We start from the raw sequence: 57,671 nt of genomic DNA, 5'->3' as shown, positions 1-57,671 counted from the left end.
TTCGGGAAAAAAAATGCAATGGCTAGTAAAGCACCTTCAGATGCGGATAAAGTGGCAGCGGTGGTCGGACTTATTGGAGAAGTGATCGTGACAATCAGCACCCAAATGGCGTTTATAAATGATACTTCATCCATTGTCTATGTAGGTTCTTCGTTCCGCTCCAATCCGCTCCTTAAAGAGATCATTAAGGAATACACGAAAATGGTTGGAAAAGAACCTGTATTCCTTAAAAATGGGGAATTTAGCGGTGCTGTAGGAGCCTTGCTCACACTGGATGCGTAAGGGGGAAAGGTAATTATGGTTATTCTGATCAGTGGGATTAGTTCTACAGGTAAAACATCAATGGCCCAGAAGCTGCTTGAAAAATATAATTTTCCCTATCTATCAATTGATCACCTTAAGATGGGATTATACAGGGGTAAAGAGGACTGCGGGTTTACACCTACAGACAGTAATGAACTTATTGGCGAAAAACTATGGCCGGTCCTAAAAGGAATTATCATGACCAATATCGAGAATAATCAAAATCTGATTATAGAGGGTTGTTATATACTGCCTCATCATGTGAACGATATTAAGCCAGAATATGCAAATGAAATTACTTCCGTTTTTTTGGGATTTTCGAGCAATTATATCAGGGAAAATTTCGAGTCCAATATCATTGGTCACAGAAATGCTATTGAAACACGTGGAGGCCAAGAGGAAAGAACGATGAGTGACTTCATCGCCGAACATAATGATTTTAGAGAAAAATGCCTGGATTTAAATGTGAATTACTTCGAGGTTGATCGGGATTACGAGCAGGAGATCAAGAAAGTCTATCACTATCTCGATAAGCAAAAGATAAAGGTGGAAGACGATAAGGCTGGTAATAACTAATAAACCGCCCGGATAAAATCATCCAAGCGGTCCATTAATGGTTTTATAGCTATTGATCATGCCAATATTCATCCAGGGTTATATTATTAGCATCAATATATTTTGCGACCTTTCTTCCTACGAATCTAAGATGCCAAGGTTCATACTGGTAGCCGGTAATGTCGGTTTTACCTTTTGGATACCTGATGATAAATCCGTAATCACTGGCATGCTCAGCTACCCATTTCCCTTCATCGGTATTCGCAAAAGCAGTGGTGAGCCTGAAGTTGATGTCGGCACTGGTTACGTCCATCGCCAAACCGGTTTGATGCTCACTTTCACCTGGTTGTGCACTGAACTGGTTTGCTGCTTTTTGTCCATGTTCACGGGCATTCGCTGCAAAAATTGCTTCTTGTCGGTCGTATGACCGGTACCCGGACTGGGCGAATAAGTCAACACCAGCTTGGTCTGCAGCGGCAAACATTTTCTCGAGTGCGTTTGCAGCTATCTGCCGCATTTGTCTTTTTGGAAGGTCTTCGGTAAATGGGAAACGGACATCTGGTACAACAAGATTAGGCGGTATATAGTCTGCTGGCAGATGATGCTTTTTATTAACGAGAACGCCTACAGCGGATGGGTCGGAAATGACTTGAGCAGATCCATGACCTGACTGGTTGTTTTGATCAGACGATTGGTCATTATTATTGGTGCTGTCTTTATTATTTTGATCTGCTTTCATTCCACTGCCAGGTTGGACTTCCAGATTTCCGGCTAGTGCATCTTCTATATATGCACGCGTGCCGGGTCCGTATATTCCATCAACCTGCAGCTCGTTAAACTGGGCCTGAAAGTCTTTTACAACCCAAACCATCGTCCAGCCATACTTGCCGTCAAGTGTAAGGGAATAACCAAGCTTATTGAGCGCCTGCTGAACGTTCTTAACTTTATTTCCTTGGTCTCCATATTCGAGTGTTACCTTTGGCAGTGCTTTATCATCTTTGTAGGAATGGGTATCCTTGGACCCTTTATCATTTTCTTTATTTTCCTCATCGGATTGCTTATCACCTTTTTCGTTGCCTTCATCTTCATTTGGATTTTCCTCACGAGTCTCATCACTTTGCTCATCATTATTAGATTGATTTTCGTCAGGCTTTTCTTTATTCGCCTTATCGTCCCCTTCGGCAGTATGCTCAGTTTTCGGATCTTCATCAGCGTTTTCATCGGATGATTCCTCACCATTGCTACACCCAGTGATGATAATGGCTGTTAACGAAATGATCATAAAATTCTTTAGATGCATTATCTCCCTCCGTTCATGGTTTATTATGGCTGATTACTGAGGTTATCTACATTGCGATTGCTGATTTTCCATTTGCCGTTTTTGTAGTGGTAAGTGATGCTCAGCCTAATATTTCCGGTCATTTCTTTCTCCTGCTCCTGAACAACTTCGTATTGTTTTTTATTTACTTTTTCCAAAATGAAATTTTTCTCCGGAAATAGGGTGGTCGGCCCACCTGTGCCAACTATAAATACACCAGAGTCGGTTTCCCTGAAGAAAGTATCGACCTTTTCTCTCGCTAGATCACGATTTACGAATTCAGCAAAGTCATTAATCAGCTCTTCCTTTGTGTTATATTCAACAAGCTTCATGTTGTCGGTTGTCTCCTGATTATTGATGAAGTTACGATATTTCCTTTCCAGCTCGCGCACAGGTGGCTGAAGTGGCGTAGCTTCGGGGGTTGGTCCCTTGATGGTATTCGGTGTTTCTTCCGGGGTGCCAGGTGCCTTCACATTATAGGAGTCGTAAGCAATGAATACAGGGACTGCTAACAGGAAAAGCAACACTGCTGCACTTAGAATTTTTGGATTCCAAATCACGAACAGACCTCCCTTTTTATGATTGGAAACCCGTTTGTTAATCCGCTCCCGGTTCGATTCTGAAAAAGTAATATTATTCAATGTGGATTGTTTTGAAAAATTTTCAAGGTTACGTTTCATGGCTGGTCTCCCTCCAGTTCATCCTTCAGCATCAAACGGGCTCGTCGCAGTCTGGATGATACGGTTGGCACTTTAATGCCCAGTATTTGGCTGATTTCATTTATGGACAATTCCTGATAATGATAAAATATAATGACTTCACGATACTTTACAGGCAGTCCAAGAACTTTTTCGGTGAGCTCATCATGCTCTTCCGATTTTGCTATTTCGGTTTCCGGGGAGGGAACCGTGCTTTTAAGCCAATTGGCAAAATCCACATTCAGCCGGAGATGTTTGATCCACCCGCTCCGGAAATGATCCTTGCATTTATTTACGGTAATGCTGTTGATCCATGATTTGATGGATGCATCTTTTTTCAGGTGATTCATTTTCTTGTAGCATTTAATAAAAACCTCCTGGGTTATATTTTCAGCTGTCTGTATATCTTTTACATAGGAGTAAGCCAGCCTGGTCACCTGTGAACCATAAGCTGTCATCAGCTCCTGAAAAAATTGTTCTTTATCTATTTCGTTGTTTCGATACCGTTCCACGAGATGTTCCACATACACCATCCTTCATCCACACATTAATGTAATGCTTCTGTAATATAAGACGAATAAGTGACAGAAAAAATTCAACTCTGGCGTAATTTTTCTTCGTATCAAATTTTTGAAATTTTTATAAGAATTAAGTAATATTTTAACTGACAATTTACTGAGGGGAGAGGTTCAGGTGAATTCAAGCTTGATTAATCCGGATGATACGTGGCTCTTATGGGGCTTTATGGCAGGATGGGCCGCGGTCAGTATTTATCTCGAACAGAAATACAAATGGGCATCTAAAGTAACAGGCGCCATCATTGCGTTGATTGGTGCCATGGTATTGGTGAATTTTAATATTATTCCGAGTGCAGCGCCGGCGTATGATGCTGTTTGGACATATGTCGTCCCACTGGCGATTCCACTCCTGCTATTCCAAGCTAATTTGCGGAAAATATGGAATGAGAGTGGGAAGATGTTGGGTATTTTCCTCATCAGTTCAATTGGAACTGTGGTGGGAGCTTTTGTGGCCTATGCCACGCTACAGGATTTCGTTCCTAATGCGGCTAAACTCGCAGGAGTGGAGACCGGCTCGTACACTGGGGGAGGAGTCAACTTCGCAGCTTTGTCAGCAAAGCTTGAACTGCCGGGGGAATTGGGTGCTTCAGCCATTGTGGCGGATAACCTTTTGATGGCGTTATATTTCTTTGTTTTGATCATTATGCCGTCACTGGCTTTTTTTCGAAAAAAGTTCTATACCCCATATGTCGATGAACTGGAAAAAAACAAGTCTTCAGATAATGAAAATACGGTGGCGGATTACTGGAAACGAAAAGATATTTCCCTGAAGGATATTGCTTTTGCAGCGGGAAGTGCCTTTGTGCTTGTTGCGGTTTCGTTCAAATTGGCAGAAGTCATTGATGGAGCGATCCCATCAGGCGAAGATGTGGGGTTCTTTTTAAATGTAATGAATGGTCTGTTGGGTGACGGCTATTTGATGCTGACAACATTGACTGTCCTGGCGGTTACTATCTTCAGCAAATTTTTTGAAAATATCCATGGTGCCCAGGAACTCGGAACGTATCTTATCTATATATTCTTCGTGGTAATTGGCGTACCGGCATCACTGCCACTATTAATTCAAAACGCGCCGATTTTGGTACTGTTCATGGGAATTATTATTTTCTTTAATATGCTTATCACTTTTACGTTCGGAAGGATTTTCAAGTTTAGCCTGGAAGAAATGATTCTCGCCAGCAACGCGAACGCCGGCGGACCGACAACGGCCGCAGCATTTGCGATTGCCAAGGGATGGACGAAGCTGATTGCCCCGATTATGCTGGTGGGTACACTAGGGTACGTAATTGGTAACTATCTCGGAAGCATGGTTTATTATTTGATTCAATAGTCGAGCGAGTAAGCCTCCAATTCGAGCGGGATGGTATCAAAATCGAGCGAGGAGACGTCAGACTCGAGCGAGCACGCCTCCAAGTCGAGCGAACAGGCGTCAGACTCGAGCGAGGGTCTCCCAAAGTCGAGCGAACAGACCCAAAACTCGAGCGAGCAGCAGCAACCCGCTCTTTGAATCTATCATTTCAATCTTATCCCCGGGCACGCCCGGGGGTTTTACAATGTTTCCGGGTACACTACCGTTCCATCGTCCTCGACGATAGGTGTGGCACCCCACTGACCGGGATTATGGTCAATTAGCTCAATAGAATCTCCCGCCCCGTTAATAATGTGCTTGACTTCCCATCCATTCAGCGCCAGCCAGTTACTGATAATCAGGCGGTGGCATCTGGCAGGGTGGCGTTCAGAACAGCAGTACACAGTCCGCTTCCTGGTGGCGAGATTGGTGAGTTCCCGTATACCCTCCTGAAACGCTTCACTCAATGAGTAATCCGCATAATTATGGAATGACTGATTATTCCACGCGCCATTCAAAACAGGAGAAATATCTGCCGAGCGGCTGCGTCTTCCTCCCAGATTGGGGAAGTGCTGGTATGCTATTCCCGCCTGGTGCAGCCAATCAGGAAAATGGTCTTTAGAAAATTGAGGATATTTATGGCTTCCCGGATGGGCTCTAACATCAGCCAATACCTCAATTTGTGCAACTTCAAGCATTTCCAGAAACTTATCTTCGGTATGTGACGAATGCCCGATTGTATAAATTGGCATATTTTCACCTCCTATTCCATATTCCTGAAGAGGGAGTGATTCAAACAACGCGTAAGTGTGTTATAATTATTCTGAATTGAAAAATATTAAAGAGGAAAGGGAGTCATACGTATGTTCAAAAAAATTGCTTCGGACGCGCTCGGCCTCTCAGATATTGGTAGAATTATCGGCCCGGAAGATTACGACAAAACCGATGCCGATGATTATGTCCGTCATGAAGATGATGAGAAGATTTTTTTCCTGATTAAAACAAAGTCTGATGAGTATTGCTTCACCAATTTGGCATTGATTCATGTTGATGGGGAAAATGCAGCATCATCCAAGAGAACACTGAAACGCTATTCTTATTCACAGAACAAGATATCCAATGTAGTTTTGGAAACTGCAGGCAGGATTGACATGGACATTGAAATTAAATTCACTCTTGGGAATAATCCACTCAGCATTGACGTACATAAAGATGAAATTGAAAAACTGAAAGACCTTTATAAGGCACTTCTTCATATCGCTGAAACCATTCACGAGAATGGAATTATCCTTGATATGGCTGGTCAGAGCCTTGATAAGGCAGTAACTGTTCTCCAAAACTCACGTTCAACCGAGGCAAACCTGGCAGATCAGTATAAAGAACTTACGGAGTATGGCTTTTCCTGGCTTAAATCTGTACGTGAACAGTATCATGAACGTGACTTTGGTGAGATTTTCGAAAAGTATATTAATAACTGATACCAAAAGGCTGGACGCATGCACGATGCTGTCCAGCCTGTTATTTCTCCAAACTCCGCCAAAAAAATTCCACAATTTGTTTAGCTTTATTTTCTTTATCATTAAAGAGACTTTCTCCGTCTGCATTATGATAAAGACCGATCTTTACCAGAGCTATATAAGCCCGGACAGCAAAAGCAGGGTTTTCAGTATGAATATCTCCTTTTTCGTCAGCTTCCCTGATTGCATCCTCTATCCCACTGTACATAGCTTCCTCAGCTTTCTGGATCGCTTTAATTTGATCATCTGACAGAGAGTTTCTCGCACTGTGCATGAATCGCTCCGTGTCAAGCTCGGTGGCAACGTGCAAATAAGCCTCAGCTATATTTACCAGCTGGTCGTACAGAGAATTCTCCTCTTCCAGAAAATAGTTAATCTTGCTGCGGACACGATTCATCAACCCAACCATGGCTTCAGTATATAGACGGGTTTTTGTTTTGTAGTAATAATAAACAGTAGCTTTTGTAACATTACACGCCTCCGCTACATCATCCATTGAGACTTCCTGATAACTTTTGACTAAAAAAAGATCAGCTGCTGTAACTAGGATACGTTCATTTGTTGGCTTTCTGGTGCTGTCTGACGGGGGTCTTCCCAACTGCCTCATGGTCAATCTCCATCCTCTCAATCCGGCGATATATTGTCACATAAATCTCAGATTTACCTTTGATAATTAACTATACAGTATATATAATTATAAAGTAATTAGAAATACACAGCAAGCTGAGCAAGCCTGCAGGAATATACATAAGGGAATGAATGGAAGGGAAGGATTTTTTTGAAAAAGTTGATTTCAGACTGGGGAAAATTTACGTCTGGTAAAAGAACCCGCTGGTTTACTATTTTCATTTGGATATTCCTCGTCGGGGCAGTTTCCATGGTCTGGCCACAGGTGAACAGTCAAGAGACTAAGTCTAATCAGCTCCTGCCTGAAGATACAATGTCCGTTGAGGCAGGTGAAATTGCATCCGAACAATTCGCGAGTGATTCAGGTCTGCCTCTGCTTCTGACGTGGTACCGGGAAGGTGGATTGATAGAAAGTGATTTCCAGCTGATCAAGGAAGTTTATACAAATCTTGAAAGCAATCCGCTAGAACACCAGAAGTTTATTCCGCCGTTTGCCAAAACACCGGTACAGGCGCTAGCGCAGACGGCTTCGGAGGATAAAGTTGCGCTAACCACGCCTGTATTTTTCGAAAAAGCAGCTTCCACAGAGGCACTTCAGGGTATGCTGGATAAACTTCAGAGTCGGATAGAAAGCGCTGCTGGTAAGGAAATAGTAACGAGCGACCTTTCAGCGGATGGACTTCATGTCCGCTTTACTGGCGCGGCGGGAATTCAGACGGACGCCACGCAGTTGTTCAGTAACGCGGATGTTACGCTGCTGATTGCGACCGTAATTCTGGTACTCTCCCTTCTGATTATCCTTTACCGTTCGCCGCTTCTTGCGCTTGTCCCGCTAGTGGCAGTGTGTTTTGCATATGGACTGATTAGCCCGCTGCTCGGATTTCTGGCAAAAGAAGGATGGATTGAAGTCGACGCACAGGCTGTTTCTATTATGACAGTATTACTGTTTGGGGCAGGGACAGATTACTGCTTGTTCCTGGTTTCGCGTTATCGGGACGAACTGCGGCTGGAACCTGATAAATATGTTGCACTCTCTAAAGCACTGGGTGGAACAGGCGGCGCCATTATGGTCAGTGCGCTTACTACGGTTGCTGGCCTTGCTACACTTGGACTCGCACATTATGCTTCCTATGACCGATTTGCAGTACCATTCAGCATGTCCATTTTTATCATGGGAATAACCGCACTAACACTGCTCCCAGCTATTCTGGCATTGCTGGGCCGATTCGCGTTTATCCCGTTTATCCCGCGAACCGAAGAAATGACACAGGAACTGGAGAAGAAAAAAGGCAAGAAAATTCGTCGGCCAAAGAAGAACGGCCGGATCAATAAGGCGTTTGCAACCCTGTCCACCGACCGTCCATGGATGGTGATTATAATATGTACCGTAGTCTTGAGCGGACTGGCTCTCTTTGTAGGGAACGTAAAATACACATATGGTCTGCTGGATTCTTTTCCTGAAGATATGCCATCCAGGGAAGGATTTGAAATTATTGCTGAACACTATCCACCTGGTGAAGTAGCGCCTGTTCAGGTAATCGTAGACACTGAGGAGAATGGAGACCTTACACTCAAAGAAGACCTTGCCGAAATGGGAATCGTGCAGCAGGTAAGTGATCCGGAGACTGGCTCTTCTGATGAGTCCTACCAACAGTACGAGGTAATTTTGTCGATTGACCCTTATTCCCGGAAGGCTATTGATAGTATCCCGGATATAAAAGAAATTACTGAAGAAAATCTGGAAGAGGCCGGTGTGCAGAAAGCTGATAACAACGTCTGGATAGGCGGAGAAACTGCAAAATTATATGATACGGAGCAGGTCACCAGCCGAGATCAATGGGTTATCATTCCCGCTGTCCTGATTATCATCGCTGTCCTGTTGCTTGCTTATCTCCGCTCCATCGTTGCCATGCTTTATCTGCTTGCGACAGTGGTACTTTCCTATTTGGCGGCAATTGGTCTTGGCTGGATTGTCATCCACTATATCTATGACGCACCTGCCATGTCAGGACTTATTCCGGTGTACGCTTTTGTGTTCCTCGTTGCACTGGGCGAAGACTACAATATCTTTATGGTTTCTAGCATCTGGAAGAAACGCAAACATATGCCACTCAAGCAAGCGATTAAGGAAGGTGTTACAGAAACAAGTGGCGTGATCGGATCAGCTGGACTGATTCTGGCCGGGACATTTTCCGTGCTTGCGGTACTGCCGCTCCAAGTGCTCGTTCAGTTCGGGACAGTTACGGCAATTGGTGTGCTGCTTGATACATTTGTTGTTCGGCCACTTCTGGTGCCGGCACTAACTACAGTTCTTGGCCGATTTGCATTCTGGCCGGGGAAACTTTGGAAAAAAACTGATTCCACAATGAAAGACCAGACTTAAAATAACGTGTTCAGTAATGGAGAATGAAAAGCCTCAATAGTTTGTCGGGGGATGCCAAAGTGCTAGAAGTGGTATTAGTAATATATATTCGTCAAAAAAAGCTCGGTTACCCATCGAGCTTTTTTGCTTAGTTTTTTTCTTAACTTCTGTTGCTTTAGGTATGCTCGCATATGATATAAACTGCGACGTAGTGAACAAGTTTTGATTATAGTAACAGCGCTCCGGAAATACACTTCGCTTTCACCACTCCGGGTGCAAGGTCAACATCTGTTCAAGCTAAAGCTCTCACAGTGTTTCCTTTGCCGTTGGACCCGCCACGAGCCTCCTCGTTCGCCAAGACCCCTCACTGCGGGGTCTCTTAGGCTCGTTGTTCCATAGGAGTCTACGCGTATTGCCTACGCTTTATGTCCATAACCCATAAGAGTTTGAGTATGGCTAACGGAAGTGCAGGGTTCTACATGAATCTCTTCCTCTAACTTGGCATGGATTGGAGCGTAGGGAAGTCGACTCCTGCGGGTTACCGGCTAAACCGGTCACGTCCTGTGACCAACACCGGTACTAGAACGTCCTGTTCGTCGAAGCAACAGCTGAAAATCCCGCAGGAAGTGGTTTTCTTCCGAGGAAGTTGAAGCGTTGCCCGCGGCAAAGGAGACACTGCGAAAGTATGAGCAGATGTCGCACTTGCACCCGGAGTGGTGAAAGCGACTGGCTGAAGCGGAAATCAACCTCGCTGTATTTCGCAGTTTATAGTTTTTGTGTCAAGGCTTGATTAAAGGCCCATAATAGCCTTAGGCTGGAGGTACTCCTCGATTCCAAAGCTACCCCACTCACGGCCAATTCCAGACTGCTTGAATCCGCCAAATGGTGCTGAGAAGTCTTTTTCTCCGTTATTTACCGTTACCTGGCCTGCACGGATTCCAGATGCTAGCTCGGCTAAAATAGTCGGATCTTCACCAACCACATAACCGGATAATCCATAAATGGTATCATTTGCAATTGAAATCGCCTGGTCGATTGTCTCATAAGTTATGATTGACATCACAGGTCCGAAGATTTCTTCCTGGGCAATTGTCATATTGTTTCGGACATCAGTGAAAACAGTTGGCCGTACATAAAAGCCCGTACTTAATCCTTCTGGTTTCCCAGGGCCGCCTGCAAGTAAGGTTGCGCCTTCCTCTATTCCGTTAGCGATGTAGCGCTGAACACGGTCCCATTGCTTTTGTGCTACCAGTGGACCTGCAGTGGTATCTTTCTCTAGCGGGTTACCGATTGGAAACTCCGGCAAAACATCAATTACTGCTTGTTCAAATTCTTCTTTGATGGAATAAGGAATCAGTACCCGTGTTGCAGCCGAGCATACCTGTCCACTGTTCTTAATAATATGATTAACAGCAGTTTTAGCTGCCTCGTTTATATCCGCATCGGCGAGCACAACAAGTGGTGATTTGCCACCAAGCTCAAGGGCCACGTTTTTAATGGTTTTAGCCCCGTTTTCCATTACTTTCTGTCCGACTGCCGCAGACCCCGTGAAAGAAACAAAGTCGATGCCTGGGTGTGAACTGATGCCATCACCAACAACTTCGCCGGTCCCGTTAACCAAGTTGAACACACCTTCTGGAACCCCTGCTGCCTCAAAAATCTCGGTCAAAATAACTGCCGAATATGGAGTTAACTCAGACGGTTTTAGTACAACTGTACTTCCAGCTGCGATGGCGCTGGCAATTTTAGTAGAGGTCTGGTTGGTCGGGAAATTCCAAGGTGTGATTAAACCACTTACACCAATCGGCTCCTTAACCACAGTTGATTTCTCTCGTTTCTCGACAAAATTGAAGTGTTTCAGTTCTTCTGCAGCCATCTTAAAGTGATTATAGCCCATTTCATAGTGAACCTGTTCGGTAAGCGTAATAGGGGCGCCAAGTTCCTCCGTTATCACCTCAATGAGGTCATCCTTGCGTTTTGAATATTCCTCCGCGATTTTTTCGAGTAGACGAACACGATCTTCTTTGGCTGTTTTGGAAAAGAAGGTGTAGGCATCACGTGCAGCAACTACCGCCTGGTCAAGGTCTTCCCTTGTTCCGAGACTGACACGTCCAATAATCTCCTCCGTTGCTGGGTTGATCACTTCAGTAGTTTCTTTTCCTGCAGGTGTAGTCCATTTTCCATTAATATAATGTGTCACAAGATTACGCATCCTGGTTATCTCCTTTACTTGTTTATTGTTTAATAAATCTGTACCCGTGCAGGAAGAATTGAAACCGCCAAAAGAGACCTTCCGTGTTTTATTGCTTACGGAAAGGGTATTATAAGAAAATCAGGAATAACCACTAATTATAACTATATTAACGATATAGCAGGGGAGGTCGTATAATGTGAAGGAAATAACTGTTGGCCTGATTCCCGCCCCAGAACTTCCGGAGACCATCGCATATAAATTGGAGGATAGCTTGCCAGATGATTTCGCCGAAATGATTGATGGGGAACTTGAATGGAAAGTAGAAATAGTACGAGACCCTCTCACTGGAGCCGCCGGAAAAGTGGATGAAATTATTAAACAGGCTGCGCAACTAAAAAAGAGTCATAACTGGACATATGCAGTATGTCTGACAGACCTGCCTATATTTTCTAAAAAGAATGTTGTGCTTGGGGATGTGAATGACAGAGAGGGCGTCGCTCAGATATCGGTTCCTGCTTTTGGAGTTTTCCCTATGCGGCGCCGGGTGAAAAACGCTATCGTTCAGCTGGTCAGTGAGTTGTATTATCGGGTAAACGGCCACGGCCAAAGTCTAAATGACGATATTTCTGCACGCAATAATAAAAATTTACTGAGGACGCAATTTCCTTTATCACCAATTCGAAAAATAACGCCTCCCAATACAATAGAGGAAGTTGATGTCCGATTTATTTTACTTCCAAGGACACATGGGCGTCTACGGGTGATAAGTGGAATGGCATACGCAAATCGCCCATGGACTATTATACCCGCATTTAAAAGCGTCGTGGGCATTGCTTTTGCGACAGGTACTTACGGGCTGATTTTTACATCTATGTGGAATATGAGTGCGGCGTATGGCGCCTTCCGGTTTGTACTACTGATGTTCTGTGCAATTCTATGTATGATTGTCTGGATTATGTTTGCCCATAATTTATGGGAGAGACCGACGAAAAAAAGCCGCAGAAAACTTCGAATGCTTTACAATTCTGCCACCATAATCACACTAAGTGTGGCGGTAATCGTATACTATGTAATGTTATATGCGCTCTTTTTAATTGCTGTTGCTTTTTTTGTCCCACCCGATTTATACGCTTCAGCGGTCGGACTTAAGCCTGACGAGGTTTCAATCAAACACTTTCTGCAGCTGACGTGGCTGGTTACTTCTATTGCAACGCTTGCTGGTGCAATCGGCTCGGGACTTGAGAGTGAAGACACGGTCCGGAAGATCATGTATGGGTACCGTCAGCATCAGCGGTATTTGGAAATGGAAAAAAATAATAAAGAAGTTGAAGACGATTAGGTCCAATTAAGAAGGGGGCAGATACCACTTGGCATCTGCTCCCTTTGTTCAGAGGTAAGAAAGTATAAAATTTTGGCTCTATAAAAATCTTTGTCAGCAAGAGTCACGTCCAGCTCCAGCGCCCATCACCTAGTGCCCTTCCGGTCTCTTCTTACGATAAGTCAACATCAATTCGCTTTGCTCATTGTGTTTCCTTTATCTCATACGATTCCGTCCAGGGCATACGGTGATAAGCAGGGCGCTTGCGCTTTTGTTCTTTAACTACCGGCCTCACGGTAGCCAGTGTTTGCTTTTACCTTAACTTCGGCATAACGCTTCATGTCAGCTTCTTTGGAGAGCACAGTTCCAAGGAATCCTCCGAGGAATCCCAAAGGCACGGAAATCAGTGCCGGATTAGTCAATGGAAAAATTGGATCGCCGACAAACAGTGCTGCTCCCTCAATTGGTGAAAAGACACTTGGGCTGATAGACACGAGAATTAAGGACGAAAGCAATCCGGTAAGCATTGCGGAGACTGCCCCGGTCGTATTGAACTTTTTCCAGTAAACGGTATACAGGATTACTGGCAGATTCGTACTTGCTGCAATACAGAATGCCAGGGAGACAAGAAATGCCACGTTCAAGTATTGGGCAAACAGCGCAAGAACTATTGCCAATACTGACACTGTTAGTGAAGCATAACGTGCTGCCAGCATTTGCTGTCTGTCGGATGCTTTGCCCTTTTTAAGTATTTGTCCATAAAGATCATGGGCAAATGCGGAAGCCCCTGATAGCACGAGACCTGCCACAACCGCGAGAATAGTAGCAAATGCCACTGCGGAGATGAAGGCGAACAGCAATTCACCGCCAAGAGCCTCTGCCAGTAATGGGGCTGCCATGTTTCCGCCAGGGTTGGCGGCAAGAATATTTGCTTCCCCAACAAACGCAGCTGCTCCAAAACCAAGAAACAGGGTAAGCACATAAAAGATACCAATGGTCCATGTTGCCGTGATAACCGAGCTCCTTGCTGTTTTGGCGTCTTTAACGGTAAAAAACCGCATGAGGATGTGGGGCAATCCTGCAGTCCCCAGCACAAGCGCAATCATCAGGGAAATTGTTCCAAGTGGTTCGGTATACTTCAGTCCAGGTTTCAGATAATCTGCACCATGACTCGTAACGGTTTTAACCTGGGAAAACATTTCGCCGATGTTGAAGTTGAACTTCATCAGAACAAGGAAGGAAATGATGACCATACCTGCCATCAGCAGAACAGCTTTTACAATCTGCACCCAGCTGGTAGCAATCATTCCACCGAACAATACGTAGATAGTCATCATCACTCCGACAATCAGAACAGCAATCCAATAAGGAATATCGAACAACAATTGAATAAGTGCGCCAGCCCCAACCAGTTGCGCAATCATGTAGAAGATGGAGATAGTGATTGTACTAAGTGCTGCCGTTCCTCTTACCTTGGTAGCATCGAACCTGGCTTTAAGCATGTCAGCGAGTGTATACTTACCTAGGTTTCTAAGTGGTTCGGCAACAAGGAGAAGAACAACGAGATATGCGATAAGAAATCCAATACTGTAAAAGAATCCATCAAATCCGTAAAGTGCAATTGCCCCGGCAATCCCGAGAAAAGAGGCAGCCGACAGGTAGTCTCCTGCTATGGCAATACCGTTTTGCCAGCCCTTTAACCCGCCGCCTGCTGTGTAAAAGTCAGTGGTTGTCTCTGTCTGCTTGGCTGCCCAGAACGTTATCGCGAGTGTGAGAAAGACAATTGCCAGAAATAATACTACTACCGTTACATTCATCAGGAATTGCCTCCTTTGCCTACATGTTCTTCGAGGATTTCATCTGCCTGGTCATCAAATGTCGCAGCTTTCCTAACGTAGATCGAGCATAACACCCAGGTCATTACAAACTGTGAAAAGGCAAACAGCCAGACCCAGGAAATATCACCAATTACCGGTGTGTTCAGGAATGTGGTATATGACGTGAGTATAGGCAACAAAAAGTAAAAGACCAGAAAAAAGATGGTTAATGGAACGATGAATTTTTTCCTATCCGCCATCAGCTTCTTAAACTGGCTGCTCTGCTCGATCTTTTCAAAGTCGATTTCCTTATCCGTGTGGCCGGATAAGTCTTTGGCATTTGCATTGCTCATTCAGAACCCTCCCAATTATAGTAAAGATTAGAAATAATGGCCGTTTAAGCTTGCTAGTATTCAAGCATATAGAAACTAACTCGCACCTCCCCCTTTTTTGTAAGCGATTACAATAGAGTATAAAACATTCTTTGTCCGTCTGAGGGGAAAATCGGCTCAATTGTTATTATTGTTGTTTGAATTGTTAAAATTCGGGTCTGAATGGTTAATAGTTGAATGTTTTAAGCAGAACTTTTCTGGCAGAACGACTGACAGGAATAGAGGTACCTTTTTTATCGCTAAGGGTAATGTTACTGGTTCCGTTAAACCAAGGTGTGATTTCCCGGATATAATTCAGGTTTACCAGATAGCTGCGATGAACCCTGAAAAAGGAGTTGCCATCTAGTTTCTCCTCCAACTCCTGCAAGGTCATCCGGCTTTCCAGTACATCATCTTTTGTATGGATTTCGAGCATGCGGTTCGACGGGACAGCATAGTAGATCGCGTCAGGTGAAAGAACGACCATTCGCTCGCCATCATCCAACAGCAATTTCGATTTTTGTGGTTTTTCATCTGGCTGCATACGCTTCTCGTGCTTTCCATCCTGCTGTGCGATTTTTTTGCGGATACGTCTGATGGTTTTATGGAAACGGTCTTCCTCATATGGTTTCAATAGATAATCAACGGCTTCTATCTCAAAAGCCTCTAATGCATACTCATCATACGCAGTCGTGAATACGAACAGAGGGGGTTGCGCATAGGCTGCCTCCATAACTTGCTTAGCTGCCTCAATCCCCGTCATTCCCGGCATTTGTACATCAAGAAAAATAACGTCGGGTTCGTGTTTTTTGTACAACTCGATTAATTGATGGCCATTCTCGGCACCCGGACAGACAGATACACCAGGTTCCTGTTCAAGTAAAAAAGTAAGTTCCTCTCGGGCAAGTGGTTCATCTTCAGCTATCAGCACGTGAATATTTTTCAATGTATATCCCTCCTGCATACTACTGATCTGAAAGTGGTATGTAAAAATAAACCTCACTGCCACCATCAGGTAAATTGTGTATATGTAACTTGGATGTTTCGCCCAACAGACCGATTAGGCGCTGATTGACATTGTAGAGGCCAGTACCACTGTCCTTTCCTGATGAAAGTGTTTCGCTGCCCGCTGTATTTAGCAGTTCCACCGGAAAGCCACATCCGTTATCCCGGACGGCTATACGAATCCATGTATTGGCTTTTTCGATAGAAACATCGACTAATCCGCCAGTAGTGGTTTCCTTCAATCCATGCTGGACGCTGTTTTCCACAAGTGGCTGTATGGTTGAAGGCGGTACAGATACGTTCGCAATTTCTTCTGTTTCCGGAAAAGTGATCTCCAGCTGATTGGAAAACCTGGTCCGAACAATCTCGATATATGATCTGACATGCTGGCATTCTTTCTCCAGACTTACAAGTGAAGAAGAGACAAGACCAATATTGAAACGCATATAATGAGCAAGATTAACCGTGATACGGCGCGCGCTCTCCGGATCTTTTCGGAAGAGGGCTACTATCAGATGAAGTGTATTAAACAAAAAGTGCGGATTAATCTGGGCCTGGAGATTACGCAATTCCGCATCCCGGATATGCAGGCGTAATTTCTCGGTGGCTACCGCGGCAAGCTGATTGGAAATAAGATTGCCCAATCCCTCCGCAAGCATCAGTTCCAGTGGGCGGATATGCTGGGCCTTTCGGAAATAAAACTTAATGAGCCCCGTGGTACCACCTTCATTGATAATAGGTATGATGATAGCTGCGTTAAGGGGACAATCAGCATGGCGGCATTGTATTTCCGCTTGGGTGTAGGCCACCTGCATTTTTTTCGAACCAATTGCCTGGTGAGATAAACCGGTTATGAGCGGATCACCTTCCCTGTGATGGTCCTCGCCCATTCCTTTGTGAGCAAGCACCTGATTTTCATTTGTTACGGAAACCGCGGCTAGTTCCAGTCTATTGTAAAGCAGTTCGGCAATCCCTTTTGACATTTCGCGTGCACTATCTTTTTTCAAGAAAGGAAGAGCTTCCTCAGCAATGGTAAGTGCCTGCTTGGCTGCAAAGGCTGCTTCATTCTCCTGTTCACGCAGGACGATGCCCACCATTGCGGTGAATATTGCAATGGCAATACTATTTGATATAACAAGCGGCAGGCCAACCGTATTTACGATTGATATAATTCCTTCGGTGTGCGGCTCGAAAATCAGCAGCAGCTGCATATGCAGAACAGGTGGAAATACTCCAATGAACAGTGCTTTCCACGGTGAAATAACCCGCTCATTTGAAAAAAATCTAGCTGTTAGTCCGGCTAGAATTCCTGTTAGTGGATTAACCAGACAATTGGCCCATACGCCTATGCCTCCAAGATAGAATAAATGGGCCCCCGCTATGATCCCTGCGCCCAGTCCGACTGCAGGACCACCAAGCAATCCGGCAATAACGATGGCGACAAGGCTGGAGCTGACAACCATTTGGCCGTCTGCCGCAGACCAGATAAACCCCCGTGTAAGGATGGAACCCCCGTCCAGCACAATGCCCGTTACGGTTCCGGCAATCCCAAACAGTCCGAACATAAAGACGTGGGCAAGCGACATCCGCCTGGAATACTCACGGTCCAATAACGATTTGAATCCGGGCACGCGTGTTAGAACAAAGGCAAGTACCAGCAACAGGCCCAGACGCTCAAACAAAATTATTGTCAGGTCTTTCACTGGTTGTCCTCCTTCGTTTCAATCCCGGTCAAGGCTTTGATGTAAAATTGCTTGTAGCCCTTCCTGTCAACGTTCTTTTCCGGAAAAAGCTTTGCGCCCAGATACGCTCCTATAAACCCTGCAGGAATTGCAAAAATCCCCGGATTATAAAGTGGGAGTAGTGGTTCCCTTCCAATCCATCCATTAACCGGATTCATGATATGGGGGCCAAGAATCAGAACAACGAGCGAAGCAATAAGCCCACACGCCATACCGGTAATTGCACCTGAAGCGTTAAACTTTTTCCAGTAAATCGTGAACAGTAATACTGGTAGATTACTTGATGCCGCTACAATGAAAGTCAGTGAAACGAGAAACGTGACGTTGATATTTTCCAGACCAAGAGCAAACAATGTGGAAACTAGACCCACAACGAAAGCGGTCCACCGGGCAGCCTGGATTTGTCGCTTTTCTGTCGTTTTTTTCTTTTTTATAATGTGAAAATAAATATCATGCGAAAAGGCAGTTGTAGCAGAAATGACCAGTCCTGCAACCACTGCAACGATTGTTGTAAAAGAAATCGCAGCAATAAAGGCCATAAGGAAATCGCCGCCAAGTACACCTGCAAGTAACGGCGCGGCAAGGTTTCCTGTTGGATCATGGGCAACCAGCCCCTCGTATCCGATAAGTGCCACCGCTCCAAGGCCAAGAATCAGGGTAATAAGGTAAAAAACGCCAATAATCCAGCTTGCGGTTAACAGAGATTTCCGTACTTCCTGGACATTGCGGACGGTAAAGAAGCGAATCAGGATATGGGGAAGACCCGCTGTACCTAAGATAAGCGCAAGGTGCAGTGACAGTGTTTCCAATGGGTTCCCGAATAAGTTCCCAGGCATAAAGAACTGATTTCCAAGCGGTGTTCCAAGCTGGACATGGGAGACGAGCTCTCCGATATTCCAGTTAAACCGGGATAAGACAATCAATGATAGCAGGAATGTCCCCGACAAGAGGACGACAGTTTTGACTATCTGAACCCATGACGTAGCGATCATACCACCGAAGACAACATAAACTGTCATTAATCCTCCGATTATCATCACGGATGTAGAATAATCAATATCAAGTAAAAGACGAATAAGCAGGCCGGCAGCAACCAGCTGCGGTATCATATATAGAATCGAAATAATGAAGGTGCCGATTGCCATCATCCAACGTACCTTGATGTTAGGGAAACGCGCGCAGACCACATCACCAAGCGAATATTTCCCCAGATGATGAACAGGTTCCGCGATGAAAAACAGCACAATTAAATAAGAGACCAGAAAACCAATCGCATATAAAAAACCGTCGAACCCGTTAATTGCGACTGTCCCCACAATTCCGAGAAATGAAGCAGCACTGATGTAATCACCGGCAATTGCCAGTCCATTTTGTATGCCTGTTAAACTGCCTGATGCCACGTAAAACTGATTGGTTGTTTTGTTCTGCTTAGCGGCCCAATATGTAATAATCAATGTGCACACAATGATGCACAGGAAAAATAGGAAATAAGTAAGATTCATTAGTTCACCCACTTTTGGGACAGGGTGCCTGTCCCCGTGTCCCGCACAGGGTGTATATTTATGTTAGCGCTTAAAAAATAAAAGGTTATAAATTTTCTCACTATTAAATGTAACCTATTTCCTTTCTTCAGTAAAGAATTGAGGGATAATTTGGTAAAATATAATCAGAAAAGGGGTGGGGAGTACGTGGTGGATATGAAATTAAATAAAGAAGCAACGAAAAAAATCAGAATAATAGGGTCGGTGGGGAGCGGCAAGACAACTCTAGCCAGAGAATTATCCGCTCAATTAGGCATACCATACTACGAACTTGATAACGTTATTTGGATCAGGGACCCGTCGGGAGATATTAGAAGAACCGAATCCGAGCGGAATGACTATCTGCAGCAGATTATCCAGTCAGATACTTGGATAATTGAAGGGGTACATAATGAAGAATGGACACGCAAGACTTTTACCCAAGCGGATCTGATCGTTTTTCTGGACCTTAACTACCACTTACGTACATATCGTATTATTAAAAGGTTTATCCGGCAAAAGGCGGGAATCGAATCAGCAAACTATCAGCCTACTTTTTCTATATTCTTGAAGATGTTCAAGTGGAATCGTTTTTTTGAGAAGAATGGAAAACCAAATTTTCACCGGGTGACAAATTATTGTTCTGATAGAGTTATTATAGTAAATAGGCCAGCCGAACTCCGAAAATTGCTTCAATAAAAGGGACAAGACGTCTATTCCGGTTTCACGAAAATTATTGAAACTTTAATTGAGTTTGGTAGTATATGTTAGTAATAGCTAAATAATAAATGAGGTGGAGTGGATGAAGGGGAAAATCAGCTTTATTTTTATGGTATTTTTAATTTGCGGAGTGCTTGCTGCCTGTGGATCAGAAAAAGAAGCATCCGGGGAAGATCAGAAACCTAAAGATAAGGAATCTGCTGAAACAGCAGAACAAGTGGAAGAAACCATATCGCAGACTGAAACGGAAAGTCCTGAGGAGGACTTTAAAGTAGCAACTACATTGAAAGAGATTATTGAACAGGACGGGGGCAAGTATTCTGGAAATGCCTATAATGAGGCAGTGGTTCACCGGGCATTAGATGAAAAAAGTTTTCAGGATAAAGACAGTTTTCAGGTTTACGCCCATTTATTAAACTTGATGAGCGAATCAAAACAGTATAAGCAATACTACGATTTTGTGGAAGCGTTCAACCCTCATATCGAAACAGCGTTATCAGAGACACCAGGCGGAATGGAACTTGATAATGGCCAGAAGGTTAACGGGACGGCTAATATAGCAATTTTGCTTGACTCAAGCGGCAGTATGGCCCAAAAAGTGGGTGGACGAACAAAGATGGAGCAGGCGAAAGAAGCTATCAATAGTTTTGTGGCTTCCATGCCCGAAAGTGCGAACGTCTCCTTAAGAATTTACGGGCACAAAGGAAGCAATGCGGACAGTGATAAAAAGATTTCCTGTGATAGTTCAGAAGTGGTGTACGATTTACAGCCATACAATCAACAGAAGTTTGAGAAAGCATTGGGTCAGTTTGAACCAACTGGATGGACACCAATTGCCAAGTCAATAACAGAGACTAAAAAGCTTTTTGAGGACACAGGAAACTCTGGCCAGAATATTATTTATATTGTAAGTGACGGAGTTGAGACGTGTGATGGTGACCCGGTCGCAGCTGCCAAGAACCTTCACGACTCGAACATAAAGGCAGTCGTGAATATCATCGGCTTTGATGTAGACAGCAATGGTCAGGAACAGCTCCTTAAGGTGGCTGAAGCTGGCGGCGGTGTATTCGAAACAGTAAATTCCGAGGAGGACTTCCGTGAGGTATGGGAAGAGGAGCGTGTACGGCTCTACAATGAATGGAGTTCCTGGAATGCGGAAAACTACAATGATGTATCCGGCGAACAAACCGATAAAATGAATGAATTATACGGTGAGCGGACCGATTTCATGAATCTGACTTATGATGAGGAAGGCAATCTGAAGGACGCCGTTTATTACTTGGAAGATAAAGAACAGATAGGTGATGAGGTACGCAATGAAGTGATTAGTATGATTGACCAGCGGCAGGAGATCCTGGCGGCGTTTGAGGAGGAATTTAATCGGCTTCTCGAAACTGTGGAAAAAGAAGGAGACAGACTCAAGGAGCAGATCAATGAAAGAGGAGACAAAATGAAAGAGAAATACGATAATTAATGGTTATATAACACAACCAACCCTATTGTGTCAGGTGCACAATAGGGTTTTTTTAATTTAATCGTCAAGCTCCACATTCTGTAGTTCTTCGCCTGAACGGGAATCACCGTAATCAATGTAATCCCTTCTGATATCATATCTCGGCATTTTTGAATCGACCTCCTATTGATCGTTCCGCTTTATTATATGAAACAGCTCCTCATACGGAAAGGGCAGCTAAACAAAATGAACCACTGGCAGGTAATGGGTTAAATCTGAGTAAGACCTAACAAGCTAGGAACGAGCTGAAAAGCTTGCGCCTAGTCCCGGAGCGTGAAAGCGAGGATATTTCTACTGGGCGTAGGTAAAATACCTAAGTTGGCGCTCACACTTTCTGGGCGGATGCATAGCATAATTCATGAGAGGTGGCGAGGATATGGAAAACGATCAGTCAGCAATTCAACTGGAACGTGCTGAATGGCAAAAAAGACAACGAAATCAGCGATTAAAAAGTTTATTGACAATCTCATCTCCTATTTTCATTTTAGTTCTTTGGGAAATACTTTCGCAAATAGAAGTGATGGATCCGCGTTTTTTTCCTCCCCCTTCCGAAATACTGAGCGCACTAGTATCGATGGGGATGAGCGGGGAACTATTTGTACATCTGAAAATAAGTTTATACCGTATCTTTTCCGGCTTTTTGCTAGGCGTCTTACCGGCGATTGCACTTGGACTCTTAATAGGAATGTATTCGCCGATCAGGCATTTCTTTTCACCGTTGATAATGGCGCTGATGCCGATTCCGACGCTGGCAATGCTGCCGATTATCCTTATCGTATTTGGTATCGGTGAGTTCTCTAAAATGATGATTATTGCAATAAGTGTATTTTTTCCAGTGGTAATTAATACCGCGGCCGGGGTTACAAACATTGATAGGATTTACATCGATGTCGCCAAGAATTATGGCGCCGGGCCAAAGGAATTCTTTTTCAAAATCGCGCTGCCGGGTTCACTGCCGGTGATGCTGGAAGGAATACAGATGGGGCAGGCGATTGCTCTCTTAACAATAGTGGCTGCAGAGATGGTCGCTGCCAACAGTGGGATAGGTTACCTCATATGGGTGAATTATAAGGCGTTTTTACTGACGGAAATGTATGTTGGTCTCGTGCTTATCTCTTTCTTCGGATACTTTTTCTCACTGCTTCTAAGAGGGTTGCAAAGTAAATTACTGCCTTGGCGATAAATAATGAAGGAGGGTCGGTGGAAAATGGAACATTCCAGTAAAATCACAATCCGGAATCTGACAAAGGTATTTTATAAGAAAAATGAGAGTGTTACCGCACTGACAGATATTTCACTTGATATAGCTGATGGCGAGTTTGTCTGTCTACTGGGGCCGAGCGGCTGTGGAAAGACCACGCTGTTACGGATACTAGCAGACCTTGAGAAGCCAAGCACCGGAGAGTTTACTATACATCAGTCGGATAAAGGTAAACCCCTGCAATCGATGGTATTTCAGGAACGTGGCGTCATTCCATGGCAGACTGTGGAGGAAAACGTAGCATTCGGATTAAAAATGCGTCATTTGCCTAAAAAAATCATCAAGGAGAAGACAGATTATTATCTTGAAAAGGTAGGGCTCAAAAAATACGCAGGACTTTATCCGAAAGAACTGTCGGGAGGTATGAAACAGCGGGTGAGCATTGCCCGGGCATTTGCCAACGACCCGGAAATACTTCTGATGGATGAACCATTCGCGGCACTCGATGAGCAAAATAAATTCATCCTCCAGGAGGAACTGCTCAATATCTGGGAGGAGACGAAAAAGACAGTTCTGTTTATTACACATAGTATCGATGAGGCACTGCTGCTCGGTGATAAGGTCTTACTGATGAGTTCGCAGCCAGGCCGGATATTAAAAGAGAAAACAATTGATCTGCCGCGTCCACGAAAGATTGAGGATGTGCGGTCTGACCCGCAGATGGCAGAACAATTTGTTGATATATGGCAACACTTACAGACCGAAGTACAGAATTCACGCAGGGCAAAAGAACAGAAAGGGTGAGTATGATGGGGAAATGGCTGAAGGTTTTTGGGGTTCTTATTGTAGCTGGCATACTGGTGCTTGCAGGCTGCTCCGGTGCACAGAATACTCCGGATGACCAACAGAAAGAGAAATCCACAGGGGAAGATAACAATCAGGAACAGAATGGCTCTTCAGGTAGCAGTGATGCTGGTTCAGATGGCGTGCTGGACCCGCTTGAAGACGGAGCTACAGTCACCATCGCGGAGGATGGCTCCGCATCCGGCGCAGGATTCTATATTGCGAAGGAACGAGGATATTTTGAGGAATTCAATATTAACGTTGAGTTTGTGAAATTCGGCAACAGTGACGAAATGCTTCCGGCATTAGCTGCAGGAAAGATTGATGTAGCAGGCGGGATCTCCTCCGCTTCATTCTTCAATTCCATTGCACAAGGAATTGATGTACGGATGATTGCCGATAAAGGTCATAACGTTGAAGGGGATTCATATTTCTCCTTTGTCATCAGAAAGGATCTTCAAGATGAAGTGAAAGATTATGCGGATCTGAAAGGGAAGCGGGTTGCCGTATCCACCAAAAATGCGGTGGATGACTATATCTTCCAGCGAATGTTAGAACATGCAGGCCTGACCAGGGAGGATGTGGAGTTTACGTTAATGTCTGACTTCGGAAATATGATGGCTGCTATGGGAAACGACCAGGTTGCCGCTGCCCTCCAGATCGAACCGCTGATCACCCAGGGGATTGAAGAAGGACTGCACGTCCGACTCGGTGATGTAACCGACTTTGCGCCGGAAGCACAGATTGCAATGGTACTAGGTTCCCCTGACTTTCTTACAGAGCGCAGGGATGTGGCACTACGGTTCATGGCTGCATACCTGAAAGGGGTACGTGACTATAACGATGTCTTCGTCAAAGGCCAGGGCGATGAAGAAGAGATTATCAGCATAATGACGCAGTATACCGCACTTAAAGATCCTGCGGTATGGAAAAAAGTTGCTGTAACAGGGCTGAATCCGGACGGCAGGATGTTCGTTGAAGATATAAAACAGCAGTATGAATTTTATAAGGATAATGGCGCTATTAAAGGTGATGTGAACTTTGATAAGTCAGTAGATTTGTCACTAGTGGAAGAAGTCCTTGATATAATCGGAGAATATTAGAAAACTAAGACATTCGTCAAGCTCTTAGACGAATGTCTTTAGTTACCCTTATGCAGAAAGCTTGTCTATCTGCCAAGTAAAAAAGATTAGGAGCGGCTGCTCCTAATCTTTTTCTTTAGGTATTTGCTGAAAGCTGTTTTCTAAAAGATTGTTGATTCGGACATCAAATATAAACTTCTCAGTCCATTTTAATTCAGCGCGCCACAAAATATTTCAGCGCTAATTGGATGATTTGTCAATTAATCGACGGCTCTTTATGAATATTCAGCTCCCACCTGAATTAATCAGCGCTGCAATCCAAGAACTCTGCGAAACAGCCTTGATTTTCGTTAAACCTTATCAGAATTTGCCTCATCATCATTATGACTATCTTCCTTATCGTCGTCCTGCTCGATAGGTCCTCGTTTCTTGGCCATAACAACAGAGATAAGGACAATCAGTCCCATTACACCCCAGAAGGTTACCTTCCACCAGATGCTGTGAGTGAATGATTCAGTAAGCAGCCCCCATTTTACATCCGGATGGGCTAGAACATGAACCGCAAGTTTAACACCTACCCAGGCAACAATAATAAATGCTGCCTTCTCCAGAATCGGATATTTTTTCATGAACTTAACAACGTACGTGGCTGCCACACGGATAAACGCAAGACCAATCATCATCCCGATAAAGACAACAGCGAATTTCCCTCCGTCCATGCCGCCGAACTTGGGTAGTGGCGTGCTAGGAAGAGATACCGTTATGGCCACCGCCGCCAGAATGGAATCAATTGCAAATGCAATATCGGTTAGCTCTACTTTGAAAATTGCTTTCCACAGGCTCTGGTCTTCGTTGACTGACGAACCTGACTCGTCGTCATTTTCATCCTTCTTTTTGTCTTTAATAATACTTTTTACACCCAGATATATTAAGTACAGGGCACCTGCTGCCTGTACCTGCCAAATATTCATGACAAACGAAATTGCAAAGAGAGCAGCAAAACGGAATACAAATGCCCCGGCAATTCCATAAAAGAGTGCCTTTTTCCGTTTTTTTTCTGGAAGATTTTTAACTATTACGCCCATAACCAGGGCATTATCGGCTGAAAGAAGCCCCTCCAGGCCAATTATGACGAGCAAGGCCCAGCCGTATTCAAGCCATAATTCCATGCAATCACCTTCAGTTTTTCTGTTTCTAACTGAAATTCCCCTGTTCCTGGGTGGTGTAAACATCAGGCGTTTGTCTGGAAGTATCAGGTAATTGATTTTAGTCAGGCAGAGACGTAAAATGCTTATTATCAAAACTTCCACGTGGATTATTGACATAGCAACAGGAAAAGAGAGGGAGAAAAAGTGTGATTGAATGGCGGTCATTTCTGGAAACATTCATCATTGGTCTCGTAGGAGTGGCGGTATTTTCATTTACTGGGATACCATTGCCATGGCTGATTGGATCCCTGGTAACGGTCGCTACGTGGAGTATTATTACACGACGGAGGCTGTATTGGCCACTTTCGTTTAGACAAGCTGCAATGATTTTGCTGGGTTATCTGATTGGTACTTCCTTTACAAAAGAAACAATCATTGAAATGGGCGAACATATTCCATCGATGATTGCTGTAACTGCGTTGACCATCGGCTTCAGTCTACTGCTGGGATACTTGTTTTCAAGAGTTACCGGGCTTGATCTGTCCAGCTGTCTGATGGGGAGCATTCCAGGTGGACTGTCACAAATCATGGTCCTGATGGATGAATTAAAGGGAGTTAATCCTACCGTTATTACGTTCATGCAGACAATGCGTGTGATGGTTGTGGTTATAGCCGTGCCGATTCTTACTGTGTTTATTTTTCCTGCCAACCAGGGAAAATTAATTGAAGCAGTTACTGATTCACCAGGCTGGCTGGACATGCCATGGTATGCTTTCCTGCTTTACCCGCTGATTATGGCAACTGGTGTCTGGCTGTTTGTCAGACTGAATATCCCGACAGCATATCTGCTCGGTCCTATGGTGTTTACGATTGTACTTACATTATCCGGATTTACTACACCACCATTGCCGGGTTCGTTTGTCGAGCTGTCCCAAATACTTATTGGTGTACATATAGGCCTGCAGATGAACCCAAGAGATCTGCCGGGCTGGAAAAAAACAACCTCCTTAACATTTGGGATGATTATTGTACTGGTTCTTTTCGGCTTTGTATTGGGCTACGGTCTTACGTCGATTTATGATTTGAAACTAAGCACGGCCTTGCTGAGTACGGCTCCTGGAGGTATGGTTGAAATGGGATTGACAGCTGTAGCGGTTGGAGGGGATGTATCCGTAGTAACTAGTTATCAGCTTTTCAGGTTGCTGATTGTTTTGTTCTTTGTACCATTATTTTTCAAATGGCTTATAAATCGGAAACGGACTAGGAGAATGGATACCTGAATGTTTATCGGCGAAAGGAGTTAAATTACGATGTATGATATAATCCGGATTTTCCTGCTCCAGATTGTCCTGGTACCGATCCTTTCTTTGCGAATCATTTTTGTGGTCAGAAACATGAATATCCTGGCATCCGTATTCGGGTTTCTCGAAGCCCTGATATACGTTTTTGGATTATCCATCGTGCTGAGCGGTGAACAGAGTATTGCAGAAATGCTGATTTATGCGCTTGGATTTGGAATCGGCATCTATATCGGCGGGATGATTGAAAACAAACTCGCAATCGGGTACACAACCTTGACTGTAAATCTGACAAGTAAAAACGTGGAGCTTGTCAGCAAATTGCGTAACGAAGGATTTGGGGTGACCGTTTTTGAAGGCATGGGAAAAAACGGTCCACGTTTCCAACTGCAGATTCTGACAAGCAGAAGTCTGGAAGATAAGCTAATGCGGATGATAGAAGAAGATGAACCACATGCATTCATTATTTCATATGAACCCCGGAAATTCAGGGGAGGTTATCTGCTTAAGGCTATGAAAAAGCGTCTGAAAAAGTCGGGAAACGTCGATATTTAACCATCTGCCTCGAACATGTTTAACGCTTTCTCTTAGTGGGTATTACCACCAAATATAGTGTCTGCATATGGTCTGGCAGGACTGCTATTAGCAGTTCTGTTTTTCGCAGCTGGCAGACGAAGATTTTTGGTGGAGAGGAAGAGGAAGACTGGCTACTATCAGTAAACTAGAGGAAAGAATTGAATCAACCAGAAGAAAAATGTACCAGATTTATAAGGATAACCCTACCGACCATCGTTTGTTGCTTATATCACAGGAACTGGACCAGCTGCTGAATCAGCTCGAACGTGCAAGTAATGGAAATCAGCTGTCAGAGGAATAATCGAGGAGTTGGTGACCGGACCGTTGAATACATACCGTGGGTTGTCCAAATTGGTTCCCGCATGAACATCTCTTAATGTGAAACAATGAACAAATAGCGACAATACTTTTTATCACCAAAACAAAGGATTATCGTTTCCCGGATAGAATATAAATAAGAGAATCAATAATTCTTTCTGGGAGGTTATTATTATGGCTAAAAAAGTGTTAATTCTTGCAGGGGATGCAGTTGAAGCGCTGGAAATTTATTATCCTTATTTCCGATGTCTGGAAGAAGGTTATGAAGTTACAATCGCAGCATCGTCTGCAAAGAAGCTTCACACCGTGGTCCACGACTTCATCGGCTGGGAAACTTACACGGAAAAAGAGGGCTACCTCATCGAGGCAACTGCCGAATTTTCTGAAGTTATTCCGGAAGATTACGACGCATTAATTATTCCTGGTGGCCGTGCGCCGGAACACATACGTCTAAATGAATATGTGCCGGCTATTGTAAGTCATTTTTTTGAAGCAGCGAAACCAATAGCGGCTGTCTGTCATGCGAGTCTTGTGCTGACAACGGTAAGGGAGCACATACAGGGTCGTGGAATGACTGCATACATCGCATGTAAGCCTGAGGTAGAAGCGGCGGGATCTACGTATGTGGAAGCACCCCTCCATACGGACGACAATTTGATATCCGGGCATGCCTGGCCTGACCTTCCCGGGTTAATGCGGGAGTTCATTAAACAGGTGAACAAGGAAAAGGTTGTATAGAATTACCCCGGCGGAGAGGAGGACAACAGATGCTTGAGGAAGTGAAACATGCAATTCAAGATGATTATCCGGATGATTTTTCCCATTGTTATGGATGTGGACGCTTGAATAAAAAAGGACATCAATTTCGTACCGGATGGGACGGGGAACAGACAGTTACCGCATACAAACCAGCGCCAGAGCATACTGCAATTCCAGGCTTTGTATACGGAGGATTGCTTGCTTCTTTGATAGATTGCCATGGTACAGGATCTGCTTCACTGGCTCTGCACCGGAAAAACGGGCATGATCCAGGTGATGGAATAGAAGCACCCCGGTTTGTGACGGCATCGTTGGAGATTAAGTTCACGAAACCCACCCCACAAGATGTTACCCTGAAAGCGGTTGGTACAATTGAGGAGATTCATCCGAAGAAATTCAAAGTGACCACCGACGTCTATGCTGCTGACGAGCATTGTGCCAGTGGAACGGTTACCGCGGTGGTAATGCCAGATTCTTTTGGAAAACAATAGGTAGACGAGGCTGGGACATAACTATAAATTTACATTCTAAAGATGAACGAATTAAGCAAAGAATCTTATAACGTTATTTTTTTATAGTTGGGTCTTATTTCAAAGTTGATATAAACTGCGAAGTAGTGAAATTTTATATATGAGTGTTGGGACTCGTTCCGGCAGAATACTTCGCTTTCCGGGGGCACGGCCTCAGCCTCCTCACTCGTTCCTCGCTGTGGGGTCTTCGGACTCGTGCTGTTCCCCCAGGAGTCTACGTATTCTGCCTACTCTATTAGAGGTTTCCTGATGAAAAATGAGCTGTTCTAAGGTACCCTTGTATAGAGTCCCTCAAGCGTAAGAAAGATAAAAAGCAAATACGAAGCTCACTATCAGCGGAGGAAATACACGGAGACTCCTACGGGAGCAGAGGCCTCGATGAGACCCCGGAGAGCGTTAGCTCGAGGAGGCTCAACAGCCGCCCGTGGAAAGCGTAGTGTATTTCCGTAGCAGTGTATCAGCACTCTATCTTAGAAGCCTTCACTACTTCGCAGTTTATTGATTATACGAAGGCATCCTAACAGAAATAATCCGAACTACCTTAGGGATTAATGATATATTGAAGATTGATAGTTCGGATTATTATATAACTTATACATTTTTGTCCAAGCCTCTACTGGTATGCGAAATTCCATACTTACATATTTTTTAAAGGTTACTGAAAGAGGGAGGAAAATATATTGAAACTAGTAAGTTATAAATATAAAGGTAAACCCGGAAGCTTGAGGGTAGGTTTTATGAATGGTGAAAGGATTGTTGATGTACAGGAGGCTTACAGGCAACATCTTCTTTCACGTGGGGAAAAAGATTTCGCCTATAATCTGAAACATATTATGCCAGCAGATCCTGACAGTTTCTTTTCCGCTGGAAACCAGGTTATCGCTAGTGCGGGGGAAGTATACAAAAATGCTGGAGAACTTAACCTCGAGGAGATCAGCCTTACACGGGAAGAGGTTTATTTATCCACTCCAATCCCAAACCCGTCGAAAATTATTTGTGTCGGAAAAAATTATGCCGAGCATGCCGCCGAGATGAAAAGTGATATTCCTGATTATCCTGTTCTGTTCGCTAAGTTCGCAAATTCCCTGATTGGACCAGAGGATTCAATTATGAAATCAGATGCCACACAGAAGCTTGATTATGAAGTTGAGCTTGGACTTGTAATTGGCAAAGAAGCATCCGGGGTTAAACGAGAGGAAGCACTGGAGTATCTTGCCGGCTATACAATCGGCAATGATATATCAGCCAGAGATTTACAGAAACGCACGCCACAGTGGCTGCAGGGAAAAACCTTAGACAAGAGTACTCCTGTAGGACCGTGGGTCGTTACACCAGATGAGGTTGGGGACTCCGGAAAACTGTCCATCCGATCTGTTGTAAACGGACAGGAACGTCAGGCAGCAAATACAGATCAGCTAATCTTTGATGTTCCATTCCTAATAGAGTTTATATCTAATCTGATTACCCTCAACCCTGGCGATATTATCCTGACGGGTACTCCAAATGGAGTCGGATTTGCGATGGACCCGCCACAGTTTTTAACAGATGGGGATACCGTAACCCTAGAAATTGATAAAATAGGACGAATGGAAAATAGAGTAGAAGCGAAAGGGCGCCCGTAGTGAAATTTAAGTTAATCGTGTCAACACTGCACGGAAGGAAATTGAAATCAATAAAAAGCAGAATACCAATCACCTTATGATGGGTATCCTGCTTTTTCCATAATACGAATGTTTAAGATAACAGATGTTATAGAGTAAAAAACTAATATCAGCGAAGCTACGCCTTTACGTAAACGGCTATTGTTAAGCAAATAACGAACAGAAGCTCCGTTCAGAATCATCACTGCTCGACCGGATAGATTTCCTCGATAATCTTCAAGTCCTCAGCCGTTAGACTCACTTCGGCAGCTTTCAAGTTGTTAATTACCTGGCCGGAATTACGTGCTCCGGGGATAACGGCATCGATTGGTTCTTTGGTAAGATAGAATGCCAGGACGACATGAGCCACATCGACCTTATGTCGATTGGCTATTTCACGAATTCGGTCTACCTTTTCCAGGTGGGTCAAATACGTTTGGCCCTGAAATTGCGGTCGCCGCTTCTGGGACTCGGATAAAACAGTGTCCTTTGTATATTTCCCCGCAAGAAGACCGGAAGCAAGCGGAAAATAAGGAATGAACGAAATGTCATTCTCCATCAGATATGGAAAGAGACCGGTTTCCGCAGACCGGTCAATTAGACTGTAATTGCCCTGCACCACATCAAGATAGCCATCCTGGTTAGCCTCTTTTAATTGCTCTAGTGAGAAGTTTGAGACTCCGATTGCCTTGATCTTCCCTGCCTCTCTAAGTTGTTGCAGGGCACCTACTGCTTCGTATTTAGGTGTATTCTCGTCTGGAAAGTGAATATAATACAGGTCAATCACATCTGTTTGCAGTCTTCGAAGACTTTCATCAACAGCGTTTTTAAGGAATTGGGGCGAATTGTTAAAAGTTCTGTCGTCACCCTTGTATTCATCAGCTCCTTTGGTTGCCAGCACAACTTTATTTCGCCAGTTGGTTTCGTTTAAAGTTCTTCCGATGATTTCCTCTGACAGCCCTTTGCCGTACATGAATGCAGTATCTATGAAATTCAAACCATTGTCAATTGCTGCTGCAACAATGTTATCACCATATTCGGTGTTAGTTTCCGGACTTTCATGCCCGATTTTATTTCCGCCGAGCCCAATCGGGTGAATGGAGAGGCCGGTTTTACCCAGTTCGGTTTTTGTCGTCATACCAACTCATCCTTTCCTTTTAAGGCTGGATAACACCAGCAGTGTTTTCATCTGGCTTCTGACTGCCCCGGGACGATTCTGTCGGTTTATTTTGCCGTTTGAGACAAAACACACCTGCCGTAATCAACAATGCGCATGGCACTAATTGAAATAAATTAATTACCGCAATACCAATTCCACTGTACAGGAACCATTTGCCTGTATGAATGGAGTTTACCTCGATATGCCAACGTGTGGTTTTGACAAGGGTCACAATGAAAAAAGCGATGGAAACAACGCTTTGAATAAAGGCAATAATCAGGCCGGTCCGAAGTGCACTGTCTGTCAATGTCAATGAGTTCTTCATGTCCCCTTCAATCCACCCACCGATAAAAAGGGTCCCATAGTACACCCAGAGGACCGATCCAACTATACCTAAAGCAGATCCCGCTAAAGCCATTTGATGGATATACTTATCATTCATTATGTCTCCTCCTACAGTATTGTGACCTATATGTTTACTGCGCACGTCATAATATTCTCACAACAATTTTAACATAAAATTGAAAATCTCCAAGTCAAACCTTTATAAGAGAGCTAAATGCATGACCGTTTTTTTTATTGGAAAAACTAACCTGACAGGACTACTAATTTCTGAGGTGGAAATTATATGCTTGCTCTTTATCTGGTGATTAAACTGGGTTTCTGTATAGGACTGCTGTTTAGCCTGAGATATCCGGCAGGTCAAATGCGCTGGGTGGAGTTATTGGTGAAACGTAAATTGCTGATTCCTTATGTATTGCTCGCTGTACTGGTAACACTGATTCTGGAATTAGTCTCCATTTTGTTTGGTGTTTTTCACTATATTAACTGGAGTATTGTTTTTTCCGCTATTTCTTACACGCTGATTTATATATCAAATATACTTTTTCTTCGATTAATTGAACATCTGGTTAGTAAGGAGACTTCAAAGCAAAAGGATTGGATTTTATGATTCATTTATTAATTAAAATCCTGTATGCCCCTGGCAGCTTACCGATGGGGGGACTGGAGAAACTGGCGGCTATACTATCCGACAATCCTGTTTTATGTCCTGAGTGACCTGTTTTATAACTATGCGCTGTTCCAGTACCCGATGTGGCGTTTCCATGATGGCCCTATTCCTCTTTTTCATTATGAGTTTTTTATTGTGCTTTCATTTCTGCTGCTACGTTACCCGGCAACCGTTCTTATTTACCTTGGAAGATTTCCATCCGATAAATGGAAGGCTGTTGGATGGATCCTGTTTTGGGTTGCATTATATTTAGCGTTTGAGGCGTTTGATTATCAAATCGGATTAATCTCCTATGATAACGGGTGGCATATTGGATGGTCACTTCTGTTTAATCTTGTCTTATTTTCTATGCTAAAGATTCATTATCATCGGCCACTTTTAGCCTGGGCGCTTTCAGCAATATGGATTGTAACACTTTGGAACATTCCATTGGAGGTTATAATTAAAGATTGAATGAGTTACGTTTTCTGCAGATTTATGGATAATTTAGTAAAAAAACTTTATAATTGAACTAGCTATGTTCTAAGGGATACATATATAAAATCTGTTAGGAGTTGTAGGGAAATGGTATTAACTGGAACAGGAGAGCTAACCTCCGAAAAGTTTCCAACCAAAATACTGGAGTCAATCAGTGAAAATATAATTGTAACAGATGCAGAATACAATATTGTATGGCTTAACCCTTACGCAACAGAACTTTTGAAAAAAATTATTCCGTTGTTTGATATTGAGAGTCTGGATGATTTGATTGGAATGAACATGGGGCGCTTTCATGTAAATCCTGCCTACCAGGAAAAAATCATGGAAAGCCTGACAACTACATACCGTTCCAGAATTAACATTAAGGATACCTATATTGCTGATATTATTATTAACCCGATAAATGATAAGGAAGAAATCATCGGTTACGTGGTTATGCTCGCCGATGTCACCACAAAAGTACAGGAAGAGAATCGGAAGGAAAAAATAATTCAGGAACTTTCCGGACCAACATTACATATCTGGGATAATACCCTTGCGCTCCCTCTAATAGGGACGGTCGACAATAATCGTTTCAGTATTATTTTGAATAAGTTACTTAAGACCTGTGAGAAAATGGAGACAGAGTACGTTCTCATCGACATGAGTGGATTAAATGACTGGGACAAAGAGCTCCCTGTTCAGATTGAGAAGTTGATCACGAACCTGGAGCTCCTCGGTGCCCAGTGTATTATCGTGGGTGTGAAACCCAAATTAGCCCAGTGTATCGCAGGTAGAATCATTTATCGCGTCCGCAAGTTCAATTCTTCAAAAGAAGCTATTAAATATATAATCTCGCAAAGTACGTAAAATGGAGTATTCCAATAGGAGAAGTTGACAGATGGGGGTAATATCACCTAACGTGGAACGAAGAAAGACTCACAAACTAATGGAGGATACATTATGAGTGGTATGGCCAAGTTAACAGGGACTATTTTCCTATCAAAACTTATTACACAATATGCTCAGCTGCACGAAAAATCAGTAGGTGGGGCTGCAAAAGAATATATAAGCCAACTTGGAATCAGGACTGGTGAATGGTTGGAAACCTTTTATGATTCAAGCAAACTGGCAAACTGGACACCAGAGCAATATGCTGACGTAATAATAGATATTAAGAATTCAATTGGCGGACATTTTTATATAGCAGAAGTACATCCGGACCATGTAGTTGTAAAGGCAAGCGGGTGCCCGTTTGGTGAAATCGTACAGGATGCCCCTCATCTCTGTAATATGACGTCAAGCGTGTTTGGCGGAATTGCTTCTAGAAGATTCGGCTATGGAAAGGTCAACCTCCGGAAACGAATTGCTGCTGGCGATGCAGGATGTGAAGTTGCTGTATACTTTGAGCCCACTGACAGGGAAGATGGAGAGGTATATAAGGACCTTCCGGTAACGCCGGCAAACGGTAATCCTTTTGAGTGGGAAGAAGAAACCATTCAGTCACTAAATAAAGAACTTGAGCGAAGCGATGAAATGATTAATAACCTTGTAGAAGAACTGGAGGAGCTTCGGGCAAAAGTAAAAGCGGGCGAATAAGTTCTGTTCCATCCTGCAAAATACATCATGTTTATCCCCTATTAAAAAATAGACTATCAGAAATATTGCCCCTCAACTTTCTGATAGCAATTCTGGGAGAATGACAAATGAATACGATAACCTTTAAAGATATCTATACACCCGGACGGGTGAAAGAAGATAACACACAGTTTATTCACATACATGACCCGGAAATGCTAATTCGTTATGACAGTAATTTTATAAAGTTTAAGCAGATGCCGTCGGTCGTAGAGTTTATGGATGTTGAAAATCACCTCAGGAATTTCCATCAGCGAAATGGACAAAAACACCTGAAATTTTACTTTCCTGCAAATGAAAAACCACCCGGTTCCTTTTTGGACTATCTCAACCAGTCGGATTATGAAACTGGATTTCTCGAATTGTATGCAATTAAACCTGCTGATTTTCCGGCGGGTGAAAGAAATGCCGAAATCAGTATAAAGTTTGTCTCAGAGAATACATTCGCTCAATTTCTTGAATTGCAGTATGGTCAGGAAAAAGGGTATGGCGAGGAATTTGCCGAGCAGAAGTTGGAAGAACATAAACGGAATTATTCAAGGAAGCACATTCAACAGGTTATCGCATTTTATGGAAACCAACCGGCCGGCTCGGTCGATATAATCCTGAATGAAAATACAGCCGAAATTGATAGCCTTTATGTTCATGAAGATTTTCGCAAAAAGGGGATTGGTGCTCAACTCCAGAAATTTGTAATGGATAGTTTTCCGGATAGTACGGTTATTCTTGTAGCGGATGGTGAGGATACACCAAGAGAGATGTACCAGAAGCAGAATTATACATATATTGGTTTTCAGTATGAAACGTTGAAGGTGGTAAAATAAATCGGGCATCCCCACGTGATGGGAGATCCCGATTTTTTTAATATGTAGGAAAGTATAAAATTTTGCTTTTCGGTGTCCAGCTCCAGCGCCTACCCCCTCGAGGTCTTAAGCATAGACTCTATGTGGCAAAAACCGCCACTTCGAGCCTCTGCTTAAGCTTGTCGGGGGTGAACAAGGCGCTTGCGCATTTCTCAATGCCGTTTATTGAGCCAAAGAACACCACTTTTGGCAAGTCGTGGGATATACCCGGTCACAGGCTTTTTCATCATATTTCCGAACCCTTCAGAACTTCCAAGCGACCCCAGAGTTCCCTTAAGTTTAAGTTCGTTAGGTTTATTAGGTTCTTCGCCTCGTAAAACAGCTCCCAGTACGTCGGCAATCTGTTCTCCCTGCTGTCCGGCAAGCTGTGCACTTGGTGAATAATCGGATGATGCACAGTCACCAACAACGTATACATTAGGCTGCTCTGGAACCTGATAAAAATCATTAACGACGATTTTATCCTGTTCATCTTTCTTGAATGGAAGTTCTCTTGCCAGATAGTTTGGCTGTACCCCTGCAGTCCAGATGGTTACATCGTTTACATAGCAAACCCCGTTGTTACAGACCCCGTCCTTTTCCACATATTCGACGTTTGCTCCATGAAGCACTTCCACATCATTTTTACGGAACCAGTCCTCCACATAGTCCTGAATTTTAGAATCGAATGCCTTCAAAACAGTTTCTCCACGGTCGAGAAGGCGTACATTCAGGTCAGGTCGGCTCTCACGTATTTCAGCAGCGACCTCAATTCCGCTTAGCCCTGCCCCGACGATTGTAACTTTGCCAAAGGCTTTCAGGTTTCCAACAGCCATTCCGGCCTTGCGTGCTGCACGGAAAGTCTGGACACCGTAAGTGAACTCCCTGGCTCCTTCAATGCCATGATAGTTGTCCTCACAACCAAGCCCGATTACCAGATAATCATATGACACAGGCTCGCTGCGGTCTACAAATAAGATTTGCTCATTTTCATGGTCAATCTGGTTAATTTCTGCATAAACATAGCTGATTCGATCATGGACCGGAAACTCAATCCGCAAATCTTTATCAGCTGACGTGCCGGCTGCAATCGAATAAAATTCTGTTTTGACAGAATGATACGGATTGCGGTCAATAATGGTTATTTGGACGTCGTCAGGCAAGTTCTGATCAATCAGATTGGAAACTATTTTCATCCCGCCGTATCCGCCACCTAAGATGACTAAATTTCTCATAACAAAACCCCTCACATGCTTCATATGCTTCTATTACTAAGATTACCAAAAGTTGTGAAGGAAAACTAGAAAAAGTATGCAGAGTCTGTGGTGCAATGATAATCTAGAGGAAAAAGATTGAGAATAGAAAGGTGTATCCAGTATGCAAAGTCTGACACTCGGATCACTGCTCGATGTAGTTGGAGAATTATTTTCCGACGAAATTTCCATTGCAGTATCCAATACGAACGAATATGTCTATTATCGGCCTAGCAAACGAATCGACCTGAAAATAAGGCGTGGTGATGCTGTAAAGGAAGGAACCATCGCATATAAAGCACTGGAGACTAACCAGAAAGTCTCGGAGTTCATTGATAGGGATATTTTTGGCGTGCCATATCACGGAGAAGCTGTACCGTTTGAATATGACGGTAAAGTGGAGGGCTGTGTAACCGCTATTTACCCTGCACTTACAGAGGGGAAATCTGTTGTAACAGTTAAAACGCCTGATGGTTGGAAGCCCATCCCTTTTAATAACGTATCTTATTTAGAGGCCAAAGACAGGAAAACCCATGTGTATACCAATGGGTTTATCGGAGTAAACAAAAAAGCTCTTCAAGATTTTGAGTACACGCTGCCCCGTAAAACGTTTATACGGTGTCACCGTTCTTTTATCGTAAACGTGAATCATATCCGTGATATATTCCCAGATACACATTCTACGTTTTTGCTGTCGATGAACAATGGGGCAAATATCCCGGTCAGCCAATCATATTCGAGTTATTTCCGCAAATTGCTGGGATTCTAGCGGACTGGAATTAGGAGGGTTTTAGCCGAATCGCCTGAAATGGAGAAAAAACACCTGAACTCAAGGTGAAACCGCCTAATAACGTGAGAAAATCGCCTAATCTCAGAAGACCGGCTTCCAAATTCAGGTGAGATACTATATCCGAACGCAGGAGGCCGGTTCCCCACTGTAAAAGATCCCGCAAACCAAAACAAGAGCCATGTCTCACCCCGCTCTGACGCCGCCTGTCTATATTTCAGTCACTATTTTTCTCCTATATGTAAATAAATGCTGGTTCATTCGCGGAATATTCCTGCCTATGTCTAATTTTGCTTTCTCCTTCCAAAAACCCCTTTTGTAAGCGCTTGTACGATAGAATTATTAGAAAGTTACAAACAGGAGGGATTCTATCATGAATACTCAACTAGGTTGAATCAGGGACCCTCGTCTTCATAATCGTGTTGTGTCAGCTGAGGAAGCTGCAGCATGGATTAAAGACGGCATGACGCTGGGGTTGAGCGGGTTTACACGTGCGGGTGATGTGAAAGCGGTACCAGCAGCACTGATTAACCGTGCACAAACGGATTCATTTAAAGTCAATGTGTTTACCGGGGCTTCACTGGGTTCGGATGTAGACAAGATGTTTGCCGAAGCGGGCATCATTAATAAACGTCTTCCATTTCAGGCTGATTCAACCATGCGGAAAAAGATAAACCAGGGTGAGCATTTGTTTGTGGATCATCATCTGTCACATACCGCAGAACTGGTTAGAAGTAATGTTCTTGATACCATTGATTACGCCATTTTGGAAGCGGTTGCGGTATCGGAGGATGGTTTGATAATACCGTCCACCTCGATTGGTAATTCACTGGCATTCGCTGAGCATGCGGAAAATGTGATTATTGAACTTAATATGGCCCAGTCAGAGAATTTGGAAGGTATACATGATTTATACAGCCCTGGTAAACAGGGAGAACGTGATCCGATTCCATTGACCGCTCCTGACGACCGGATTGGTACCAGCGGCATTCGGGTTGATGCAGCAAAGATAAAGGGGATTGTTTTCACGGACCAGGACGATTCACCGTCAACAATTGTACCGCCGGATGAGGAAACTGAGGTCATGGCTGGACATTTACTGGATTTCCTGCGAAGTGAAGTGGATGCAGGCAGGCTAACTAAACAGCTGGCCCCGCTCCAGTCAGGGATTGGGTCTATAGCGAATGCTGTCCTGCATGGCATGGTGGATTCAGAGTTTAAGAATCTACAGGTTTACTCAGAGGTACTGCAGGATGCGGTCTTTGATTTGATTGATGCCGGCAAAGTTGATTTTGCTTCATGCTGTTCAATTACTTTGTCCGAACAGAAAATGAAGCAGGTGTTTACGGACTTTGAAAACTACCGGGACAAACTGATTATGCGGCCACAGGAGGTTTCCAATCACCCCGAAATCATCAGACGTCTTGGACTTATCTCGATTAATACAGCACTCGAATTTGATATCTATGGAAACGTTAACTCAACACATGTCTCCGGAACTAAAATGATGAATGGAATAGGCGGTTCAGGGGATTTCGCCCGTAATGCGCGGCTTGCCATTTTTGTCACCAAGTCAATTGCCAAGAATGGCGATATTTCAAGCATTGTGCCGTTTGCTTCCCATATCGACCATACCGAGCATGATGTCGATGTAGTCGTGACCGAGCAGGGGTATGCAGATCTTCGTGGACTGGCACCAAGGGAGCGAGTGCCGATGATTATTGAGAATTGTGCACATCCAATGTACCGTGCCCAGCTCTGGGACTATTATCAGGAGGCAAGGGAGCGCGGCGGCCAGACACCGCATGTTCTCGAAAAAGCGCTATCCTGGCACACCAATTTTAAAGAGAAGGGAACGATGTTGAATAAAGTAACTCAACCAGTATAAGAAATGAAAATATTTGTCATCCCCGACAAAAAATCCACGCTCATTTGCTGAGCGTGGATTTCTTTCGTGGTGAAAAATTCTAAGCTTTACTCCGTCTGTATTTCCACATCATATATCTGTATCGTATTGTACAACCTATACAGTAACCCATCAGTGCAATACCAGCTGCTGCCATCACCATGAGGCTGGAAATATATCCGAGTATAGTGAGTTCTGTATAAAAGAAAATCAGTGATAATCCGAGACAGATTGTCGCAATCCATTGGTTAAAGATTTGCTGATCCTTATCTTCCTGTTTATATTGATTGGCTGACCTTTTCAAAAATCTCTTGCCAAACATGATAATTGGGTTTTGCTTTCTCAGAAGTGTATAGACTCCTACTGTGAATGGCACAAGCAAAATAGCGGGGTGAATAATCAAACCTATTAAAACCATAATGAAAATAAATATCTGGTTGGTTTGAACCAGTGGTTTGGGAATACTCATAAAGTTTCTCACCCCTTTCTCTTTATAACACATTATACACAGTTGTTTACTCGGGTTAAATATTTTCGCTTTTTTGGAAAGGGATTTTTGAAATAGGATTGACGACCTATAAACAAAAGTTTATAATTTAAACAAAAGTTTAATTAGGAGGTGGACAATTGAACGACAAGGAGCAATCAATCTTTAACTTGATAAAAAAAGATCCATATATATCGCAGCAGGATCTTGCCGACACCATGGGCCTATCGAGGTCATCTATTGCTAATTTGATATCCGGGTTGGTTAAAAAAGGCTATATACGAGGAAAGGCGTATGTGGTTAATGACCTAAAGCAGATTGTCTGCATCGGTGGTGCGAATATCGATCGAAAGTTTTATGTGAAAGACAAGCTGCAAATGGGGACCTCCAATCCGATTTACTCAGCTCAAAACCCTGGTGGTGTAGCGCGAAATATTGCTGAAAACCTCGGCAGGCTGGGACTGGATATCACTTTGCTTACTGTAAGTGGAGTAGACCAGGGCTGGGAATACATTGCGGAACAGTCAGATCCATACATGAACCTTGGCGAAGTAACCCACTTTTCTAAGGAATCAACTGGATCGTATACTGCCGTCCTTGATGAAGCGGGAGATCTGGTTCTGGGTTTAGCAGATATGGATATTTTTGATCTGATGATTCCCGAGTGGATTCAGCAGCATGTACCCATACTGAACCAAGCGAAATGTATACTGGCGGATTTAAATTGTCCGCAAGAAACTCTACAATTCTTATGTAAATTTGCAAAAAGCCATGCAATTCCACTTATCCTAGTAACTGTTTCTGCACCAAAAATGAAACATATACCCGATCAGCTTGACGGGATTACATGGATAATAACTAACCATGAAGAATCGGAGGCATATTTCAACCGAAAGCTGAAGCATCAGGAGTCTGCCCGTATGTGGCTTGAACAAGGGGTTGAAAATGTCGTTGTCACAAAAGGACGAGATGGTGCAGTAATTGGTAATAACGAAGGAGAGATTCACCCCGTCCCCGCAATAAAGACGGATAAAATCATTGATGTAACTGGTGCGGGAGATGCCTTTTCATCAGCCGTCACACATGCCTGGCTTGAAGGGTACTCGCTTCAGAATATTGCTAAAGCAGGAATAGTTAACGCAACAAAAACACTTCAGTCGCCATATACAGTGCGACGAGATTTATCCGCAATACAACTACAAGAAGATACGGAGGCTCAATCATGAGAAACTACATCGAATTATCGGAAGAGGTCATTCAGGCAAAAGAGCAAGGCAAACCAGTAGTGGCCTTGGAATCAACTATTATTTCCCACGGAATGCCGTACCCGCAAAACGTTCAGACGGCGCGTGAAGTAGAGCAGATTATTCGGGATAATGGGGCTGTCCCAGCAACAATAGCTCTTTTGGATGGAAAAATAAAAATCGGACTAAGTGATGAGGAACTTGAGGATTTTGGCAACAGTACGAATGTTGCCAAGGCTTCCCGCCGTGACCTTCCATACCTGCTGGCAACGAAGCAAAAGGGTGCCACGACTGTTGCAGCCACCATGGTCTGTGCTGAGCTTGCTTCGATAAAAACGTTTGTGACCGGTGGAATTGGCGGGGTTCACCGTGGAGCCGAATCAACGATGGATATCTCGGCCGACCTGGAGGAATTAGCAAAAACTGATGTTGCGGTAATCTGTGCGGGTGCTAAGTCAATCCTTGATATCGGACTGACGCTGGAATATTTGGAGACGAACGGTGTACCTGTTATGGGATATCAGACTGATGTTCTCCCAGCATTCTACACACGGACAAGCCGCTTTCCGGTAAATTTCCGGGTGGACGATGAGGAAACAGCAGCCTCTGTACTGAAAGCAAAATGGGACCTTAATTTATCCGGTGGAGCTGTCATTGCAAACCCGATTCCTGAAGAGTCCGCAATGGCCGAAGAGGATATCACGGCTGTTATAGAAAAAGCACTGAAGGAAGCCGAAGAACGCAATATTTCAGGGAAAGAAGTGACTCCGTTTCTACTCGGCAAAGTAAAAGAGCTGACTGACGGAAAGAGTCTCACCGCCAATATTGCATTAGTAAAGCATAATGCATTGGTTGGTGCGAACATTGCTGTTAAATTGGCTGAACTGGAATAATCGTTATGAGCTATAATCCTATAAGGGTTATAGCTCTTTTTTTAGCGAAGTGTGCTAAAGGTTTAGGTTGTATAATTCTCGGAAACAGTATTATACAACAAATTTCAAGGAGTGGGTTGATATGAACAGCAGGAAGTTAATTCTGACCATCCCACTGGCTGGAGGCCTTGTGTTATCAGGATGTGCCCATGATGCCACAGAACAAGAGGGCGATGTTGAACAAAAGGAAGCAGATCCCCAAGAACCTGATTTGGATGAGGAACCATCAGAAGAAGGCGCTAATAATTGAGATGAACATTCATGGGGCTTCGACAGGCAATAATTATTTTAACAGCTAATATAGCGCTTATTAGCTGTTTATATAGAATACGCGCCTGTTCATCAGCAGGCGTTTTTCCTTTAACAAAACAGGATGGTTGACTTACTTTTTGACTGTTTGTACCATATGTTACGTAAAGTGATTGACTTATTTTTAATCACTATCATCAATCTCTCATAAAATGAGGTGGTTGAGATAAAATAATAGCAGGCAATGTTTACATGGGATATTTTAGTAAAAAAATTATCATATAAAGGAGAATGACCACATGGCAAACGTAAAACTTGCTGTAATCTACTACAGCTCTACAGGAACGAATTATCAGATGGCGAAATGGGCTGAAGAAAGTGCAAAGGAAAACGGTGCAGAAGTACGTGTTGTAAAAGCACCTGAACTTGCACCTGAGGGAGCAGTGGCATCAAATCCTGCCTGGAAGTCACATCTAGAAGAAACGAAAGACGTTACGGAGGCCACTTCTGATGATATTGAGTGGGCAGACGCAATCATCTTCAGTGTTCCAACACGTTTTGGAAACCTTCCGGCACAAATGAAGCAGTACATCGATACACAAGGTGGCCTGTGGGCATCCGGTAAGACTGTAAACAAAGTCGTAAGTGGTATGACCTCTGCGCAAAACCCGCATGGCGGTCAGGAGGCTACTCTACTTTCACTTTATACTTCCATGATGCATTGGGGTACGATCATCGTATCTCCAGGTTACACGGATCCGGTACTGTTCGGAGCGGGTGGTAACCCTTATGGAACCAGTGTATCGGTCGATCAGGATGGCAAGATGGTTGAAGATGTAGAAGGTGCTGTAAAACATCAGGCAAAACGGGTAATTGAAATTGCATCAAAAGTAGTTAGCGGATAATAAATGACAAGGCCTCAATCTGTTTAGGATTGGGGCCTTGTTTTGTGGTATAGGAATGTATAAAATTTTTGCTTTCTATGTACAGCTCCAGCGCCTACCCCTTAAATTGGTCGGATTTTCTATAAACTGCGACATAACAGTGCAGCTTCGCTACGACAGAATACTTCGCTTTCACCACTCCGGGTGCAAGTCCAACATCTGTTCAAGCTAAAGCTTTCACAGTGTTTCCTTTGCCGTGGGCACGGCCTCAGCCTCCTCAGAAGCAAAAAGCGCTTCTTGCGGGGTCTTCGACTCGTGCTGTTCCCACAGGAGCCTCCGTATTCTGCTACGCTAATAAATGAGATTAGAAGGTCAATATAAATACAGTACGATCGCCTTTTTCCAGCGGAGGAAATGCACGAAGACTCCTGCGGGAGAGAAGGCCTCGTTGAGACCCCGGAGTGCAGAGCACGAGGAGGCTCACCAGCCGCCCGCGGAAAGCGAAGTGCATTTCCGAAGCGACGAAGACGCACGCATCCATAGCGTTTCCTAGTCAATTGAGTTTACACTACGTCACTTTTTACATCAACTCGATGTAAGAATCGCCTAGAAGAAGATTACATTGTAGACTTCCCTCTTAATCGCTCGTAAAGATTGGTTATGTCCCAGCCTCTTGCATAAGTGCTACTATGGCATTCGACACAAAAACCTTGGCAATTGCTAAGGTTTCTAACTAGGCATCTAATTTAAAACCGAATTGGGGGTGCATGTAGACCTGTTCGAAACGTTCGTCATTCTTCAAAATAGTTGCAAGGTCTTCAGGGGCAAACAGAAAATGATCATTTTCAAATTTTATCCCCGCACCTTGATAATAACAGTGCCAGACAAGTTTTGAGCAATATACCCCTGCCTCAAGGTTCTCAAGCGGGATACTCAGACTGAATGTAAAAGGCGGAATCACCTGTCCGTTCTTTAATTTATCACTGTAAGTATTAACGTAGTTTATGGCAAAATTGGCAGCTTGCTGTGCAAGATTACTGTCTTTACATCGGTACTGGGTATGCTGCGGATGAATGGCCAGAAATTCTTTGATCGGACTGAACTGGACTTGGGGATGGGAAGTTACCGATTCCACCAGATATTCACCATCCACAACAATTGCGGAATGTCCCATATATCCAGGTGGCAAAACATTCCCGTAGTTATCGCTTGCAATAAGTATATCTCCTGGTTGGAAAGTTCGATCATTGCCAGTGTCGGGCATACGTGTATGCGGATTTATTTGAAAGGTAAATGTCTTTTGCTGACCATCCGCAAACCTGCACATTACGTTCAGGATATTTCCTCCGAATCTGGGTAGCCGGATTAAAGGCGCAGCCCGGTAAGTTCCAATAGAATGACCATCCAATTCAACAGAAACCATCTGGATAGGATAGTCCATATTCAGATAGATATTTATATTTTCGTTTGTATAGGAACCTGTTACAACAGGATTATACATACCAAACACCTCTGGTTGCTTTTATAACAGGTTATTGTGGGTGCTGGGTATGTGTGCACATTTTTTTCTGCATAGGTACAATTAAGGCTTGCACTCGTACGCTAATGGGATTTCATATATGAGCCTTTTTGCAGGCCCTTAACACCAAGCTCTCTAACACCTGAACATGTTTAAATACTAAAAAGATAGGTAAGAGGACACTGAATAATTTAAAAGAAAGGAGTTTTCTCTTGCTACTAAAGGACAAGGTGGCATTAATAACGGGTGCTGGATCTGGAATGGGTAAAGCACAAGCCGTAGAGTACGCTAAAGAAGGGGCAAAAGTTATCCTTGCTGACATTAATAAGGAGGATGCAGAAAAAGTTAAAAAGGAAATAGAGAATGAAGGTGGAAAAGCTGTTGCTGTGGAAGGTGACGTATCGAAAAAGACAGATGCTGAAAGAATGGCCCAGGAAGGCATTGACAGCTTTGGAAGAATTGATATTCTGACCAACACAGCAGGTATTCTTGATGACTATAAACCGACATTGGAGATCGATGAAGAAGCATGGGACAAGTATATGGGTGTTAATCTTAAAGGTGTATATTTAATGACAAATGCCATTCTTCCACAAATGATAGAAAATGGTAAAGGAACCATTATTAATTTTGCTTCTATCGCAGGCTTTGTAGCTGGTGGCGGCGGAGCAGTTTATACACCTTCCAAGCACGGGGTGATAGGGTATACTAAACAGTTGTCATTTGACTACGGAAAAAAAGGAATTAAAGCTAACGCTATTTGTCCTGGTGCAGTGGAAACGGCAATGACTGAAAAAATATTCAACGAAAGTGAAGAGATTCAGCAATTGCTGCAGGACACGCCGGCGGGAAGAGCAGGTAAACCTGAAGAAATTGCCTACCTCTCTGTATTCCTGGCAAGTGACAAATCAGACTTTATCCATGGAGCTCCGATTAAAATCGACGGCGGATGGACAGTAAAATAAAAAGGCTGGAGTCTCGTAACTCCAGCTTTTAATAATTATCCTGTAATAATAAAAGTGAAAAGAACTCCATAAAGGAAGATGATCAATGAACCAACAAGCAGTGGGTTAAAAAAGCCGATACCCTTTACTTTTGCTTTGATTGTCGTTGCTTTATTTGACTCCATAGGTTCTGGATTATAATTACTCATTGTTGTGCTTAGCGAGTTATTAGTGCCTAGTACAGAAATCAAAAGTCCAACCATTCCTATAAAAAACGCTACGGCGGGAAATTCATCTTGGTTGTATTGAACTACCCGTGTTGCTATGAAAAGTTCAACTCCTATGGTTACAATGAACCCCAACAGGAACCGAATCATTATCTTCCCCTCCCAGAGATGCGTGGAAAATTAATTAAAACCAAAATTAGGTCAGTACTATTATTACATAGGATAAATAGGAAATCCAAGTAATTTTTATAACCAACACCTTGCACTCACGAATAAAACAAAAATGAGGCTGGACATAACTTTAACTTCATATTTTAAAGACTAATGAATTAGGCACGAAGTCATATAATGTTATCCTTTTTTAAAAGTGCATAATTTTAAGGCCAAATAATTCTAAGTGGACACGGAATACCCTATTTCCACTAAAAAACATGGTTTCATTTTTTTGTAGGACATACGAGCCCTTATTTGCAATGAATTAATCAAAACAAGCTATTATTTAGCTCAATAAAGGGCTCTGGTGTCCGCAAGACTCTAAATTGTTCCATATTTTCATAAATAGAGTCTTCTGTGGCCGCTAAACAACTTAAATTTTTCGTTCATCTGGTTCTAGTCGAATAAATAAAAATAGCGCCTTGTTGCGTGGCGGGGTGTTAGATACGGTAGTTACATAGCAGTTTATAGATTATACGAAGGCATCCTAACAAAAAAATCCGAACTATCTTTAATGATAGTCCGGATTATGCTCAAAGAAAGTTCGTATTATCGCATCAAATCTCCTACAATCTCATAGGAACGTATTCTTGCTTTCTGATCGTAAATCTGCGAGTTGATAATCATTTCATCTGCTTGTGTCTCTTCAAGGAATTGCTCCAGTCCTTTTTTAACAGTTTCTTTGCTTCCCACAATGGTGGAACGGGAATTAATGGATTGCTCCACTGCCGCTTTTTCCATTTCAGACCACACAGAATCGATATCCTCAATTGGCGGCTGTAGTTTGGTTGGCTGACCACGGCGGATACTAAGGAATTGTTGTTGCTGTGACGTTGCCAGATATTCTGCTTCTTCATCCGTATCAGCGGCTATTACATTTACCCCAACCATTGCATAGGGCTCATCCAGAACATCAGATGGCTGGAAGTTATCACGATACAAATTCAAGGCTGGAATGGTGTAATCCGGTGCAAAGTGGCTTGCAAAAGAAAAATGCAGTCCTTTCTTAGCGGCCAGCTGGGCACTGAATCCACTAGATCCAAGCAACCAGATTGGTATAGTGAGACCTTCCCCGGGTACTGACCTCACCCGAGCAGTTCCCTCGAAATATGCCTGCAATTCCTCCACTTGGAGCGGAAAGTCTTCCACATTCTGATTTAACGTGCGGCGAAGTGCATAGGAGGTCGCCTGATCACTTCCTGGAGCCCGGCCAAGCCCTAGGTCAATACGGCCGGGATACAATGATTCGAGCGTCCCGAATTGTTCGGCGATTACGAGGCTTGCATGGTTTGGAAGCATAACTCCGCCCGCACCTACGCGCATATGACTGGTTGCCCCCGCGATGTGCCCAATGATAACAGAGGTCGCGGAGCTCGCAATCCCCGGCATATTATGGTGTTCAGCCAGCCAGTAACGGTTAAATCCGAATTTCTCCACGTTTTGCGCGAGTTCCACACTGTTTTTAAATGACTCTGATGGATTACTCCCTTCCAGAACAGGAGCTAAGTCCAATACAGATAAGGGTATATTATTAAAGGTTTTTACCGACATATATTTCACTCCTTACTAAAAAATAATACGACGAGATGTTGCGCAAGTCCAATCATTAGCTTGTTAAATTTGAATGAAAATGGGTGCTTATTTTTCAATATAATCATCTTTATTTTACGATTTAACATAATTGTAATATTTTGTTAGGGGTAATTTGCTGTCTATCTTTATTAATCCTTTGTGTGCCATGTATTAAAAGCGTATAAACAATTATAAAAATCCAATCATGAAGGCGTTTACATATTGTAATTCTGAATACGGATGTATGAAAATAACTTATCTGAATTTTGAGTAAATCTGAAATTTATGCTATTATGGTAAAAAAACGATTTAAAAGTCCACATATTCTAATAGAAAAGGAGCTGGTGTGATGACACGAAACGGGTTCCCTGAAGCACAGGGATTGTATCATCCTGATCTCGAACATGAAGCATGCGGGATTGGCATGATTGCAAATATAAACGGAAATCAGACACACAACATAGTACAAAATGCGATTAACATTCTGTGTAACCTGGAGCACCGTGGTGGACAGTCGGCTGATACCAGTACAGGCGATGGTGCAGGAATACTTACACAGATACCACACCGGTTTTTCAAGAAGCAGTGTGAGAAGGAAGATATCATACTGCCAAATGAGGGCGAATATGGAATCGGCATGGTGTTTTTGCCACAGGACCGTGAAACACGTTTGGAGTGCAAAGAAGTAATTGAGCGGATCATACAGGAAGAAGGACAGAATTTCCTTGGCTGGCGACCTGTGCCGGTCAATGACTCATTTATCGGAAAAGTGGCAGCAAAAAGCAAGCCGTTTATCCGGCAGGTATTTATTGAGAAAGCGTCCGACCTGTCTGACCAGATGGCATTAGAACGGAAGCTTTATGTTATCCGAAAGCGAGTGGAGAAAGAGCTGGCTTCTTTACCGCAATATGAAGAAGTTTATGTGAGCAGTTTATCTTCCCGCACGATTGTCTATAAAGGAATGCTTATTCCTGAACAGCTTGATTCCTTCTATATTGATTTAAATCATCCGAATTTCAAATCCGCAGTAGCATTAGTACACTCTCGTTTCAGTACCAACACCTTCCCTAGCTGGAAAAGGTCACACCCGAACCGTTACACCATTCACAACGGTGAATTCAATACCCTTCGCGGAAATGTTAATTGGATGAAAGCGCGCGAACAGCTCCTGAATTCCAAACATTTCAGTGACGAGGACATGGAAAAAATAAAGCCGGTTATCGATGATGACGGCAGTGACTCATCCATTTTTGATAATACATTTGAATTCCTGCATCTTTCCGGCCGCTCTATGGCGCACACTGCCATGATGATGGTCCCGGAGCCATGGGCGAACGATGACACCATTAAGCAGGAGAAACGTGATTTTTATGAATACCATAGCACATTGATGGAGCCTTGGGATGGTCCTGCTGCATTTGTATTCACCGACGGCACTCAGATTGGTGCCAGTCTTGACCGGAACGGGTTGCGTCCTGCTCGTTATTACGTCACAAAAGACGGCATGATTGTACTTGGCTCGGAAGTAGGGGCCCTGGATATTTTTGCTGATGAAATTGTGTACAAGAGACGTCTGACACCAGGGAAGATGCTGCTTGTTGATTTGGAAAAGGGAATGATACTTCCTGACGAGCAAATCAAAATGCAAATTGCATCAGAGAAACCGTATAAAGAGTGGCTGAAGAACATCAAGGATTTGGAGGAACTTCCCGCAGCCGGGTTGGAGGAACCTGCATATAGGGATGATACCCTGGTAGCACAGCAAAAGGCTTTTGGCTATACCTACGAGGAACTGAATAAAATCATCAAACCGCTCGTCAGTGATGGAAAAGACCCAATTGGTTCCATGGGCTATGATTCACCGCTTGCTGTTCTGTCTAAAAAACCACAGCTTTTATATAACTATTTCAAGCAGTTGTTTGCACAGGTGACAAACCCACCGATTGATGCCATCCGTGAAAAAATCGTCACAATGGCACAGACTACGATCGGCCGGGAAGGGGACCTGGTGAACCCTGGTCCGGAAAGCTGCAACCATATACGACTGGAAACACCTCTATTGACGAATGCCGAGCTGGAAAAAATCAGATGGCAGCAGAAGCCGGATTTTAAAGCGAAGACACTTTCCATTCTATTTGACGCGAATGAGGGCAGTATGGAAGCCGCATTAGACCGGCTGTTTGCTGAAGCGGATGAGGCTATGAATGAGGACGCGACATTCCTTATTCTCTCCGACCGGGGGACGGATAAGGATAATGCTGCAATACCTGCATTACTTGCCGTATCTGGCCTTCATCATCATTTGATCAGGAAAGGTGTCAGGACAAAAGTGGGGCTTATTGTTGAATCTGGTGAGCCTCGGGAGGTCCATCACTTCGCTACATTGCTTGGGTATGGAGCGGGTGCAATTAACCCTTATCTTGCATTCGATACGATTAAAGCACTCGTTGAAAAAAATGAAATAACCGATGTATCCAGTGAACAGGCAATTGACCAGTATATTACCTCGGTCACTGACGGTATTATAAAAGTTCTATCAAAAATGGGCATCTCCACTATTCAGAGTTACCGTGGGGCGCAGATTTTTGAAGCTGTAGGAATTAAAAATGATGTTATCGATAAGTATTTCACCCGGACATCTTCACGATTGGGTGGCATCGGGCTTGACACAATAGAATTGGAAGTACTGATGCGCCATAAAGATGCATTCCGGGAAAATCGAGGTGGTAATCGTGCGCTTGAACCAGGTGATGAGTATCAGTACCGTGAAGATGGAGAAGACCATCAATACAATCCACGGACGATTCATATGCTTCAGCATGCATGCCGTACGGGCAGCTATGAATTGTTTAAGCAATACTCGGGGCTGCTGACAAATGAACGGAATAACCTGCAGTCATTACGCGGGTTGCTTAAATTTAAAAAACATACACCAGTGCCCATTGACGAGGTGGAATCTGTAGAATCAATTTGTGCAAGGTTCAAGACTGGTGCGATGTCATACGGGGCAATTAGTCAGGAAGCCCACGAGGCACTTGCGATTGCGATGAACCGGATTGGCGGTAAAAGTAACTCGGGTGAAGGCGGCGAGGCGCTTGATCGATTTACTCCTGACGCCAATGGGGATTCGAGACGGAGTTCCATTAAGCAGGTTGCATCCGGACGGTTTGGTGTAGACAGTCATTATCTTGTGAACGCGGATGAAATTCAAATTAAAGTCGCTCAGGGGGCAAAACCCGGTGAAGGTGGACATCTGCCTGGTAAAAAAGTATATCCGTGGATTGCCGAAGTGCGCGGATCCACTCCAGGTGTGGAACTGATTTCACCGCCGCCGCACCATGATATTTACTCGATTGAAGATCTTGCTGAACTGATCCATAACCTGAAAAACACGAATCCTGGAGCTCGGATTAGCGTTAAGCTTGTATCTGCGGTTGGTGTAGGAACCATTGCGGCAGGGGTTGCAAAAGGCCGTGCCGATCACTTGCTGATTAGTGGATATGACGGTGGAACAGGTGCTGCACCACGAACAAGTCTTAAGCATACTGGGCTTCCGTGGGAAATAGGGCTTGCCGAAACCCACCAGACCCTGCTTCTGAATGGACTCCGGGACCGGATAGCCGTTGAAGCGGATGGAAAAATGATGACAGGGGAAGATGTTGTACTGGCAACTCTTCTTGGTGCCGAGGAATATGGCTTTTCTACTGCACCACTTGTGGTACTTGGCTGTGTCATGATGCGGGTGTGTCATCTGGATACATGTCCGGTGGGAATTGCTACGCAGAATCCTGAGTTGAGAAAGAAATTCACCGGTGATGCGGATTATGTGGTGAACTTTATGCGGTTTATCGCACAGGAAGCGCGAGAATTAATGGCGGAGCTTGGGTTCAGAACAATCGATGAAATGGTTGGACGGACCGATGTGCTGGAGAAAAAAGAAGACATCGACCACTGGAAGGCAAGAGATATTGATCTTTCCGCGATCCTTTATCAGCCGGATTTACCGGCCAAAGTAGGTCGCTATAATACAATCAAGCAGGACCACGGAATCGAGAAGACACTGGATTACCAGGAACTGATACCTAACTGCATACAGGCAATTGAAAACAAGGAACCAATTGCATTTACAACCGCCATCCGGAATATAAACCGGGTAACCGGAACATTGCTTGGAAGTGAAATCACCCGCCGTTATGGGGTTGAAGGATTACCTGAAGATACGGTGAACCTGACACTTAAAGGATCAGCAGGACAGAGTTTCGGGGCATTTATTCCTCGTGGTATGACACTCCGTCTCGTAGGCGATGCCAATGATTTTGTTGGTAAAGGTCTTTCAGGTGGAAAAATAATCGTCCATCCAGACCCGGTGACAACGTTCCAGCCCGAAGAAAACATTATCATTGGCAATGTTGCTTTCTACGGGGCATCAGCTGGTGAAGCGTACATTCAAGGAATTGCCGGCGAGCGGTTCTGTGTCCGTAATAGTGGTGCCCATGTTGTTGTTGAGGGTGTTGGTGACCACGGCTGTGAATATATGACCGGTGGTAGAGTAGTGGTTCTTGGAACTACCGGACGCAATTTTGCAGCAGGTATGTCAGGCGGTATTGCCTATGTATTTGATGAAGGTGGCACATTCCGTGAACGGGTCAATCAGGAGCTTGTTTATATTCAGCAGTTTGCGGATCCTGCAGAAAAACTTGCGGTACGCCGAATGATTGAAAAGCATGTTAGATATACAGGAAGCATGCATGCCCAGCGCATACTTACTTACTGGGATAGATACGCCGACAGCTTTTTGCGCGTCGTACCAAAGTCTTATATTCAGGTTCAGGAGCGTATTCTTGAGTTGCTTAATAGCGGTATGAGTAAATATGAAGCTGAAATGCAAGCCTTTGAGGAAAGCAAAAAAGGCTTAATCGAGAAAAAGAAGGAGCGGCCAAAACTGGAAGCCGTCCTTGATTAATCATTGATTAATAGACGACAAGATACTGAACGTGAAATAGATTACTATCGTTAAAGGAGGGTTCTAATGGGAAAACAAACAGGATTTATGGAATATGACCGTCAGGCACGTAAAGAACGGAATCCTGCCACACGGATCAATGACTGGTCCGATTACACCGCACCATTAACGGAAGTAGAAATCCGGCAGCAGGGAGCCCGTTGTATGGACTGCGGGGTTCCTACTTGCCATACCGGGATGGAAATAAACGGTGTAACCAGCGGCTGCCCTGTTTATCACCTTATCCCTGAATGGAACAACCTCGTTTATGAGGGGAAATGGAAAGAAGCACTCGACCGGGCACACGTAATGAACAACTTTCCCGAATTCACCGGGATTGCCTGTCCAGCACCTTGTGAGGGTGCTTGTGTACTGGGGATTAATGAACCCCCTGTGGCAATTCGCACAGTGGAGCGGTCAATTATTGAGCGCGGATTTGAAGAAGGCTGGGTGATACCGGAACCGCCGGAAATACGTACTGGTAAACGTGTGGCAGTTGTAGGATCCGGTCCAGCTGGACTTGCGGCGGCTGCCCAGCTGAACAAAGCTGGACACCATGTTACAGTATTTGAAAAAAGTGACCGTGTCGGTGGGCTGTTGACATACGGTATTCCAGAAATGAAACTATCATATGATATCGTGAAACGCCGTGTGGATATTCTGGAACAGGAAGGAATAACGTTTATTACCAATACCGAGGTAGGCAGTGACATATCTGAATCTGAACTCGACTCCGAATTTGATGCCACTATTCTTTGCGGAGGTGCTGCGGTTCACCGTGATATCCAGGTGGAAGGAAGTAATCTAAAAGGTGTCCACCATGCAATGGACTTTTTGAGCGCCAATACAAAAAGCCTGCTTGATTCCAACCTGGAAGACGGAAACTATATCTCTGCTGCCGATAAAAATGTGATTGTCATTGGTGGAGGAGACACCGGAACAGACTGTCTTGCCACTGCTGTTCGGCATAATTGTAAAAGCCTTACCCAGTTTGATATCTATGATAAAAAAGGTGCTGAACGTGACCCGGATACCAATCCTTGGCCACAGTATCCAATCGTTCACCGGGTAGAATATGGCCATAAAGATGCAGCGGGCAAATTTGGAGAAGATCCACGTGCATACGCTGTTATGACCAAAAAATTCGTTGGGGATGAAGAGGGTAATATTAAAGAAGTTCATACCGTTAATGTCAAACTCCGTTATGAAAAAGGAAAAAAAATCCGGGAAGAAATTCCTGGCACAGAAAAAGTCTGGCCGGCTGACCTTGTGCTGATTGCAATTGGATTCACCGGACCGGAACAGAACCTTCTCGAACTGCTTGGTGTGGATCGCAGCCCTAATAGTACCGTGAACGCGGAATACGGCAAATATACGACCAATATTGATGGCGTATTCGCTGCTGGGGATATGCGTCGCGGCCAGAGTCTGATTGTCTGGGCGATTAACGAAGGAAGAGAAGCAGCACGTGAATGTGACCGCCATCTGATGGGCGAGACTATGCTGCCATAAAATGTTTATTGAAAAAAGTTCGGGGCTCGGAACCCGGGCTTTTTTTCGTAGAATCACAGAGACGCCCTGAAACGTGATTTGTGGTTATTAGGGGTGGAATATACTCCAAAGAACCGGAATTGTGCTTATTCGGGCCACTGATGTGCTTAATGGGCAAGGTATTGCTTAATCAAACTTATTTGTTCTTGGTTCACCTCTTATTTCCTTCCGCGTGACATTTCCATGGATATCAGTCCGGTGAATATAGTAGACTGAAAATAGAGTAATGCAACGTGTAAAGAGGTGCTGACGCGTATGAAAGTGAAAAAGGCTATTATTCCAGCAGCAGGGCTGGGTACAAGGTTTCTCCCTGCCACCAAGGCCATGCCTAAAGAAATGCTGCCAATCGTAGATAAACCGACCATACAGTATATTGTTGAAGAGGCTATTGAATCAGGGATTGAAGATATTATTATTGTGACGGGGAAGGGCAAACGTGCGATTGAGGACCACTTTGACAATTCGTTTGAACTGGAGCAGACGTTATTTAACAAAGGAAAATTTGAACTGCTTGGTGAGGTGCAAAAGTCTTCAGACCTGGTCGATATTCACTATATTCGGCAAAAAGAACCGAAAGGATTGGGACATGCTGTATGGTGTGCCCGTAAGTTCATCGGGAACGAACCATTTGCTGTTCTGCTTGGTGATGACATCGTCAGTTCAGAAATTCCGTGTCTCAGGCAACTGATAAACCAATATGAACGACGAGGTGCTTCCATTCTGGGTGTACAACCGGTGCCAACGGATAAGGTTTCCAGGTATGGGATCGTTGAAACGGCAGGAACAGAAAACGGCCTTTCGCGCGTACGCAATCTGGTGGAGAAACCGGTGACTGACGAAGCACCATCAAATTTGGCGATACTAGGTAGATATATTCTCAATCCCTTAATTTTTGATATTCTTGGAGATCAGGAGCCTGGAAGCGGGGGTGAAATTCAGCTAACCGATGCAATTGCCGAACTTACTAAACATGAACCAGTGTACGCGTACGAATTTGAAGGTAAAAGATTCGACGTTGGGGAAAAAATGGGGTTCATTAGAACGACTATTGAACTTGCACTTGAGCGGGACGAGTTGAAACAGGATTTACTTGATTATCTGGCTGAGATAGTCGACAGGGAGTTGACTAAGTAGGATATGGAAATAGACACCACGTTGCACAGTGTTCGCTAGTATAGTACAATGTAAGAATTGCAACACTTGAAATGAGGGTTTTGAATGAGTAAATTATCCATTTATGGAATGACATATGAACAATTGACAGATTGGCTGATCGACCACGGACAGAGACGGTTCCGTGCTGATCAGGTCTGGGATTGGCTTTATAAAAAGCGCGTTACCACTTTTGATGAAATGAAGAATGTTAACAAGGAAACGATTGAGCTTCTTGATGAGCATTTTGTTCTTCAGACACTGGAAGAGGAGATTAAACAAGAATCGTCTGACGGTACCATCAAGTACTTGTTCAAGCTTGCAGACGGTAATGTCATTGAGACGGTTCTGATGCGTTTTAATTATGGCCTGTCAGTTTGTGTAACAACACAGGTTGGCTGTAATATCGGCTGTACGTTCTGTGCCAGCGGTCTTCTCAAAAAAAGTCGTGACCTTTCCGGCGGTGAAATTGTTGAGCAGATTATGGGCGTGCAAAAACACCTTGATGAAAAAGGCGAAGGGGAGCGCGTCAGTCATATCGTAGTAATGGGCATTGGTGAACCATTCGATAACTTTGACAACTTAATGAGCTTCATTAATGTGGTAAACGATGACCGTGGCCTCAATATTGGTGCCCGTCACATCACTGTATCAACCAGTGGTCTTGCTCATAAGATCTACGACTGGGCTGATGCAGGAATGCAGGTTAACTTGGCAATTTCCATCCATGCGCCGAATAACGAATTGCGCTCACGGATTATGAAAATTAACAAAGCATTCCCGATTGAGAAGCTTATGGCTGCTGTTGATTACTACTTGGAGAAAGCTAACCGCCGTATTACCTACGAATATATTATGCTAAAAGACGTTAACGACCATAAGACAGAAGCAAAACAGCTTGCCAGACTACTAAAAGATAAACGGCATCTGAGTTACGTGAATCTGATTCCGTATAACTCAGTCGATGAGCATAACCAATATCAGCGAAGCGATACAGCAACCATTCAGGAATTCCACGAAACGCTGAAGGCAAATGGAATAAATTCCGGTGTTCGTTGGGAAAATGGTGCAGATATCGACGCTGCATGCGGTCAGCTGCGCAGTAAACAAATTAAGAAAAAGAACGCAGGCTAACGAAAATGCGCTTCCCAGGATAGGGAGCGCATTTTTTTGCTTTATAATGTTACAAACGAGGTAAATGTCGTTTTTTTCTAATAGGAAATGGCAGGCTTCTCCACTCATTCAGGATGATAGCCATAATGATTAGTATGGTTCCTGTCCATTGTCCTGTAGTGATTGTTTCGGACAGAATAATGCTTGCAGAAATAATGGCCACCGGCAGTTCTATTGAGCTCAGTATATTGGCGAGTCCGCCTGATATTAGGTGGGCCCCACTCGCAAACAGCAGCGTCGGCATAACAGCACCGAAGAAAGCAAGTCCGGCGGCGGTACTCCACAGATTAAGCTCAGTAACCGGAAGAGCAGGCATTTCTTTAGCGAATACCAGTAGAATCAGCAATGCCGATCCAGTGACCATCAGTGCACTCCGAAGCAGGGGGTCTGTTTTGATAGCTGTCTTACCGCTGAAATAGATGAAGCCAGCATACGAAAATGCAGAACAAATGCCGAGCAAGAAGCCTATTACAGAGAAATCCCCCGCATTGCCTGCTGTTATGTTGGACGCTATGATCACTCCGAAAATAATGAGAACAATAGCAAGATATGTTGCCCGTGTAGG

The 57,671-nt window shown here is 43.9% G+C and carries 53 protein-coding genes (2 of these 53 only partly in view); 33 read left to right on the top strand and 20 right to left on the bottom strand.

The window, feature by feature from the left end:
- A protein-coding gene (gene coaW / locus ACFO3D_RS08635) for a type II pantothenate kinase (protein WP_390294841.1) crosses the window boundary here: on the top strand, positions 1-282 show its end. Its footprint begins 540 nt before the window's first position; only the last 282 of its 822 coding nucleotides appear in the window; its start codon lies beyond the left edge, outside the window; the stop codon is at positions 280-282.
- Positions 283-297: 15 nt separating this feature from the next.
- On the top strand, positions 298-879 hold the full coding sequence (locus ACFO3D_RS08630; RefSeq protein ID WP_390294839.1) for a 2-phosphoglycerate kinase: 582 nt from the start codon (positions 298-300) through the stop codon (positions 877-879).
- A gap of 49 nt (positions 880-928) precedes the next feature.
- Here ACFO3D_RS08630 and ACFO3D_RS08625 read toward each other — a convergent pair whose 3' ends face one another.
- Genes ACFO3D_RS08625 through ACFO3D_RS08615 form a run of 3 tightly spaced genes read right to left on the bottom strand, consistent with a single transcriptional unit; the run spans position 929 to position 3,398 of the window.
- Positions 929-2,158 (bottom strand): D-alanyl-D-alanine carboxypeptidase family protein, encoded by a 1,230-nt coding sequence (locus ACFO3D_RS08625; protein ID WP_390294836.1) that lies wholly within the window; start codon positions 2,156-2,158, stop codon positions 929-931.
- Positions 2,159-2,181: 23 nt separating this feature from the next.
- Positions 2,182-2,856 (bottom strand): hypothetical protein, encoded by a 675-nt coding sequence (locus ACFO3D_RS08620; protein WP_390294834.1) that lies wholly within the window; start codon positions 2,854-2,856, stop codon positions 2,182-2,184.
- Complete coding sequence (locus tag ACFO3D_RS08615; RefSeq protein WP_390294831.1) at positions 2,853-3,398, bottom strand: sigma-70 family RNA polymerase sigma factor; 546 nt, start codon at positions 3,396-3,398, stop codon at positions 2,853-2,855. The genes ACFO3D_RS08620 and ACFO3D_RS08615 overlap by 4 nt, the downstream gene beginning before the upstream one ends.
- A 169-nt stretch (positions 3,399-3,567) precedes the next feature.
- Here ACFO3D_RS08615 and ACFO3D_RS08610 point away from each other — a divergent pair, with 169 nt between their 5' ends.
- The gene (locus ACFO3D_RS08610; protein WP_390294828.1) at positions 3,568-4,782 is read left to right on the top strand and encodes a DUF819 family protein; all 1,215 of its coding nucleotides are present in this window, start codon (positions 3,568-3,570) and stop codon (positions 4,780-4,782) included.
- 218 nt (positions 4,783-5,000) lie between these two features.
- Here the strand turns inward: ACFO3D_RS08610 and ACFO3D_RS08605 are convergent, their stop codons facing one another.
- Positions 5,001-5,552 carry a DUF488 domain-containing protein gene (locus ACFO3D_RS08605; RefSeq protein ID WP_390294826.1) on the bottom strand — a complete coding sequence of 184 codons (552 nt, stop codon included), beginning with the start codon at positions 5,550-5,552 and terminating at the stop codon, positions 5,001-5,003.
- A 111-nt stretch (positions 5,553-5,663) separates the two neighbouring features.
- Between ACFO3D_RS08605 and ACFO3D_RS08600 the strand changes: the two genes are divergently transcribed.
- Positions 5,664-6,278, top strand: a complete 615-nt coding sequence (locus ACFO3D_RS08600) for a PH domain-containing protein (RefSeq protein ID WP_390294824.1) — start codon at positions 5,664-5,666, stop codon at positions 6,276-6,278.
- A 40-nt stretch (positions 6,279-6,318) separates the two neighbouring features.
- Here ACFO3D_RS08600 and ACFO3D_RS08595 read toward each other — a convergent pair whose 3' ends face one another.
- The gene (locus ACFO3D_RS08595; RefSeq protein ID WP_390295496.1) at positions 6,319-6,924 is read right to left on the bottom strand and encodes a TetR/AcrR family transcriptional regulator; all 606 of its coding nucleotides are present in this window, start codon (positions 6,922-6,924) and stop codon (positions 6,319-6,321) included.
- 171 nt (positions 6,925-7,095) lie between these two features.
- Between ACFO3D_RS08595 and ACFO3D_RS08590 the strand changes: the two genes are divergently transcribed.
- The gene (locus ACFO3D_RS08590) at positions 7,096-9,327 is read left to right on the top strand and encodes an MMPL family transporter (protein ID WP_390294822.1); all 2,232 of its coding nucleotides are present in this window, start codon (positions 7,096-7,098) and stop codon (positions 9,325-9,327) included.
- A 769-nt stretch (positions 9,328-10,096) separates the two neighbouring features.
- Here the strand turns inward: ACFO3D_RS08590 and ACFO3D_RS08585 are convergent.
- On the bottom strand, positions 10,097-11,518 hold the full coding sequence (locus ACFO3D_RS08585) for an aldehyde dehydrogenase family protein (protein ID WP_390294819.1): 1,422 nt from the start codon (positions 11,516-11,518) through the stop codon (positions 10,097-10,099).
- 178 nt (positions 11,519-11,696) lie between these two features.
- Here ACFO3D_RS08585 and ACFO3D_RS08580 point away from each other — a divergent pair, with 178 nt between their 5' ends.
- Positions 11,697-12,839: an MFS transporter gene (locus tag ACFO3D_RS08580; protein ID WP_390294817.1), complete on the top strand. Its 1,143-nt coding sequence runs from the start codon at positions 11,697-11,699 to the stop codon at positions 12,837-12,839.
- A 257-nt stretch (positions 12,840-13,096) separates the two neighbouring features.
- Here the strand turns inward: ACFO3D_RS08580 and ACFO3D_RS08575 are convergent, their stop codons facing one another.
- The 5 genes from ACFO3D_RS08575 to ACFO3D_RS08555 all read right to left on the bottom strand — a co-directional run bounded on the left by ACFO3D_RS08575 (position 13,097) and on the right by ACFO3D_RS08555 (position 19,255).
- A complete protein-coding gene (locus tag ACFO3D_RS08575) occupies positions 13,097-14,635 on the bottom strand; it encodes a solute symporter family protein (protein WP_390294815.1) in 1,539 nt (512 codons plus the stop codon).
- Positions 14,635-14,988 (bottom strand): DUF485 domain-containing protein, encoded by a 354-nt coding sequence (locus tag ACFO3D_RS08570; protein WP_390294813.1) that lies wholly within the window; start codon positions 14,986-14,988, stop codon positions 14,635-14,637. The genes ACFO3D_RS08575 and ACFO3D_RS08570 overlap by 1 nt, the downstream gene beginning before the upstream one ends.
- A 205-nt stretch (positions 14,989-15,193) precedes the next feature.
- Positions 15,194-15,952: a LytR/AlgR family response regulator transcription factor gene (locus ACFO3D_RS08565; protein ID WP_390294811.1), complete on the bottom strand. Its 759-nt coding sequence runs from the start codon at positions 15,950-15,952 to the stop codon at positions 15,194-15,196.
- 19 nt (positions 15,953-15,971) lie between these two features.
- A complete protein-coding gene (locus ACFO3D_RS08560) occupies positions 15,972-17,714 on the bottom strand; it encodes a LytS/YhcK type 5TM receptor domain-containing protein (RefSeq protein ID WP_390294809.1) in 1,743 nt (580 codons plus the stop codon).
- Positions 17,711-19,255 (bottom strand): solute symporter family protein, encoded by a 1,545-nt coding sequence (locus ACFO3D_RS08555; RefSeq protein ID WP_390294807.1) that lies wholly within the window; start codon positions 19,253-19,255, stop codon positions 17,711-17,713. Before ACFO3D_RS08555 ends, ACFO3D_RS08560 begins: the two co-directional genes overlap by 4 nt.
- Positions 19,256-19,450: 195 nt before the next feature.
- On the opposite strand from ACFO3D_RS08555, the gene ACFO3D_RS08550 reads away from it, so the two are divergent.
- The 5 genes from ACFO3D_RS08550 to ACFO3D_RS08530 all read left to right on the top strand — a co-directional run bounded on the left by ACFO3D_RS08550 (position 19,451) and on the right by ACFO3D_RS08530 (position 24,653).
- The gene (locus tag ACFO3D_RS08550) at positions 19,451-19,972 is read left to right on the top strand and encodes a P-loop NTPase family protein (RefSeq protein WP_390294805.1); all 522 of its coding nucleotides are present in this window, start codon (positions 19,451-19,453) and stop codon (positions 19,970-19,972) included.
- A 103-nt stretch (positions 19,973-20,075) separates the two neighbouring features.
- Entirely contained in the window at positions 20,076-21,467 is a 1,392-nt protein-coding gene (locus ACFO3D_RS08545) for a VWA domain-containing protein (protein WP_390294803.1), read from the top strand.
- Positions 21,468-21,882: 415 nt separating this feature from the next.
- Positions 21,883-22,689, top strand: coding sequence for an ABC transporter permease (locus tag ACFO3D_RS08540; RefSeq protein WP_390294801.1), 807 nt, complete (start codon positions 21,883-21,885; stop codon positions 22,687-22,689).
- A 24-nt stretch (positions 22,690-22,713) separates the two neighbouring features.
- Positions 22,714-23,511, top strand: a complete 798-nt coding sequence (locus ACFO3D_RS08535; RefSeq protein WP_390294799.1) for an ABC transporter ATP-binding protein — start codon at positions 22,714-22,716, stop codon at positions 23,509-23,511.
- A gap of 5 nt (positions 23,512-23,516) precedes the next feature.
- A complete protein-coding gene (locus tag ACFO3D_RS08530; RefSeq protein WP_390294797.1) occupies positions 23,517-24,653 on the top strand; it encodes an ABC transporter substrate-binding protein in 1,137 nt (378 codons plus the stop codon).
- A gap of 329 nt (positions 24,654-24,982) precedes the next feature.
- Here ACFO3D_RS08530 and ACFO3D_RS08525 read toward each other — a convergent pair whose 3' ends face one another.
- Positions 24,983-25,801: a TerC family protein gene (locus ACFO3D_RS08525; protein WP_390294794.1), complete on the bottom strand. Its 819-nt coding sequence runs from the start codon at positions 25,799-25,801 to the stop codon at positions 24,983-24,985.
- Positions 25,802-25,986: 185 nt separating this feature from the next.
- Here ACFO3D_RS08525 and ACFO3D_RS08520 point away from each other — a divergent pair, with 185 nt between their 5' ends.
- The 6 genes from ACFO3D_RS08520 to ACFO3D_RS08495 all read left to right on the top strand — a co-directional run bounded on the left by ACFO3D_RS08520 (position 25,987) and on the right by ACFO3D_RS08495 (position 30,883).
- Positions 25,987-27,060, top strand: coding sequence for an AbrB family transcriptional regulator (locus tag ACFO3D_RS08520; RefSeq protein ID WP_390294791.1), 1,074 nt, complete (start codon positions 25,987-25,989; stop codon positions 27,058-27,060).
- Positions 27,061-27,090: 30 nt separating this feature from the next.
- Positions 27,091-27,633, top strand: a complete 543-nt coding sequence (locus ACFO3D_RS08515) for a DUF5698 domain-containing protein (RefSeq protein WP_390294789.1) — start codon at positions 27,091-27,093, stop codon at positions 27,631-27,633.
- Positions 27,634-27,742: 109 nt separating this feature from the next.
- Complete coding sequence (locus ACFO3D_RS08510) at positions 27,743-27,955, top strand: Spo0E family sporulation regulatory protein-aspartic acid phosphatase (RefSeq protein WP_390295494.1); 213 nt, start codon at positions 27,743-27,745, stop codon at positions 27,953-27,955.
- 191 nt (positions 27,956-28,146) lie between these two features.
- Complete coding sequence (locus ACFO3D_RS08505; protein WP_390294787.1) at positions 28,147-28,710, top strand: DJ-1/PfpI family protein; 564 nt, start codon at positions 28,147-28,149, stop codon at positions 28,708-28,710.
- 29 nt (positions 28,711-28,739) lie between these two features.
- On the top strand, positions 28,740-29,222 hold the full coding sequence (locus ACFO3D_RS08500; protein ID WP_390294785.1) for a PaaI family thioesterase: 483 nt from the start codon (positions 28,740-28,742) through the stop codon (positions 29,220-29,222).
- A 719-nt stretch (positions 29,223-29,941) separates the two neighbouring features.
- A complete protein-coding gene (locus ACFO3D_RS08495) occupies positions 29,942-30,883 on the top strand; it encodes a fumarylacetoacetate hydrolase family protein (protein ID WP_390294782.1) in 942 nt (313 codons plus the stop codon).
- Positions 30,884-31,103: 220 nt separating this feature from the next.
- Here the strand turns inward: ACFO3D_RS08495 and ACFO3D_RS08490 are convergent, their stop codons facing one another.
- Entirely contained in the window at positions 31,104-32,039 is a 936-nt protein-coding gene (locus tag ACFO3D_RS08490) for an aldo/keto reductase (protein ID WP_390294780.1), read from the bottom strand.
- A 19-nt stretch (positions 32,040-32,058) separates the two neighbouring features.
- Positions 32,059-32,502, bottom strand: coding sequence for a hypothetical protein (locus ACFO3D_RS08485; protein WP_390294778.1), 444 nt, complete (start codon positions 32,500-32,502; stop codon positions 32,059-32,061).
- A 186-nt stretch (positions 32,503-32,688) separates the two neighbouring features.
- On the opposite strand from ACFO3D_RS08485, the gene ACFO3D_RS08480 reads away from it, so the two are divergent.
- From ACFO3D_RS08480 to ACFO3D_RS08460, 5 genes are all read left to right on the top strand, one after another.
- On the top strand, positions 32,689-33,012 hold the full coding sequence (locus ACFO3D_RS08480; RefSeq protein ID WP_390294776.1) for a hypothetical protein: 324 nt from the start codon (positions 32,689-32,691) through the stop codon (positions 33,010-33,012).
- A 24-nt stretch (positions 33,013-33,036) separates the two neighbouring features.
- Positions 33,037-33,525 carry a CBO0543 family protein gene (locus ACFO3D_RS08475; protein WP_390294774.1) on the top strand — a complete coding sequence of 163 codons (489 nt, stop codon included), beginning with the start codon at positions 33,037-33,039 and terminating at the stop codon, positions 33,523-33,525.
- 111 nt (positions 33,526-33,636) lie between these two features.
- On the top strand, positions 33,637-34,401 hold the full coding sequence (locus tag ACFO3D_RS08470; protein ID WP_390294772.1) for an STAS domain-containing protein: 765 nt from the start codon (positions 33,637-33,639) through the stop codon (positions 34,399-34,401).
- Between the two features lie 93 nt (positions 34,402-34,494).
- Positions 34,495-35,130 carry a methanogen output domain 1-containing protein gene (locus ACFO3D_RS08465; RefSeq protein ID WP_390294770.1) on the top strand — a complete coding sequence of 212 codons (636 nt, stop codon included), beginning with the start codon at positions 34,495-34,497 and terminating at the stop codon, positions 35,128-35,130.
- Between the two features lie 107 nt (positions 35,131-35,237).
- Complete coding sequence (locus ACFO3D_RS08460) at positions 35,238-35,993, top strand: GNAT family N-acetyltransferase (protein ID WP_390294768.1); 756 nt, start codon at positions 35,238-35,240, stop codon at positions 35,991-35,993.
- Positions 35,994-36,184: 191 nt separating this feature from the next.
- On the opposite strand, the gene ACFO3D_RS08455 is transcribed toward ACFO3D_RS08460, so the two are convergent.
- Positions 36,185-37,246, bottom strand: a complete 1,062-nt coding sequence (locus ACFO3D_RS08455; RefSeq protein WP_390294765.1) for an NAD(P)/FAD-dependent oxidoreductase — start codon at positions 37,244-37,246, stop codon at positions 36,185-36,187.
- 142 nt (positions 37,247-37,388) lie between these two features.
- Here ACFO3D_RS08455 and ACFO3D_RS08450 point away from each other — a divergent pair, with 142 nt between their 5' ends.
- Positions 37,389-38,033: a LytTR family DNA-binding domain-containing protein gene (locus tag ACFO3D_RS08450; protein ID WP_390294763.1), complete on the top strand. Its 645-nt coding sequence runs from the start codon at positions 37,389-37,391 to the stop codon at positions 38,031-38,033.
- A 412-nt stretch (positions 38,034-38,445) separates the two neighbouring features.
- Positions 38,446-39,939 (top strand): acetyl-CoA hydrolase/transferase family protein, encoded by a 1,494-nt coding sequence (locus ACFO3D_RS08445; protein WP_390295492.1) that lies wholly within the window; start codon positions 38,446-38,448, stop codon positions 39,937-39,939.
- A gap of 79 nt (positions 39,940-40,018) precedes the next feature.
- On the opposite strand, the gene ACFO3D_RS08440 is transcribed toward ACFO3D_RS08445, so the two are convergent.
- Positions 40,019-40,426, bottom strand: coding sequence for a DUF4395 domain-containing protein (locus ACFO3D_RS08440; RefSeq protein WP_390294761.1), 408 nt, complete (start codon positions 40,424-40,426; stop codon positions 40,019-40,021).
- 158 nt (positions 40,427-40,584) lie between these two features.
- On the opposite strand from ACFO3D_RS08440, the gene ACFO3D_RS08435 reads away from it, so the two are divergent.
- The 4 genes from ACFO3D_RS08435 to wrbA all read left to right on the top strand — a co-directional run bounded on the left by ACFO3D_RS08435 (position 40,585) and on the right by wrbA (position 43,774).
- Positions 40,585-41,670, top strand: a complete 1,086-nt coding sequence (locus tag ACFO3D_RS08435) for a carbohydrate kinase (RefSeq protein WP_390294759.1) — start codon at positions 40,585-40,587, stop codon at positions 41,668-41,670.
- A complete protein-coding gene (locus ACFO3D_RS08430) occupies positions 41,667-42,581 on the top strand; it encodes a pseudouridine-5'-phosphate glycosidase (protein WP_390294757.1) in 915 nt (304 codons plus the stop codon). Before ACFO3D_RS08435 ends, ACFO3D_RS08430 begins: the two co-directional genes overlap by 4 nt.
- A gap of 121 nt (positions 42,582-42,702) precedes the next feature.
- Positions 42,703-42,870 carry a hypothetical protein gene (locus ACFO3D_RS08425; RefSeq protein WP_390294755.1) on the top strand — a complete coding sequence of 56 codons (168 nt, stop codon included), beginning with the start codon at positions 42,703-42,705 and terminating at the stop codon, positions 42,868-42,870.
- Positions 42,871-43,168: 298 nt separating this feature from the next.
- Entirely contained in the window at positions 43,169-43,774 is a 606-nt protein-coding gene (gene wrbA / locus ACFO3D_RS08420; protein ID WP_390294753.1) for an NAD(P)H:quinone oxidoreductase, read from the top strand.
- 712 nt (positions 43,775-44,486) lie between these two features.
- Here the strand turns inward: wrbA and ACFO3D_RS08415 are convergent.
- Complete coding sequence (locus tag ACFO3D_RS08415; RefSeq protein ID WP_390294751.1) at positions 44,487-45,254, bottom strand: YiiX/YebB-like N1pC/P60 family cysteine hydrolase; 768 nt, start codon at positions 45,252-45,254, stop codon at positions 44,487-44,489.
- 230 nt (positions 45,255-45,484) lie between these two features.
- Here ACFO3D_RS08415 and ACFO3D_RS08410 point away from each other — a divergent pair, with 230 nt between their 5' ends.
- Entirely contained in the window at positions 45,485-46,237 is a 753-nt protein-coding gene (locus ACFO3D_RS08410; RefSeq protein WP_390294748.1) for an SDR family NAD(P)-dependent oxidoreductase, read from the top strand.
- Between the two features lie 35 nt (positions 46,238-46,272).
- Here ACFO3D_RS08410 and ACFO3D_RS08405 read toward each other — a convergent pair whose 3' ends face one another.
- Together ACFO3D_RS08405 and ACFO3D_RS08400 are read right to left on the bottom strand one after the other, a co-directional pair.
- Complete coding sequence (locus ACFO3D_RS08405; protein ID WP_390294746.1) at positions 46,273-46,593, bottom strand: hypothetical protein; 321 nt, start codon at positions 46,591-46,593, stop codon at positions 46,273-46,275.
- Between the two features lie 612 nt (positions 46,594-47,205).
- Positions 47,206-48,207: an LLM class flavin-dependent oxidoreductase gene (locus ACFO3D_RS08400; RefSeq protein ID WP_390294743.1), complete on the bottom strand. Its 1,002-nt coding sequence runs from the start codon at positions 48,205-48,207 to the stop codon at positions 47,206-47,208.
- A gap of 370 nt (positions 48,208-48,577) precedes the next feature.
- On the opposite strand from ACFO3D_RS08400, the gene gltB reads away from it, so the two are divergent.
- The 4 genes from gltB (at position 48,578) to rlmN (ending at position 57,067) form a co-directional block, all read left to right on the top strand.
- Positions 48,578-53,191, top strand: coding sequence for a glutamate synthase large subunit (gene gltB / locus ACFO3D_RS08395; RefSeq protein WP_390294741.1), 4,614 nt, complete (start codon positions 48,578-48,580; stop codon positions 53,189-53,191).
- Between the two features lie 66 nt (positions 53,192-53,257).
- Positions 53,258-54,742 carry a glutamate synthase subunit beta gene (locus tag ACFO3D_RS08390; RefSeq protein WP_390294739.1) on the top strand — a complete coding sequence of 495 codons (1,485 nt, stop codon included), beginning with the start codon at positions 53,258-53,260 and terminating at the stop codon, positions 54,740-54,742.
- 294 nt (positions 54,743-55,036) lie between these two features.
- Complete coding sequence (galU, locus tag ACFO3D_RS08385; protein ID WP_390294737.1) at positions 55,037-55,915, top strand: UTP--glucose-1-phosphate uridylyltransferase GalU; 879 nt, start codon at positions 55,037-55,039, stop codon at positions 55,913-55,915.
- Positions 55,916-55,999: 84 nt separating this feature from the next.
- Positions 56,000-57,067 carry a dual-specificity RNA methyltransferase RlmN gene (rlmN, locus tag ACFO3D_RS08380; protein WP_390294734.1) on the top strand — a complete coding sequence of 356 codons (1,068 nt, stop codon included), beginning with the start codon at positions 56,000-56,002 and terminating at the stop codon, positions 57,065-57,067.
- Positions 57,068-57,116: 49 nt separating this feature from the next.
- Here rlmN and ACFO3D_RS08375 read toward each other — a convergent pair whose 3' ends face one another.
- Positions 57,117-57,671, bottom strand: the 3' portion of a protein-coding gene (locus ACFO3D_RS08375; RefSeq protein WP_390294732.1) for an EamA family transporter. The gene runs 357 nt beyond the window's last position; 555 of the gene's 912 nt are visible here — the last part of the coding sequence; its start codon lies off the right edge, out of view; its stop codon occupies positions 57,117-57,119.

It is taken from the genome of Virgibacillus kekensis (assembly GCF_042654125.1).
Lineage (GTDB): Bacteria > Bacillota > Bacilli > Bacillales > Amphibacillaceae > Lentibacillus > Lentibacillus kekensis.
The sequence above is the reverse complement of the archived record's forward strand: the minus strand, read 5'-3'. Positions and strand labels throughout refer to the sequence as shown.

Coding starts and splice junctions, on each gene's coding strand:
- ACFO3D_RS08595 (WP_390295496.1), bottom strand. CDS start 6,924: ATGAGGCAGTTGGGAAGACCCCCGTCAGACAGCACCAGAAAGCCAACA.
- ACFO3D_RS08600 (WP_390294824.1), top strand. CDS start 5,664: ATGTTCAAAAAAATTGCTTCGGACGCGCTCGGCCTCTCAGATATTGGT.
- ACFO3D_RS08555 (WP_390294807.1), bottom strand. CDS start 19,255: ATGAATCTTACTTATTTCCTATTTTTCCTGTGCATCATTGTGTGCACA.
- ACFO3D_RS08500 (WP_390294785.1), top strand. CDS start 28,740: ATGCTTGAGGAAGTGAAACATGCAATTCAAGATGATTATCCGGATGAT.
- ACFO3D_RS08605 (WP_390294826.1), bottom strand. CDS start 5,552: ATGCCAATTTATACAATCGGGCATTCGTCACATACCGAAGATAAGTTT.
- ACFO3D_RS08475 (WP_390294774.1), top strand. CDS start 33,037: ATGCCCCTGGCAGCTTACCGATGGGGGGACTGGAGAAACTGGCGGCTA.
- ACFO3D_RS08405 (WP_390294746.1), bottom strand. CDS start 46,593: ATGATTCGGTTCCTGTTGGGGTTCATTGTAACCATAGGAGTTGAACTT.
- ACFO3D_RS08400 (WP_390294743.1), bottom strand. CDS start 48,207: ATGTCGGTAAAAACCTTTAATAATATACCCTTATCTGTATTGGACTTA.
- ACFO3D_RS08480 (WP_390294776.1), top strand. CDS start 32,689: ATGCTTGCTCTTTATCTGGTGATTAAACTGGGTTTCTGTATAGGACTG.
- ACFO3D_RS08575 (WP_390294815.1), bottom strand. CDS start 14,635: ATGAATGTAACGGTAGTAGTATTATTTCTGGCAATTGTCTTTCTCACA.
- ACFO3D_RS08490 (WP_390294780.1), bottom strand. CDS start 32,039: ATGACGACAAAAACCGAACTGGGTAAAACCGGCCTCTCCATTCACCCG.
- ACFO3D_RS08455 (WP_390294765.1), bottom strand. CDS start 37,246: ATGAGAAATTTAGTCATCTTAGGTGGCGGATACGGCGGGATGAAAATA.
- ACFO3D_RS08390 (WP_390294739.1), top strand. CDS start 53,258: ATGGGAAAACAAACAGGATTTATGGAATATGACCGTCAGGCACGTAAA.
- ACFO3D_RS08450 (WP_390294763.1), top strand. CDS start 37,389: ATGCAAAGTCTGACACTCGGATCACTGCTCGATGTAGTTGGAGAATTA.
- ACFO3D_RS08625 (WP_390294836.1), bottom strand. CDS start 2,158: ATGCATCTAAAGAATTTTATGATCATTTCGTTAACAGCCATTATCATC.
- ACFO3D_RS08550 (WP_390294805.1), top strand. CDS start 19,451: ATGAAATTAAATAAAGAAGCAACGAAAAAAATCAGAATAATAGGGTCG.
- rlmN (WP_390294734.1), top strand. CDS start 56,000: ATGAGTAAATTATCCATTTATGGAATGACATATGAACAATTGACAGAT.
- ACFO3D_RS08535 (WP_390294799.1), top strand. CDS start 22,714: ATGGAACATTCCAGTAAAATCACAATCCGGAATCTGACAAAGGTATTT.
- ACFO3D_RS08485 (WP_390294778.1), bottom strand. CDS start 32,502: ATGAATGATAAGTATATCCATCAAATGGCTTTAGCGGGATCTGCTTTA.
- galU (WP_390294737.1), top strand. CDS start 55,037: ATGAAAGTGAAAAAGGCTATTATTCCAGCAGCAGGGCTGGGTACAAGG.
- ACFO3D_RS08440 (WP_390294761.1), bottom strand. CDS start 40,426: ATGAGTATTCCCAAACCACTGGTTCAAACCAACCAGATATTTATTTTC.
- ACFO3D_RS08525 (WP_390294794.1), bottom strand. CDS start 25,801: ATGGAATTATGGCTTGAATACGGCTGGGCCTTGCTCGTCATAATTGGC.
- ACFO3D_RS08470 (WP_390294772.1), top strand. CDS start 33,637: ATGGTATTAACTGGAACAGGAGAGCTAACCTCCGAAAAGTTTCCAACC.
- gltB (WP_390294741.1), top strand. CDS start 48,578: ATGACACGAAACGGGTTCCCTGAAGCACAGGGATTGTATCATCCTGAT.
- ACFO3D_RS08545 (WP_390294803.1), top strand. CDS start 20,076: ATGAAGGGGAAAATCAGCTTTATTTTTATGGTATTTTTAATTTGCGGA.
- ACFO3D_RS08505 (WP_390294787.1), top strand. CDS start 28,147: ATGGCTAAAAAAGTGTTAATTCTTGCAGGGGATGCAGTTGAAGCGCTG.
- ACFO3D_RS08425 (WP_390294755.1), top strand. CDS start 42,703: ATGAACAGCAGGAAGTTAATTCTGACCATCCCACTGGCTGGAGGCCTT.
- ACFO3D_RS08620 (WP_390294834.1), bottom strand. CDS start 2,856: ATGAAACGTAACCTTGAAAATTTTTCAAAACAATCCACATTGAATAAT.
- wrbA (WP_390294753.1), top strand. CDS start 43,169: ATGGCAAACGTAAAACTTGCTGTAATCTACTACAGCTCTACAGGAACG.
- ACFO3D_RS08465 (WP_390294770.1), top strand. CDS start 34,495: ATGAGTGGTATGGCCAAGTTAACAGGGACTATTTTCCTATCAAAACTT.
- ACFO3D_RS08460 (WP_390294768.1), top strand. CDS start 35,238: ATGAATACGATAACCTTTAAAGATATCTATACACCCGGACGGGTGAAA.
- ACFO3D_RS08430 (WP_390294757.1), top strand. CDS start 41,667: ATGAGAAACTACATCGAATTATCGGAAGAGGTCATTCAGGCAAAAGAG.
- ACFO3D_RS08515 (WP_390294789.1), top strand. CDS start 27,091: ATGTATGATATAATCCGGATTTTCCTGCTCCAGATTGTCCTGGTACCG.
- ACFO3D_RS08570 (WP_390294813.1), bottom strand. CDS start 14,988: ATGAGCAATGCAAATGCCAAAGACTTATCCGGCCACACGGATAAGGAA.
- ACFO3D_RS08530 (WP_390294797.1), top strand. CDS start 23,517: ATGGGGAAATGGCTGAAGGTTTTTGGGGTTCTTATTGTAGCTGGCATA.
- ACFO3D_RS08415 (WP_390294751.1), bottom strand. CDS start 45,254: ATGTATAATCCTGTTGTAACAGGTTCCTATACAAACGAAAATATAAAT.
- ACFO3D_RS08540 (WP_390294801.1), top strand. CDS start 21,883: ATGGAAAACGATCAGTCAGCAATTCAACTGGAACGTGCTGAATGGCAA.
- ACFO3D_RS08585 (WP_390294819.1), bottom strand. CDS start 11,518: ATGCGTAATCTTGTGACACATTATATTAATGGAAAATGGACTACACCT.
- ACFO3D_RS08630 (WP_390294839.1), top strand. CDS start 298: ATGGTTATTCTGATCAGTGGGATTAGTTCTACAGGTAAAACATCAATG.